General features: G+C 62.9%; 53 protein-coding genes and 3 tRNA genes (1 of these 56 running past the window's edge). 28 read left to right on the forward strand and 28 right to left on the reverse strand.

What is annotated here, in order from left to right:
* From SB822_RS29840 to SB822_RS29885, 10 genes are all read right to left on the reverse strand, one after another.
* Positions 1–446, reverse strand: a 446-nt coding sequence (locus SB822_RS29840) for an efflux RND transporter permease subunit (RefSeq protein ID WP_410856247.1), incomplete at its 3' end; no start/stop codon positions are given.
* 51 nt (positions 447–497) lie between these two features.
* Positions 498–1,796, reverse strand: a complete 1,299-nt coding sequence (locus SB822_RS29845; protein ID WP_103153713.1) for an efflux RND transporter periplasmic adaptor subunit — start codon at positions 1,794–1,796, stop codon at positions 498–500.
* 49 nt (positions 1,797–1,845) lie between these two features.
* Entirely contained in the window at positions 1,846–2,325 is a 480-nt protein-coding gene (locus SB822_RS29850) for a glycine zipper family protein (protein WP_007580621.1), read from the reverse strand.
* 237 nt (positions 2,326–2,562) lie between these two features.
* Positions 2,563–2,949: a response regulator transcription factor gene (locus SB822_RS29855; RefSeq protein ID WP_007580620.1), complete on the reverse strand. Its 387-nt coding sequence runs from the start codon at positions 2,947–2,949 to the stop codon at positions 2,563–2,565.
* A 62-nt stretch (positions 2,950–3,011) separates the two neighbouring features.
* Positions 3,012–3,755, reverse strand: coding sequence for a response regulator transcription factor (locus tag SB822_RS29860; RefSeq protein WP_090836113.1), 744 nt, complete (start codon positions 3,753–3,755; stop codon positions 3,012–3,014).
* Positions 3,752–5,077, reverse strand: coding sequence for a sensor histidine kinase (locus SB822_RS29865; RefSeq protein ID WP_090836112.1), 1,326 nt, complete (start codon positions 5,075–5,077; stop codon positions 3,752–3,754). The genes SB822_RS29860 and SB822_RS29865 overlap by 4 nt, the downstream gene beginning before the upstream one ends.
* Before the next feature lie 550 nt (positions 5,078–5,627).
* The gene (locus SB822_RS29870) at positions 5,628–5,858 is read right to left on the reverse strand and encodes a hypothetical protein (RefSeq protein ID WP_007740295.1); all 231 of its coding nucleotides are present in this window, start codon (positions 5,856–5,858) and stop codon (positions 5,628–5,630) included.
* Positions 5,859–6,164: 306 nt separating this feature from the next.
* A tRNA-Ser gene (locus SB822_RS29875) sits at positions 6,165–6,255 on the reverse strand.
* A gap of 159 nt (positions 6,256–6,414) precedes the next feature.
* Positions 6,415–7,713: a serine--tRNA ligase gene (gene serS / locus SB822_RS29880; protein WP_090836111.1), complete on the reverse strand. Its 1,299-nt coding sequence runs from the start codon at positions 7,711–7,713 to the stop codon at positions 6,415–6,417.
* Between the two features lie 93 nt (positions 7,714–7,806).
* Positions 7,807–9,117: a replication-associated recombination protein A gene (locus SB822_RS29885; RefSeq protein WP_090836123.1), complete on the reverse strand. Its 1,311-nt coding sequence runs from the start codon at positions 9,115–9,117 to the stop codon at positions 7,807–7,809.
* 295 nt (positions 9,118–9,412) lie between these two features.
* Between SB822_RS29885 and cytX the strand changes: the two genes are divergently transcribed.
* Positions 9,413–10,729 carry a putative hydroxymethylpyrimidine transporter CytX gene (gene cytX, locus SB822_RS29890; protein WP_090836110.1) on the forward strand — a complete coding sequence of 439 codons (1,317 nt, stop codon included), beginning with the start codon at positions 9,413–9,415 and terminating at the stop codon, positions 10,727–10,729.
* A 13-nt stretch (positions 10,730–10,742) separates the two neighbouring features.
* On the opposite strand, the gene SB822_RS29895 is transcribed toward cytX, so the two are convergent.
* The 3 genes from SB822_RS29895 to speB form a co-directional block, all read right to left on the reverse strand.
* On the reverse strand, positions 10,743–12,206 hold the full coding sequence (locus SB822_RS29895; protein ID WP_244144498.1) for a tetratricopeptide repeat protein: 1,464 nt from the start codon (positions 12,204–12,206) through the stop codon (positions 10,743–10,745).
* A gap of 4 nt (positions 12,207–12,210) precedes the next feature.
* On the reverse strand, positions 12,211–12,441 hold the full coding sequence (locus tag SB822_RS29900) for a hypothetical protein (RefSeq protein WP_244144497.1): 231 nt from the start codon (positions 12,439–12,441) through the stop codon (positions 12,211–12,213).
* Between the two features lie 227 nt (positions 12,442–12,668).
* Positions 12,669–13,661, reverse strand: a complete 993-nt coding sequence (speB, locus tag SB822_RS29905) for an agmatinase (protein WP_007580603.1) — start codon at positions 13,659–13,661, stop codon at positions 12,669–12,671.
* A gap of 162 nt (positions 13,662–13,823) precedes the next feature.
* Between speB and SB822_RS29910 the strand changes: the two genes are divergently transcribed.
* Entirely contained in the window at positions 13,824–14,738 is a 915-nt protein-coding gene (locus SB822_RS29910; RefSeq protein WP_007743717.1) for a LysR family transcriptional regulator, read from the forward strand.
* A 9-nt stretch (positions 14,739–14,747) separates the two neighbouring features.
* Here SB822_RS29910 and lolA read toward each other — a convergent pair whose 3' ends face one another.
* Both lolA and SB822_RS29920 read right to left on the reverse strand, forming a co-directional pair.
* Positions 14,748–15,443, reverse strand: coding sequence for an outer membrane lipoprotein chaperone LolA (lolA, locus tag SB822_RS29915; RefSeq protein WP_090836109.1), 696 nt, complete (start codon positions 15,441–15,443; stop codon positions 14,748–14,750).
* 109 nt (positions 15,444–15,552) lie between these two features.
* Positions 15,553–17,868, reverse strand: a complete 2,316-nt coding sequence (locus SB822_RS29920) for a DNA translocase FtsK (RefSeq protein WP_090836108.1) — start codon at positions 17,866–17,868, stop codon at positions 15,553–15,555.
* Between SB822_RS29920 and SB822_RS29925 the strand changes: the two genes are divergently transcribed.
* The 4 genes from SB822_RS29925 (at position 17,868) to SB822_RS29940 (ending at position 21,019) form a co-directional block, all read left to right on the forward strand.
* Positions 17,868–18,203, forward strand: coding sequence for a hypothetical protein (locus SB822_RS29925; RefSeq protein WP_131542596.1), 336 nt, complete (start codon positions 17,868–17,870; stop codon positions 18,201–18,203). The two genes, SB822_RS29920 and SB822_RS29925, sit on opposite strands and share 1 nt — an antisense overlap.
* Positions 18,204–18,345: 142 nt before the next feature.
* Complete coding sequence (gene trxB / locus SB822_RS29930; protein WP_007743715.1) at positions 18,346–19,347, forward strand: thioredoxin-disulfide reductase; 1,002 nt, start codon at positions 18,346–18,348, stop codon at positions 19,345–19,347.
* 220 nt (positions 19,348–19,567) lie between these two features.
* Positions 19,568–20,383: a Smr/MutS family protein gene (locus SB822_RS29935; RefSeq protein ID WP_081498811.1), complete on the forward strand. Its 816-nt coding sequence runs from the start codon at positions 19,568–19,570 to the stop codon at positions 20,381–20,383.
* Positions 20,384–20,398: 15 nt separating this feature from the next.
* On the forward strand, positions 20,399–21,019 hold the full coding sequence (locus tag SB822_RS29940; RefSeq protein ID WP_007580592.1) for a trimeric intracellular cation channel family protein: 621 nt from the start codon (positions 20,399–20,401) through the stop codon (positions 21,017–21,019).
* A gap of 170 nt (positions 21,020–21,189) precedes the next feature.
* Here SB822_RS29940 and SB822_RS29945 read toward each other — a convergent pair whose 3' ends face one another.
* From SB822_RS29945 to SB822_RS29960, 4 genes are all read right to left on the reverse strand, one after another.
* Complete coding sequence (locus SB822_RS29945) at positions 21,190–22,305, reverse strand: ABC transporter ATP-binding protein (RefSeq protein WP_007580591.1); 1,116 nt, start codon at positions 22,303–22,305, stop codon at positions 21,190–21,192.
* 114 nt (positions 22,306–22,419) lie between these two features.
* The gene (locus SB822_RS29950; protein ID WP_007580590.1) at positions 22,420–23,277 is read right to left on the reverse strand and encodes a carbohydrate ABC transporter permease; all 858 of its coding nucleotides are present in this window, start codon (positions 23,275–23,277) and stop codon (positions 22,420–22,422) included.
* On the reverse strand, positions 23,267–24,205 hold the full coding sequence (locus SB822_RS29955) for a carbohydrate ABC transporter permease (protein ID WP_007580589.1): 939 nt from the start codon (positions 24,203–24,205) through the stop codon (positions 23,267–23,269). The genes SB822_RS29950 and SB822_RS29955 overlap by 11 nt, the downstream gene beginning before the upstream one ends.
* Positions 24,206–24,370: 165 nt before the next feature.
* A complete protein-coding gene (locus SB822_RS29960; RefSeq protein ID WP_007580588.1) occupies positions 24,371–25,618 on the reverse strand; it encodes an ABC transporter substrate-binding protein in 1,248 nt (415 codons plus the stop codon).
* A 530-nt stretch (positions 25,619–26,148) separates the two neighbouring features.
* Here SB822_RS29960 and zwf point away from each other — a divergent pair.
* From zwf to SB822_RS29975, 3 genes are all read left to right on the forward strand, one after another.
* Positions 26,149–27,606, forward strand: coding sequence for a glucose-6-phosphate dehydrogenase (gene zwf, locus SB822_RS29965; protein WP_090836107.1), 1,458 nt, complete (start codon positions 26,149–26,151; stop codon positions 27,604–27,606).
* 237 nt (positions 27,607–27,843) lie between these two features.
* The gene (gene pgl / locus SB822_RS29970; protein WP_090836106.1) at positions 27,844–28,551 is read left to right on the forward strand and encodes a 6-phosphogluconolactonase; all 708 of its coding nucleotides are present in this window, start codon (positions 27,844–27,846) and stop codon (positions 28,549–28,551) included.
* Positions 28,529–30,445, forward strand: a complete 1,917-nt coding sequence (locus tag SB822_RS29975; RefSeq protein WP_090836105.1) for a bifunctional transcriptional regulator/glucokinase — start codon at positions 28,529–28,531, stop codon at positions 30,443–30,445. The genes pgl and SB822_RS29975 overlap by 23 nt, the downstream gene beginning before the upstream one ends.
* A 976-nt stretch (positions 30,446–31,421) precedes the next feature.
* Here the strand turns inward: SB822_RS29975 and SB822_RS29980 are convergent.
* Positions 31,422–32,624, reverse strand: a complete 1,203-nt coding sequence (locus SB822_RS29980) for a Bcr/CflA family multidrug efflux MFS transporter (protein WP_007589484.1) — start codon at positions 32,622–32,624, stop codon at positions 31,422–31,424.
* A gap of 193 nt (positions 32,625–32,817) precedes the next feature.
* Here SB822_RS29980 and SB822_RS29985 point away from each other — a divergent pair, with 193 nt between their 5' ends.
* The 8 genes from SB822_RS29985 (at position 32,818) to SB822_RS30020 (ending at position 40,349) form a co-directional block, all read left to right on the forward strand.
* Positions 32,818–33,459: a hypothetical protein gene (locus SB822_RS29985; RefSeq protein WP_090836104.1), complete on the forward strand. Its 642-nt coding sequence runs from the start codon at positions 32,818–32,820 to the stop codon at positions 33,457–33,459.
* A 209-nt stretch (positions 33,460–33,668) separates the two neighbouring features.
* On the forward strand, positions 33,669–34,949 hold the full coding sequence (hemL, locus tag SB822_RS29990; RefSeq protein ID WP_090836103.1) for a glutamate-1-semialdehyde 2,1-aminomutase: 1,281 nt from the start codon (positions 33,669–33,671) through the stop codon (positions 34,947–34,949).
* Positions 34,950–34,988: 39 nt separating this feature from the next.
* Positions 34,989–36,110 carry a bifunctional diaminohydroxyphosphoribosylaminopyrimidine deaminase/5-amino-6-(5-phosphoribosylamino)uracil reductase RibD gene (gene ribD, locus SB822_RS29995; protein ID WP_090836102.1) on the forward strand — a complete coding sequence of 374 codons (1,122 nt, stop codon included), beginning with the start codon at positions 34,989–34,991 and terminating at the stop codon, positions 36,108–36,110.
* 24 nt (positions 36,111–36,134) lie between these two features.
* Positions 36,135–36,749 (forward strand): riboflavin synthase, encoded by a 615-nt coding sequence (locus tag SB822_RS30000; protein WP_090836101.1) that lies wholly within the window; start codon positions 36,135–36,137, stop codon positions 36,747–36,749.
* Between the two features lie 114 nt (positions 36,750–36,863).
* Positions 36,864–38,000: a bifunctional 3,4-dihydroxy-2-butanone-4-phosphate synthase/GTP cyclohydrolase II gene (ribBA, locus tag SB822_RS30005; protein WP_007589499.1), complete on the forward strand. Its 1,137-nt coding sequence runs from the start codon at positions 36,864–36,866 to the stop codon at positions 37,998–38,000.
* A 78-nt stretch (positions 38,001–38,078) separates the two neighbouring features.
* On the forward strand, positions 38,079–38,597 hold the full coding sequence (ribH, locus tag SB822_RS30010) for a 6,7-dimethyl-8-ribityllumazine synthase (RefSeq protein ID WP_007589500.1): 519 nt from the start codon (positions 38,079–38,081) through the stop codon (positions 38,595–38,597).
* The gene (gene nusB / locus SB822_RS30015; RefSeq protein ID WP_007749953.1) at positions 38,594–39,031 is read left to right on the forward strand and encodes a transcription antitermination factor NusB; all 438 of its coding nucleotides are present in this window, start codon (positions 38,594–38,596) and stop codon (positions 39,029–39,031) included. The genes ribH and nusB overlap by 4 nt, the downstream gene beginning before the upstream one ends.
* Positions 39,032–39,155: 124 nt before the next feature.
* Positions 39,156–40,349, forward strand: a complete 1,194-nt coding sequence (locus SB822_RS30020) for a pyridoxal phosphate-dependent aminotransferase (protein WP_090836100.1) — start codon at positions 39,156–39,158, stop codon at positions 40,347–40,349.
* A 127-nt stretch (positions 40,350–40,476) separates the two neighbouring features.
* Here SB822_RS30020 and SB822_RS30025 read toward each other — a convergent pair whose 3' ends face one another.
* Positions 40,477–41,685, reverse strand: coding sequence for a transglycosylase SLT domain-containing protein (locus tag SB822_RS30025; RefSeq protein WP_090836099.1), 1,209 nt, complete (start codon positions 41,683–41,685; stop codon positions 40,477–40,479).
* A 615-nt stretch (positions 41,686–42,300) separates the two neighbouring features.
* On the opposite strand from SB822_RS30025, the gene SB822_RS30030 reads away from it, so the two are divergent.
* Positions 42,301–43,881 (forward strand): UbiD family decarboxylase, encoded by a 1,581-nt coding sequence (locus SB822_RS30030; RefSeq protein ID WP_090836122.1) that lies wholly within the window; start codon positions 42,301–42,303, stop codon positions 43,879–43,881.
* Between the two features lie 46 nt (positions 43,882–43,927).
* Positions 43,928–44,605, forward strand: coding sequence for a LysE family translocator (locus SB822_RS30035; protein ID WP_007589507.1), 678 nt, complete (start codon positions 43,928–43,930; stop codon positions 44,603–44,605).
* Between the two features lie 124 nt (positions 44,606–44,729).
* Here the strand turns inward: SB822_RS30035 and SB822_RS30040 are convergent, their stop codons facing one another.
* Positions 44,730–45,020 carry a hypothetical protein gene (locus SB822_RS30040; RefSeq protein WP_090836121.1) on the reverse strand — a complete coding sequence of 97 codons (291 nt, stop codon included), beginning with the start codon at positions 45,018–45,020 and terminating at the stop codon, positions 44,730–44,732.
* A 99-nt stretch (positions 45,021–45,119) separates the two neighbouring features.
* On the opposite strand from SB822_RS30040, the gene SB822_RS30045 reads away from it, so the two are divergent.
* On the forward strand, positions 45,120–45,362 hold the full coding sequence (locus SB822_RS30045; protein WP_035537926.1) for a hypothetical protein: 243 nt from the start codon (positions 45,120–45,122) through the stop codon (positions 45,360–45,362).
* A gap of 53 nt (positions 45,363–45,415) precedes the next feature.
* Here SB822_RS30045 and SB822_RS30050 read toward each other — a convergent pair whose 3' ends face one another.
* The gene (locus SB822_RS30050; protein ID WP_007735200.1) at positions 45,416–45,577 is read right to left on the reverse strand and encodes a hypothetical protein; all 162 of its coding nucleotides are present in this window, start codon (positions 45,575–45,577) and stop codon (positions 45,416–45,418) included.
* Between the two features lie 265 nt (positions 45,578–45,842).
* On the opposite strand from SB822_RS30050, the gene SB822_RS30055 reads away from it, so the two are divergent.
* From SB822_RS30055 to trmB, 5 genes are all read left to right on the forward strand, one after another.
* Entirely contained in the window at positions 45,843–46,781 is a 939-nt protein-coding gene (locus SB822_RS30055; RefSeq protein WP_090836098.1) for a Rossmann-like and DUF2520 domain-containing protein, read from the forward strand.
* Between the two features lie 170 nt (positions 46,782–46,951).
* Positions 46,952–47,272, forward strand: coding sequence for an EthD family reductase (locus tag SB822_RS30060; protein WP_090836120.1), 321 nt, complete (start codon positions 46,952–46,954; stop codon positions 47,270–47,272).
* Between the two features lie 137 nt (positions 47,273–47,409).
* Entirely contained in the window at positions 47,410–47,973 is a 564-nt protein-coding gene (locus SB822_RS30065) for a YggT family protein (protein ID WP_007589519.1), read from the forward strand.
* 80 nt (positions 47,974–48,053) lie between these two features.
* Positions 48,054–48,127: transfer RNA gene (locus SB822_RS30070), tRNA-Gly, on the forward strand.
* Between the two features lie 185 nt (positions 48,128–48,312).
* A complete protein-coding gene (trmB, locus tag SB822_RS30075; protein ID WP_410856250.1) occupies positions 48,313–49,110 on the forward strand; it encodes a tRNA (guanosine(46)-N7)-methyltransferase TrmB in 798 nt (265 codons plus the stop codon).
* 96 nt (positions 49,111–49,206) lie between these two features.
* Here the strand turns inward: trmB and SB822_RS30080 are convergent, their stop codons facing one another.
* The 3 genes from SB822_RS30080 to SB822_RS30090 all read right to left on the reverse strand — a co-directional run bounded on the left by SB822_RS30080 (position 49,207) and on the right by SB822_RS30090 (position 51,181).
* Positions 49,207–50,043 carry an undecaprenyl-diphosphate phosphatase gene (locus SB822_RS30080; RefSeq protein WP_007589521.1) on the reverse strand — a complete coding sequence of 279 codons (837 nt, stop codon included), beginning with the start codon at positions 50,041–50,043 and terminating at the stop codon, positions 49,207–49,209.
* 81 nt (positions 50,044–50,124) lie between these two features.
* On the reverse strand, positions 50,125–50,718 hold the full coding sequence (locus SB822_RS30085; RefSeq protein ID WP_090836097.1) for a DUF1439 domain-containing protein: 594 nt from the start codon (positions 50,716–50,718) through the stop codon (positions 50,125–50,127).
* Between the two features lie 166 nt (positions 50,719–50,884).
* Positions 50,885–51,181 carry a YkgJ family cysteine cluster protein gene (locus SB822_RS30090; protein WP_090836096.1) on the reverse strand — a complete coding sequence of 99 codons (297 nt, stop codon included), beginning with the start codon at positions 51,179–51,181 and terminating at the stop codon, positions 50,885–50,887.
* Positions 51,182–51,431: 250 nt separating this feature from the next.
* On the opposite strand from SB822_RS30090, the gene hemN reads away from it, so the two are divergent.
* Together hemN and SB822_RS30100 are read left to right on the forward strand one after the other, a co-directional pair.
* Positions 51,432–52,844 carry an oxygen-independent coproporphyrinogen III oxidase gene (hemN, locus tag SB822_RS30095; protein WP_090836095.1) on the forward strand — a complete coding sequence of 471 codons (1,413 nt, stop codon included), beginning with the start codon at positions 51,432–51,434 and terminating at the stop codon, positions 52,842–52,844.
* Between the two features lie 105 nt (positions 52,845–52,949).
* A tRNA-Leu gene (locus tag SB822_RS30100) sits at positions 52,950–53,034 on the forward strand.
* Between the two features lie 149 nt (positions 53,035–53,183).
* On the opposite strand, the gene SB822_RS30105 is transcribed toward SB822_RS30100, so the two are convergent.
* Positions 53,184–54,572: an amino acid permease gene (locus SB822_RS30105; RefSeq protein WP_007747518.1), complete on the reverse strand. Its 1,389-nt coding sequence runs from the start codon at positions 54,570–54,572 to the stop codon at positions 53,184–53,186.
* 277 nt (positions 54,573–54,849) lie between these two features.
* Between SB822_RS30105 and SB822_RS30110 the strand changes: the two genes are divergently transcribed.
* On the forward strand, positions 54,850–55,788 hold the full coding sequence (locus SB822_RS30110; protein ID WP_090836094.1) for an alpha/beta fold hydrolase: 939 nt from the start codon (positions 54,850–54,852) through the stop codon (positions 55,786–55,788).
* A gap of 22 nt (positions 55,789–55,810) precedes the next feature.
* Here the strand turns inward: SB822_RS30110 and SB822_RS30115 are convergent, their stop codons facing one another.
* Positions 55,811–56,762, reverse strand: partial view of an MFS transporter gene (locus SB822_RS30115; protein WP_090836093.1) — the 3' portion only. It continues 308 nt past the right edge of the window; the window shows 952 of its 1,260 coding nt (coding positions 309–1,260); its start codon lies beyond the right edge, outside the window; the stop codon is at positions 55,811–55,813.

The following is a 56,762-nucleotide window of genomic DNA, read 5'->3' on the forward strand; positions in this document are numbered from 1 at the left end:
TCGGTGGGCGAGTAGATCGCGATCACCATCATGAACGCCTGCGACTTCTTCTGCACCTGCACGCCCTGGTTGGTGACGGACTGCGGCAGTTGCGGCAGCGCGAGGTTCACGCGGTTCTGCACGTCGACCTGGGCGAGTTCGGGGTTGGTGCCGATCTGAAAGTACGCGTTGATCGTCAGGTTGCCCGTCGAGGAACTCGACGAACTCATGTAGATCATGTTGTCCGCGCCGTTGACCTGCTGCTCGATCGGCGCGGCGACGTTGTTGGCGACCACGTCGGCGCTCGCGCCCGGGTAGGTGGCGGAGATCGTGATCTGCGGCGGGGTGATGTCGGGGTACTGCGCGGTGGGCAGCGCGAGCATGCACAGCGCGCCGCCCAGCGTGATGACGATCGAGATGACCGACGCGAAGATCGGCCGGTCGATGCAGAAGTGGGAGATGTTCATCGGGTCGGGGTGCGCCGGATGGCGTCGGTCGTCATCGGGTCATCGGGCCGGTCATGGGCTCGGGCGCGTTGCGCTGCCGCCCGCTGGCGCTTGCGTCTGCGCCAGCGTGGCGGCGGGCGCGGACGCTGCGGCGGCGCTCGCCGCAGGCGGCGCAGAGGTGGGCGTGGCCGGCGTGCCTGGCGCCGCACTCACCACCTTGATCTGCGCATCCGACGACACGCGGATCGCACCATCGACCACCACGCGCTCGCCCGCCTTCAGCCCTTCGTTGACGAACCAGTCGTCGCCGTGCCAGTCACCGACGTCGACCACGCGCTGATGCGGCTTCGAGTCCTGGTCGAGCACCCACACGAAGTGGCTCTTCGCGCCCTGCAGCACCGCGCGCTGCGGCACCAGCACCGCATTGGGCCGCACCGCACCCGAGACCTTCGCGCGCACGAACTGGCCGGGCCTGAGCGTGCCCTTCGGATTGGCGAACGTGGCGCGCACGAGGAAGGTGCCCGTCTCCTGGCTGAATGCGGGGTTCGTGAAGTCGATGCGGCCCTTCTGCGGATAGACCGAGCCGTCGGCCTGGATGACCGTCACGTCGAACTGGTTGTCGGGCGGAAAGCGCAGCAGGCCCTTCGCGACCTGATCGCGGTAGCGCAGCAGTTCGTTCTCGGAGATGCTGAAGTTCACCCACATCGGGTCGAGCTGGTAGACGTAGGTGAGCAGCCCCGACTGGTTCGGCGTCACATAGCTGCCGTCCTGCACGCGCGCGAAGCTCGATAACCCCAGGAGCGGCGAGCGGATCGTGCAGTAGCTCAGGTTCAGTTCGGCCGTACGCACCTCGCCCTGCGCGGCGATCACGGCGGCTTCGGCGGCTTTCTCGTTGCCCGTGGCGTCGTCGAGGTCCTTCTTGCTCAACGCGTTCTGCGCGGCCAGCGGAATCACGCGGGCGAGGTTCTGCTTCGTCACGAGTAACCGTGCCTGCTGCTGCGCGAGCGCGCCTTTGGCGGACTGCAGCGCGGCCTCGAAGGGCTTCCTGTCCATCACGAACAGCACTTGGCCTTCCTTGACGAGCGTGCCTTCCGTGTACATGCGCCGCTCGAGAAAGCCGTCGACGCGCGCACGGATTTCCACCTCGCGCGAACTCTGCGTCTGCGCGGTAAACTCGAAATCGACGGGCGTTTCCTGCTGCCGCACCGTGACGACGGTGACTTCGACGGCCGGGCGTGGGGGGGCGGTGGGGGCTTTCTTGCAGGCGGTGAGGCACAGCACGGACGCGAGCACCGCCCCCAGCGGCCAGCGTGACGCACGTGCCGCAGCGCCGCCCCTATGCAGCACGGCAGCCCGACCCGTCCCGGACATGCCCACGTACGATCGACCATTCATCTCGCGGCTCCCTTCGATCGACATGTCATTGCGCCGTATAGCCGCGTCCCGTCATGCAGGCGGCGACCGCGCGGTTCCAGGTAGCCATCTGCTGCGATGCCTGCTGTTGCGTGGCCTGCTGTTGTTCCTGAGCAGCGGCAGCCTGACGGCGTTGCCGCGCGCCGCCCGCCATCGTGCCCACGATTGCGCCCGCCGCAGCGCCTTTGCCTGCGTCGCCCGCAATCGCACCGATCGCAGCGCCGCCTGCCGCACCGCGTGCCGCGCCGCCGAGGCGCTGACCGGACGGCCCCGGCGGCGGCGGCTGATTCGCAGCGTTCTGCGCGAGCGCGGCAGGATTGACGCCCGTGTTCTGCGTCGCCCAACTGTGGCACTGCGCCGTGTCGTTAGACTGCTTCTGCTGGCTCTGGCCTTTGGCGGGATAGAAGATAGGTTGTTGTGCCGCTGCTGCATCTGCCAGCAGCAACGTCGTAGCGAAAATCAGCGTCTTTCTAAAAGCTCGTTTCATCATGAATCTTTCCAAGCGGTACGGTTGCGTCCGTCGCGCTTATTGCGCGCATCGCGCGGCGGACAAATCCAGATGCGCGTCACCTGGCCTGGTGAGTCCGATGCGTCGAGTGTGGAATCGGGCCAGGTCGAAAACAATTGGACCTTGGTCCAATAAGCCGTTCGGGGCAATGATCTTGCGCAAGCACACAGGCTCGCTCCTGTGCCGGACTGTTCTGTCGGGGAAGCGGCCGCTGCGTCATAGCGGCGCAGCGATGCCGAGCACGGCACACACTGCCCTGATGAAGAGCACGTCGTTGAAGGGCTTGCGCAGATAGGCCTTCGCGCCCGCCGCGAGCGCGGCCTCGCGCACACCGGCGTCGTCGTGGGCGGTGATGAATATAACGGGCAGGGTGCTGCCGGCCAGCCGGCGCTGCACCTCGATCCCGTTGGCGCCGGGCATCTGCACGTCGAGGATCGCGCAGTCGGGACGATACGAAGGCGTGGCCGACAGCACGTAGAGAAACTCGTCGCCACTCGTGTACGTATCGGCCGCAATCCCGACGGAGCGCAACAGACGCCTGATCGCCCTGCTCACCGACGCATCGTCGTCGACCACAACGACGAATGGTTTGTCTGTGCCCATTCTGATTAGCCTATTGAGCCGAGACGTCCACGCAAACGGTGCGTCGACGTCTCAGCAATAGACTATGAGACTGTGGGCGTCGGTGGTATTGGACCTTGGTCCCGTATCCGGCCGGAGGCTGGCTTGCGCGCATCGGCGGAGGAATCCGTGCGCGGCGGCTCGGGTAAATGGTTCGCCGGGTAGGCGTGGTTGGCGGGGTTAGCGACGGCTACCTTGTCGGCGATGCGCACCAGCTCTGCGAGCGAACCGGCTTCCATCTTCTGCATCACGCGCGCGCGATGCGCCTTGACGGTTTTCTCGACCGTGCCGAGTTCGCAGGCCACCTGCTTGTTCAGGCGGCCGAGCACGACGAGATTCATCACTTCGCGCTCGCGTACTGTCAGGCGTCCGACACGGCTGCGCAATTCTTCCAGTTCGTGGATCGACTTCGATACTTCGATGGAACGCGCGAGCGCCAGGTCGATCGCGCCCAACAGGTCGTCGTCGCGAACGGGCTTGGTGAGGAAATCGGTCGCGCCGGCCTTGATTGCGCCGACCGTCATCGCGATGTCGCCGTAGCCCGTCAGAAAGACGATGGGCAGACGCGCATCGAGCTCGCGCTGCAACTCGAGTCCGCTCAGATCGGGCAATTGCACGTCGAGTACGACGCAAGCGGGCGTGCGCTCGCCACACGCATGCTCGAGGAATTCGCGCGCCGAACCGTACGCCTCGACCTCATGACCCGCCGAGCGGACGAGCCGCGTGAGCGCGCGGCGCACGGACGAGTCGTCGTCGACGACGTAGACGAGCCCGGCTGCTTCGTTCATGACGCCGCCTGCGCAACGCCAGCGTTGCTCACATCGCGCGATGCGGGCAGCGCAACATAGAACGTCATGCCCTGGTCGAAATTGTTCTCGGCCCACAGGCGGCCGCCGTGGATCTGCACGATCGAGCGGCTGATCGACAGCCCGAGGCCCAGGCCTTGCGGCTTCGACGTGACGAACGGCATGAAGATGCATTCGAGCTTGTCTGCCGTCTGTCCATGTCCACGGTCGCGCACGGCGATGCGCACCCCGCCTTCGCTGTCCGGTCGCGCAAAGAGCGCCACCGCGCGATCGGACGAGCTGCACTCGCTGACGGCATCGAATGCGTTGAGCAGCAGGTTGAGTAGCACCTGCTGCAGTTGCACCTTGTCGCCGCGCACGGGCGGCAAGCCATCGTCGATCACGTGCGACACGTGGATGCCCCGCGCGACGGCGTCGCCATGCACGAGCAGCGCGACGTCGCGCAGCAATCCGCCGACATCGAGACTCGTCAGTTGCTGCTGCTCTTCCTTTTTCACGAAAGCGCGCATCCGGCGGATCACTTCGCTCGCGCGGCCGCTGTCATCGACGATGTCCTTCAGGATGTCGCGCACTTCGGCAAGGTCGATCGGCGACTGATCCATGAAGCGCTGCGCAGCCTGGCCGTTGCTGAGAATCGCCGTCAGAGGTTGGTTCAGTTCGTGCGCAAGCGATGCGGCGAGTTCGCCCATCGTCGATATGCGCGTCAGGTGCGCCAGTTCCCGGCGATTGCGTTCGAGTTCGAAGCGCTCCGTCATGTCGGTGATGAACGCGACAGTCGCGATGCGCCCTTCATAACGGATCGCGCTCGTGGCGATTTCGGCGGGAAACTCACTGCCGTCGCGGCGGCGCGCACGCAGACTGCGCGTTCCGGCCGGGCGGCCCGGATGGGCGGTGCCTGCGCGGTGCTCGTGCGAAAGCGCCGGCGCAACGAGGCCGACACATGCGCCTGCCAGCACGCCTCGCCGATAGTCGAAGAGACGTTCGGCCTGCGCATTGGCGAGGACGATCACGCCATGTTCGTCGAACACGACGGACGCCACAGGCAGGCATTCGATTACATCCGCGAGTTCGTTCATCGCGCCGTGCCGTCGGTGCGCGAACGTGAAAAAGGCGCTTGCGCCTTGCATGGTTTTACTGCGCGCAATTGGATTCATCACGCGATTGAGCATCATCGATACAGACACGCCATTGCGCATATGCACGGACGCCCCGGCGCGTTCCGGCGCGACGCGGCGCGGGTGCAGCGACCACCAGACAACGATTGCAGCCACCGCGACTGTCAAAGCAGAAATAGCGATGTGCATGGCTTACCGTTCCTCAAGACGTTCGCACTCGAACTGCCGTGACCACGTGCGCGCGCCTTCGTTGTTGTTAGCAACGCAACCGGGCGACGGCGCGGGAATCGGGCGCGCGACGCCTCTGCCTCTACGCATGAAACCGTGACAACGTCTTGTTGTGATGCATCTCGTCGACCGACGAGTTTAATGATCTGCCGCAAACAAAAGACAATGAAATCGCCGTTGACAAACCACTCGATTCTTCATATGGACTGCGAATATTTAATATCATTTTTAGTCAATTATCGCGGCCGATTCTTCACTCTTCCGCACCAATGGGAGGAAAAAAATGCAACTTCATCCTATGCAGAAAGTAAGCCTTAGTAAAGGTTCACGGCGGTTCTTAACGAAAAACTACTTGCGGTCGTCAGTTATCGCATTGGCTTCGTAGGGCAATGCTTATTGAAGCATGCGTTTTAATGACAGGGATTGATGCGCAACCCGAAATGATCGAAGGTTTATCTGAATATCTCGGGCTGCTTTGGGACCCCTTGGGATCTCACGTGGGGGCTGGAGGTCATGCAAAATCGGACGGGCCTTGCGTTGGAACGCCCGGCGGCGGGTCGTCGTCCCCTATGGGCTCGGCCGGATCCTTATCGTCCGTCTTTGGCTTTTCGGGCAATGGCTGATCGAGGCCTGGCTCGACGGGCGTGGGGATCGCATCGCCGATCGGCTTGCTGAGTTCGTTCGGCGGAATTTCGGCCGGATCTCTAGGCTCGGTGTTCTCTTCTCCCTTGGGTTTCGTCATCGTGGACTCCATCCTGTTGACAGATGGTCCCTATCGCGCAACAACCATACCAATGGAACTGTGCGCAAGCGTTCGAAGAATAGTCAGACGCCCGCAACGCCCGGGTGACACTCGATGTGCGGGAGAACATGCGCTAAAGCGCCGTGTGCAAAGACGAAACGGAAAAGGCGGGAAGACGCGTGTGTAACGCGAATGCATTGTAAATTGCGACGCCCGACCTCGCGTATTGGCGAGGTCAGCAATGCCGACGCTTTAAAAGCCGCACAAACGAAAACAGGCCCCGAAGGGCCTGTTTCGCTTTGCATCTGGCGGAAAGGGTGGGATTCGAACCCACGGTACAGCATAACTGTACACCGGATTTCGAGTCCGGCGCATTCGACCACTCTGCCACCTTTCCAGATTCTTTGACTTACCAACAAAGTGGTCTTGTCGCGTCACACTAAGCGGGTCGCTGCTTGCGTGAGACAAAGATTATAGAACACCTGTTTTTTAATTCCAAGCCCTTTTTCGCAGAAACTTGAAGAGGACTTGGATCGATCTGAAGCGGCCACTTCGCTCAGGACGCCGCCTTCACTTCGAGGCGTTCGATGCCACCCAGATACGGACGCAACGCCGCCGGCACCGTCACGGAGCCGTCAGCGTTCTGGAAGTTCTCCAGCACCGCGACGAGCGTCCGGCCGACCGCCAAACCCGAACCGTTGAGCGTATGCACGAGCTCGGGCTTGTTCTGCGCGTTGCGGAAGCGGGCCTGCATCCGGCGCGCCTGGAACGCTTCCGTGTTCGAGCAGCTCGAGATCTCGCGATACGTGTTCTGCGCCGGCAACCACACTTCGAGGTCATAGGTCTTCGTCGCCGAAAAGCCCATGTCGCCCGTGCACAGCGTGATCACGCGATACGGCAGTTCGAGCTTCTGCAGGATCGTCTCCGCGTGGGTGACCATCTGCTCGAGCGCGTCATACGACGTGTCTGGCGCAACGACCTGCACCATCTCGACCTTGTCGAACTGATGCTGACGGATCATGCCGCGTGTGTCGCGGCCGTACGAGCCTGCTTCCGAGCGGAAACACGGCGAATGCGCGGTGAGCTTGATGGGCAGTTCGTTTGCATCGACGATGCTCTCGCGCACCGTGTTCGTCAGCGAGATTTCCGACGTCGAGATCAGATACTGCGTGACCATGTTTTCGCCACCGCCCTTTTCGACACGGAACATGTCGTCGGCGAACTTGGGCAACTGGCCCGTGCCGAACAGGATTTCAGGATTGACGATGTACGGCGTGTAGATTTCCGTATAGCCGTGCTGCTGCGTGTGCGTGTCGATCATGAACTGCGCAAGCGCACGGTGCAGACGCGCGATCTGTCCGCGCAACATCGTGAAGCGCGCGCCCGACAGCTTCGCGCCCGTTTCGAAATCGAGGCCGAGCGGCGTGCCGACGTCGACGTGATCCTTCACCTCGAAGTCGAACTGGCGCGGCGTGCCCCAACGGCGCACTTCCACATTGCCCGCTTCGTCGTTGCCGACGGGAACGCTTTCGTGCGGCAGGTTCGGCACGCCGAGCAGCAGGTCGGACAGACGCTTCTGGATGTCTTCGAGCTGCACCGCCGACGCCTTCATCTCGTCGCCGAGTCCGCCCACTTCGGCCATCACCGCCGACGTGTCCTCGCCCCGCCCTTTCATCCCGCCGATCTGCTTCGACAGACTATTGCGCTTCGCCTGCAGCTCTTCGGTACGGGTCTGGATGGCGCGGCGTTCGGCTTCGAGCGCGGAGAAAGCCGCGACGTCGAGGGTGTAGCCGCGATCGGCGAGGCGTTTCGCGACGCCGTCGATGTCTTTGCGCAGCAGCTGGATGTCAAGCATGGGAAGGGGCGACAGTTCGTTGTGTGAATGGGCGATTTTAGCGCACCGGCGCGGCTGGCCGGCGGCATTGTCGGGTCAGGCGCAACGCGCGGCTCAGCTTTTCTTGCGGTTCTCGCTGCGCCATTGCGCATCGAGGTCGGCAAGACGCGACAGCTTTTCGCCGATCTTGCCTTCGAGCCCGCGCGGCGTCGGCTGATACCAGTTTGGATCGCGCATGCCGTCGGGCAGATAGGTTTCGCCCGCGGCATAGGCGTCGGGTTCGTCGTGCGCGTAGCGGTACTCGTGGCCGTAGCCGAGTTCCTTCATCAGTTTCGTCGGCGCGTTGCGCAGATGGACGGGCACGGCGCGCGACTGGTCCTTGCCGACGAAGCTGCGCGCCTGGTTGTACGCGTTGTAGCCCGCGTTCGACTTCGGCGCGACAGCCAGATAGATGACCGCCTGCGCGAGCGCCAGCTCACCTTCGGGCGTGCCGAGGCGTTCGTAGGTTTCGGCGGCGTCGAGCGCGATGCGCGCGGCGCGTGGATCGGCGAGGCCGATGTCTTCCCACGCCATCCGCACGAGACGCCGCGACAGGTAGCGCGCGTCGGCGCCGCCGTCGAGCATCCGGCAGAACCAGTACAGCGCGCCGTCCGGATTGCTGCCGCGCACCGACTTGTGCAAGGCGCTAATCTGGTCGTAGAACGCGTCGCCGCCTTTATCGAAGCGGCGCAGGTTTTCCGACAGCGCGCTGGCGAGCAGTTCACCGTCCAGTTCCGTCTTCTTCTGCCGCGCCGCCGCGCGCGCGACGATTTCCATATTGTTCAGCAGCTTGCGGCCGTCGCCGTCGGCGGAACCGATCAAGGCGTCGCGCGCTTCGTCGGTGAAGGTGTAGCCGCCCAGTTCCTTCTGCGCGCGGTCAAGCAGCTCGCGCTGCTCGTCGGCATCGAGGCCCTTGAGCACGTAGACGGCCGCCCGCGACAGCAACGCGCTATTCACCTCGAACGATGGATTTTCCGTCGTCGCGCCGACGAACACGAACAGTCCCGACTCGACGTGCGGCAAGAATGCGTCTTGCTGGCTCTTGTTGAAGCGATGTACTTCGTCGACGAACACGAGCGTCTGATGGCCGTTGGCGCGATGTATCTGCGCGGTTTCAACGGCTTCGCGGATGTCCTTCACGCCCGACAGCACCGCCGACAACGCGATGAACTGTGCGTCGAACGCATCCGCCATCAGCCGCGCGAGCGTGGTCTTGCCGACGCCCGGCGGGCCCCAGAGGATCATCGAGTGCGCTTCGCCGGACTCGAACGCGACGCGCAGCGGCTTGTTCGGGCCGAGCAGATGCTTTTGCCCGATGACATCGTCGATGGTGCGGGGCCGCAGGCGCTCGGCGAGCGGAACATTGGCGCGGGTTTCTTCGAACATGGCGTTTTGGGGATAATCTCGGCTTTTCGGGTATAAACCGTCACGATGCACAGAATGCAGCACCGGCCGCGCGACGGCTTGGCCCTGAACGGCATGCAACCGCGCGAAACCGTCATCCGGCGGGCTGCGGCGCATGCAGAGTTGTGCATTATGACAGCCGCCGCGCGGCGAGGCCCGCGGCAAACGTTATAGGCTGTTTCTGATGAGCGGTCCGCAAGACGCGTACCGCACGAGCCGGACAAGAAGGCCGAACGCACGCACGGCCGACACGACAACGACAGACAGGAAAATTTCGATGGTTCAGGATCCAATCGCCGGCGAGGCCGGTTCGACCTACGCGCCGCTCAAGCCGGTACCGGACTCGCGCCGCGCGTTCAAGACGGGCGACGCATTCGCGCTGTGGTTTTCGCTCGGCATCGGGCTGCTGGTCGCGCAGGCGGGCGCGCTACTGGTGCCGGGCCTGTCGCTGCCGCATGCGTTGCTGGCGATCCTGATCGGCAGCGTGATCGGCGTCGTGCTGCTCGCGCTCGCGGGCGTGATCGGCACGGACACGGGGCTTGCCGCGATGTCGTCGCTGCGCCCGACGCTCGGCGTGCGCGGCGCGTCGATTCCCGCCGTGCTGAACATGATCCAGCTGGTCGGCTGGGGATCGTTCGAAGTGATCGTGATGCGAGATTCCGCCGATGCGCTGTCGAAACAGGCGTTCGGCTTTTCGGCGCCGCTCGTCTGGACGCTGATTTTCGGCGTGCTGGCCACACTGCTCGCGATCAGCGGCCCGCTTTCGTTCGTGCGGCGCTTTCTGCGCTCGTGGGGGATCTGGCTGCTGCTCGCGGGCGCCGCGTGGCTCACCTACGCCGTTCTTGCGCAGCACGATCTCGGCGCGCTGATGCGCCGTCCGGGCAATGGCGAGATGTCGTTCGGCGGCGCAGTGGATCTGGTTGTCGCGATGCCGCTGTCGTGGCTGCCGCTGATCGCCGATTACACGCGCTTCGGCCGCAAGCCGGGCGAGACGTTCCGCGGCACGATTCTCGGCTACGGCATTGCGAATATCTGGTTCTACGCGCTCGGCGCGGTGTATGGCCTGGCGGCGGGGGGCGGCGATGCGCTGCTGACGACGGCGCTCGCACAAGCGGGCGGCGGCCTCGCGCTGCTGCTGGTGCTGATCGATGAGATCGACAACGCATTCGCCGACGTGCATTCGGCGGCTGTCTCGACGGGTACGTTCTGGACGCGCGCGAGCGTGCCGCTTTTGTCCGCCGCATTCGGCGCGCTGTGCACGTTGATCGCGCTGGTCGTGCCGATGGCGAAGTACCAGAACTTCCTGCTGCTGATCGGTTCGGTGTTCGCGCCGCTGTTCGGCGTGGTGCTGGTCGATCATTTCATCGTGCGCAAGCGTCGAATCGAAGCCGCCGCGCTCGCCGATACGCAAGGCCGCTACGGCTTCTCGGGCGGCTGGCATGTGAGCGCGTTCATCGCGTGGGCGGTCGGCATCGCCGCGTATCAGGCGATCAACCAGTGGCTGCCGAATCTCGGCGCGACGCTGCCCGCGCTGGTCATCGGCGCGGTCTGTTATCTCGCGCTGGTGTCGGGGCGCAAGCAGGCTTACGCGTAAACGCGTTGCTCCTTCAGGCCGGCGTGCGCTCGCACGCCGGCCACTGCTCGAGCGCGATCCTCACGCGCTCTATCACTTCTTCCCAATCGCCTGGCTGAGTCTGATGGAACAGACGCGTGCGCGGATACCACGGCGTATCGTCACGCTCATGCAGCCAGCGCCAGCAACCGTCGTAGCGCGACAGAATCCACGTCGGCTTGTTCAGTGCGCCCGCCAGATGCGCGATCGACGTATCGACGGTAATCACGAGGTCCAGTTGCTTGATGATCGCCGCCGTGTCGGCGAAATCCTGCACGTCGTGCATCGGATCGAACGGACGCAGTTCCGGCGGCAGCGTGTCGATTTGCGGCTGCGTCGTCGTGCCCTTTTGCAGGCTGATGAACGTGATGCCTGGCACGCGCAGCAAGGGCAAATAGGCGCGGGCATCTAGAGAACGGCGACGGTCGACCGCGTTGGTAGCCGGTTGATCGGGGTGCGGATCGCCGGCCCACACGAGCCCTACCTTGACTTCGCCGTCGGGCAAACGCCCTTTCCATTTCGCCGCACGCGCCGGCGGTACCCGCAGGTAAGGCGTCGCGCCCGGAATCGTCGCGAGCGTCGTGCCCAGACGATGCGGCAGGCTCATCGTCAGACATACAAAATCGTGCGACGGAATGTCATGTTCATCGTCCAGCGGAATGCACGCGTCCACGCCTTCGATCGTCTCGAACACACTCTGCAGCACGGGCGAACACGCGATGCTCAGCTTCGCAAGCCCACGCGCCTTGAGCATCGGCAGATAGCGGCAGAACTGGAGGCTGTCACCGTGCCCTTGCTCGGGCCACACGAGCAACGACTTGCCCGCGAGCGGCTCGCCTTGCCAGATCGGACAATCGACGGGTGGCGGAGCGACCTTGCGCTGCGGCCACGCGGGATCGTAGCGGGTTTCGAACAGAGCCCATCCTTCTTCCAGGCGTCCCACGTTGAGCAGCAGATGCGCGAGGTTGATTTTCACCTCGAAGTAATCAGGCTGAAGCGCGAGCGCCAGGCGGTACGAGGCTTCTGCTTCGACGAAACGATGCTGCATCTTGAGCACGACGCCGAGGTTGAAATGTGCGTTGACGTCGTTCCGATTGGCGGCAAGTGCGCTGTTGTATGCAGCCTCCGCTTCGGGAAGACGCATCTGATTCTGGTACAGCACGCCAAGATTCATGTAGGTATTGCCGTCACCAGGCTGAAGTTCGAGCGCGTGCAGATAGGCGGATTCTGACTCGTGCAGGCGGCCGAGTTCTGCATAGAGCCGCCCGAGGTTCACATAAGCGCCCACGTGCTTCGGCGAGATGGTCAGCGCGTTGCGATAGCACGCCTCGGCTTCGTCCACACGGCCCAATTCCTTGAGCACGACGCCGAGGTTGTTGTACGCATCGCAGTAATCCGGCTGGATGGCGATCGCGCGACGCCAATAGGTCTGTGCATCATGCAGACGATCCAGCGACAAGCAGTCATGCGGCGGCCAGATTGAGAACTTGCGCGTCAGCCGACTGCGCTCTCAACAGCGGTTCGAGCAACGCCAACGCTTCGTTGAAATCGGCTTTACCGTACAGCGAGACTGCGACTGAAAAGCGATCGACTGTGGCGTCGAGATTCTGAAAATCGCCGAACATAACTTGACCCTGCAAGAGACTGATTGGGATAAAAGACTCACGGGCGCGCGTTTTTGACGATTTATCCAAAAATTCTGGTTGAAAACGCGCCAGAACCCCTTGCAGCCTACCGTTGCGGGCAGTCAGTCTCTAGCTCACTAGTCTTAAAATTACCGTCGCGACGCCCAATTGCGACGCGCGGCGATCAGAAATGAAAACGCCCATAACAGACGTTATGGGCGTTTTCTGGGCGATTCCGCGAACCGCCCCCTGCACGCTGTATGCGGCGCCATGCAGGCGCCTGAAAGATGGATGACTTACCGCGTCGCCGGCCGATACTCGACGCCCGGCAGCACACACAGCAGTTCATACGCGAGATTCGCGCCGAGCAGCGCCGTCGTGCCGAACGGATCGTACGGCGGCGCGACTTCCACCAGATCGCAGCCGACGATATTCAGGCCGCGCGCGCCGCGAATGATTTCGAGCGCCTGCGGCACCGTCAGACCCGCGATCTCCGGCGTGCCTGTGCCCGGCGCGAAAGCAGGATCGATCCCGTCGATATCGAACGTGATGTAGACGGGGCCGTCGCCCATCTGCTCACGTACGCGCGACATCAGCGGCGCCAGCGACTGATTCCAGCACGCCTCGGCCTGCACGACCTGGAAGCCCTGATCGCGGCACCAGTCGAAATCTTCCGCCGCGTAACCCGTACCGCGCAGACCGATCTGCACCACGCGATCGCAATCCAGCAAGCCCTCTTCGACCGCGCGACGGAACGGCGTACCGTGCGCGATCTTCTCGCCCATCATCGTGTCATTGACGTCCGCGTGCGCGTCGACGTGAATCAGACCGACCTTGCCGTACTTGCGATGAATCGCGCGCAGGATCGGCAGCGCGATCGTGTGATCGCCGCCCAGCGTGATCGGTTTCGCGCCGTGTTGGAGGATTTCGTCGTAAGCGCGCTCAATCCGGCCGATCGAATCCAGCAGGTTATACGGATTGATCGCAACGTCTCCGATATCGGCCACGCGCAGCGAATCGAATGGCGCGGCGCGCGTCGCCATGTTGTACGGGCGCAGCAGCACCGATTCCGCGCGAATCTGGCGCGGCCCGAAGCGCGCGCCCGTGCGGTTCGACGTCCCCAGATCGAACGGCACGCCGACGAAGCACACGTCGAGCCCTTCCGCCGATCCGACATTCGGCAGCCGCATCATGGTGGCGATCCCGCCGCAGCGCGGCATCGCGTTGCCCGACAACGGCTGCGGCCGCTCAGTGAGGTCCGGGGAAATGAAATTGGAGGAAGTATTCATCGTGGTTCGCCAATGAAAAGCACAACATCTTGATAAAGCGTTCAATCCAGCCGCCGCAAAGCGCGCGACGCCGGGGCATATCTTATTTTTGTGCAGTTCCGGCGAAGATAAAATGCCAACAGAAAAAACTTCACATCGATTCGCACCGATGTATCCTGCCGCATGTTCTCCCAACTCACCGATCTAGACCTTCGCCTGATCCGCGTGTTCCTCGCCATTGTGGACGCGGGCGGCGTTTCGCCTGCACAGGCTACCTTGAATGTAGGTCAATCCACGATCAGCACCCAACTATCGACGCTCGAAACCCGCTTGGGTTACCGGCTATGCGAGCGCGGCCGCAGCGGATTTAGCCTGACCGCGCGAGGCGAACAGTTTGTCGAAGCGGCGCGCGCGCTGCTTTCTGCCGTCGATGCGTTCGGCGCGCAAGCGCGAAATGTCGGACGAAAACTGGTCGGGACGCTCGGAATCGGGATGATCGGACACACGCCCGTGTCGGAAAGTGCGCGAATCAGCGATGCAATCGCGCGCTTTCGCGCCCGGGACGAATCTGTACGCTTCTCAATTCTCGTGCGCTCGCCAGGTGAGCTCGAAGAATTGCTGCTGAGCGGACGGATTCAGATCGGCATCGGATATTTCTGGCATCGCGTGCCGTCACTTGAATACACGGAGATTTTTTCCGAGGAACAGTTAGCGTATTGCGCGAAGGGGCATCCGCTCTTCGCCCAGGCAGGCAATGTCTCGCCCGCCGACGCTGCCCAGCATGAATGGGCGTGGCGCAGCTATCCGCTGCCCGAAGCCGAAGCGTCGACCACGCCGCACAACGTCACCGCGGTCGCCGACAACATGGAAGCCGTCGCGATGCTCGTGCTGTCGGGTCATCACCTCGGCTATCTGCCGGGGCACTTCGCCGCGCCGTATGTGAAGGAAGGTTTGCTCGCCGCGCTGAACCCGCAGCAGATGGGCTACCGCGTCGCGTTTCACATGGTCACGCGCATGCGGCAGCATCGGACGGAAATCGTCGATGCGTTTATCGACGATATGAAGGCCGCGCATCCGTCGCCCGGCCTTCAGGCATGAACGAGGCGTTTAGCCGTTGATTACGTCGGCGCCCTTCGGCACCGTGAACTTGAATGCGTCGGCGGGCAGCGGCGGGTTCTTCTGAATGTTCGAGAATTTCAGCAGCGTCACGTTGCCGAACACGTCGTGCAGTTCCATCGCTTCGAGGTTGCCGTCGCGAAAGCCGATGCCCACGCGCTGGAACTGCGTGTCCTTCGACTTCGGAATCAGTTCGAGCCAGTCGATGCCCGCCTTCACGCCCGCGTCCTTCAGCGTGAAGTTCTTGTCGAGATCGTTGCTGCCGAACAGGATCGCGGCCGGACTCGCGCCGAGCGCGCCGCCCAGCTTGCGCACCGTCACCTGGTTCAGGTCTTTGTCGTAGACGTAGAGCTTGTCGCCGTCGGCCTGGAGCAGTTGCGCGTACGGCTTCTCATACGCCCAGATGAACTTGCCCGGACGCGCGAACGTGAACGTGCCGCTCGACACCTTGTTCTGCGTCGCGTTTTGCGTCGACAGCACGCCGCTCGCCTGTTGCTGCGCGTTGCTCCGTGCGCGCACTTCCGTCTGCACGAATTCACCGCGCGCCGCATGCACTTGCGACACGAACTGCTTAAGTTGATCCGTGCCGCCTGCGAACGCATGCGACGCGACAAGCATCGATGCGCCGAAAGCCAGCGTTCGCATCAGACTGCCAAGACGGGTCTTAGACCCAACGATTTGCAGCATATTGTTTTCTCCCTTTACCGGATACGGACCGAAACGCGGAACCAAAACAGCGGCAACGCTCGACGCGTGCCGCTGTCCGTCATCAGTCGCATGAATGAAGCGTCGGAGATCAATCCGTCTCGCGCGCCGGCACCAGAATTTCGCGGTTGCCGTTCGACGACATCGCCGACACCAGCCCCGACTGCTCCATCTGTTCGAGCAGACGCGCGGCGCGGTTGTAGCCGATACGCAGATGTCGCTGCACGAGCGAGATCGACGCGCGGCGGTTCTTGACGACGATTTCGACCGCCTGATCGTACAGAGGGTCGGACTCGCCGCCGCCCGCGCCGGTTCCCGACGCGTCCGCCGAGCCTTCGTCGCCTTCGCCCGACACGCCGCCTTCGAGCAGCCCTTCGATATAGTTCGGCTCGCCCTGCTCCTTGAGCTTATCGACGACGCGATGCACTTCATCATCGGACACGAACGCGCCGTGCACGCGAACGGGCAGACCGGAACCCGGCGGCAGATACAGCATGTCGCCCATGCCCAGCAGCGACTCCGCGCCCTGTTGATCGAGAATCGTGCGCGAGTCGATCTTCGACGACACCTGGAACGCCATCCGCGTCGGCACGTTGGCCTTGATGAGACCGGTGATGACGTCGACGGACGGACGCTGCGTTGCGAGAATCAGATGGATACCCGCCGCGCGCGCTTTCTGTGCGATACGCGCGATCAGTTCTTCAACCTTCTTGCCGACCACCATCATCAGGTCAGCCAGTTCGTCGATCACGACGACGATATGCGGCAGACGCGACAGCGGTTCAGGTTCGTCCGGTGTGAGGCTGAACGGATTAGGAAGCTTCTCTTCGCGCTTGGCCGCTTCGTCGATCTTGTTGTTGAAGCCCGCGAGGTTACGCACGCCGAGCTTGCTCATCAGCTTGTAGCGGCGCTCCATTTCGGCGACGGTCCAGTTCAGCGCGTTGCCAGCCTGACGCATGTCCGTGACCACGGGACACAGCAGATGCGGAATGCCTTCGTAGACGCTCATTTCGAGCATCTTCGGATCGATCAGGATCATTCGCACCTGATCCGCGCTCGCCTTATAGAGCAGCGAGAGAATCATCGCGTTGATACCGACCGACTTGCCCGAACCCGTCGTACCCGCGACCAGCAAGTGCGGCATCTTCGCGAGGTCCGCGCACACCGGCTTGCCGCCGATGTCCTTGCCGAGACCCATCGTCAGCGGCGAGCCGGCGTCGGCATACACCGCCGAGCCGAGAATCTCCGACAACCGCACCGTCTGACGACGCTGATTCGGCAGTTCGAGCGCCATGAAATTCTTGCCCGGAATCGTCTCGACGACGCGAATCGACGTCAGCGAAAGCGAGCGCGCCAGGTCCTTCGCCAGATTCACGATCTGGCTGCCCTTCACGCCGATAGCCGGTTCGATTTCGTAACGCGTAACAACAGGACCAGGATAAGCCGCAACCACGCTCACATCGACGCCGAAATCCTTCAGCTTCTTCTCAATGAGACGCGAGGTGAATTCGAGCGTATCGGCGGAAATGGTTTCCTGCGATGCGGGCGCGGGGTCGAGCAGCGAAATGGCGGGCAGCGTGGAATCACCGGGCAGGCTGTCGAACAGCGGCACCTGGCGTTCTTTCTCGACGCGCTCCGATTTCTCCGGCTTCGTCACAGGCGGCACGATCACGACGGGCTCGTGTTCTTCGCTCTTCACGCGGCTCTGTACGACCTTGCCTTCACGCTTCACGGCCGCCGCTTCGCCGAGCTTGCGGTCGCGGCCCGCTTCACGGCGCAGCTTGGCCAGCGTGACACCATTGATGATCGAATCGCCGACCTTCTCGCACACCGACAGCCACGAGAAACGGAAGTACAGCGACAAGCCGATACCCAGCGCGATCAGCAGCGCCAGCGTGCCGCCCGTGAATCCGAGCGCATGCGAGACGCCCTTCGCAACCGCCTCGCCGATCACGCCGCCCGGCGCGCGCGGCAACTGCACTTTCAGCGACCACATGCGCAGCGCTTCGATGCCATCGCACGCGAGCAGCACCAGTACGAACGCGAACACGTCCGCGAGCCAGCTGTGGTCGCGCGGCGCGTCTTCGTCCGGTTCTTCGTGATGCGTGATGCGCTTGTAATTCGCCGAAATGCGGCGCGCGATCAGCACGATCCACCACCAGGCGGACAGGCCGAAAAGCAGAAGGAAAATGTCGGAGGTCCAGGCGCCGACGCGGCCGGCCCAGTTCGAGATGTGATCGACCTGCGCCGCGTGCGTCCAGCTTGGGTCGCGGCGGCTGTAACTGATCAGCGCCATCACGAGGAAAACGCCGAGCGCCACCTGAAGAATCCAGCGGATTTCGGTGAAAAGGCGCGACATGCGATGAGGCAATGCCTGCGCGTTCGCGGAATAGGGAGCTTTTGCCATTGAGCCTGTTGCGTGTGCGGCCTGCAGCGGTTTCAGGTTCCGGTTCGGTTCCCGTTGCCCTTCAATTCACCGTCGGAACCGATCCAGGCGCCGACGAGTTGACCCGAAGCCTGCCGGCAAGCCGCCTGTCGTTCGTCGGCGACTATTGTAAACGCACTGTTGCGTGCAAGGCTGTAAATGACAGTAACGTTGGCCGAACGGCCAGGAATGTCGTAATTCCCATACGTTTTTTGGCAAAACACGGGCGTTTTTGGCCGGTTTTGGTGCTGAAATGGGGCTTAGCCGGGCTTTACGCGTTTGTCAGCGGCTATCGGTTTCATCGTAAAGCTTCATGAAGCAGCCGCCTGCCCTGCCCTTTATAATACGGCGCTGATACCCAACTAACGTGTCAAGCAGGTTTTCCGGCTCGACGCCAGTACCGCCGGTCATGGCAGCCGATGTTTCGCCGCCGACCGACGCTTTTTACGGATTTCGATCATGCCAGCTTCCCCGACCAAACACGCGAAGGTTCTGATTCTCGGTTCCGGCCCTGCCGGCTACACGGCGGCCGTCTATGCGGCGCGCGCCAATCTGTCGCCCGTGCTCGTCACGGGCCTCGCGCAAGGCGGCCAGTTGATGACCACGACGGACGTCGAAAACTGGCCCGCCGACGGCAACGGCGTGCAAGGTCCGGAGCTGATGGCGCGCTTCCTCGAACACGCCGAGCGCTTCAACACCGAAATCATCTTCGACCACATCCACACGGCCAAGCTCGACGAAAAGCCGATCCGCCTGATCGGCGATTCCGGCGAGTACACGTGCGATTCGCTGATCATCGCGACGGGCGCGTCGGCGCAATATCTCGGCCTGCCGTCGGAAGAACTGTTCATGGGCCGCGGCGTGTCGGCATGCGCGACCTGCGACGGCTTCTTCTACAAGCAGCAGCACGTCGCCGTGGTCGGCGGCGGCAATACCGCTGTTGAAGAAGCGCTGTATCTGGCGGGCATCGCGAAGAAGGTCACGGTGGTCCACCGCCGCGACAAGTTCCGCGCCGAGCCGATCCTGATCGACCGTCTGCTGGAAAAGGAAAAGGAAGGCGTCGTCGAGATCAAGTGGAACCACACGCTCGACGAAGTGAAGGGCAATGAGGGCGGCGTCAACGGCCTGCGCATCAAGGACGTGAAGACGGGCGCGACCACCGATATCGAACTGCAAGGTCTCTTCGTCGCGATCGGCCACAAGCCGAACACGGATATCTTCGAAGGCCAGTTGGAGATGAAGAACGGCTACATCATCACGAACGGCGGTTTGACGGGCAACGCGACGGGTACGAGCGTGCCGGGCGTGTTCGCGGCTGGCGACGTGCAGGATCACGTGTACCGTCAGGCGATCACGAGCGCGGGCACGGGCTGTATGGCGGCGCTGGATGCGCAGCGTTATCTGGAAAGCATCCATGAGTCGATCGGCGAGCGCGCGATGAGCGCTGAAGCCGAGCGTTGATCGCTCTTGACGCGTCCGGGTTTGCTGGGTTGTTTCAGTAGAACGGCGGACGCGGATCGGTAGAATAGCGGCAGACACCTGCTTGCCGCGGTTGTTGAGATTCTCGATGTTCGAAGGGCTGCGGCGGAATGCCGGCGGCCCTTTTTGTTTTCTGCTCTCATTGCCCAGGTTGCTTGCGGGTGTTTGTCTGTTGTCCGCTTCGACTCATCGTCTGATCGCTATGCCTAAGAATCTGCCCCATCCGAGCGAACCGAAACGGCCGCGTATTGCGGCGGCTACTCCTGCTAATGCTGATTCGTCGGCATCGTCGGGGGCTGGTTCGGACTCGTCCTCGTCTTCGTCGAAAAAACCGTTGGTCGAGTCTGGTGCTGGGTTGGCCGGGCTTGGTGGACTACGCGATGCGCTGAAAGGCGCGTCTCAACGCGCTCAACGTCAGAAAGCTGTGGCGGCGCAAGCGTCCCGTGAGGCAGCTGCGGATGCCGATCTGTTTCGGCGTGAAATTGGCGAAGTCGCGCCGCTCGGCGCGAAACCGCGCGCGGCAGTCCCCCGCACGCCGCCGGCACCTGTTCCCGTTCAGACGAAACTCGATGAAGAAGCCGTGCTGCACGAGGCGATCTCCGATGAGTTCGATCCTGAAGTTCTGCTCGATACCGATGAGTCGCTTTCTTATTGTCGGCCGGGTGTGAGCCAGGAGATCGTTAAGAAACTTCGAAGCGGAGCCTGGATTGTGCAGGCGCAGCTCGATCTGCATGGGATGCGTCGTGAGGAAGCGCGCGAGGCGCTGTCTGAGTTCATTCGTGAGGCGAGTAAGAAAGGCTTACGGTGTCTACGCGTGATTCATGGGAAAGGGCTTGGGTCGATTGGGAAAGAGCCTGTGCTCAAAGGCAAGGTTCGCGCGTGGCTCGTGCAGAAGGAAGAAGTGATCGCGTTTTCTCAAGCTCGTGCGCATGATGGTGGTGCAGGTGCTGTGCTTGTGTTGTTGCAGCCTGGGTCGGTCGGTCCCGGGTCTTCCTCTTCGTCGTCCGGCAAAGTCTGAGAAGGCTTTTCAACGATGCATCCTCGTCTCACTTTCGCGCTTGCCATCATGGAAGCGCTGGCTATTCTCGCCTACGCAATCTCAGGGTTCATCGAAGCTCGTACGAGACGGCTCGATGCTGTTGGGACTTTTCTTGTGGCGATGGCGACGGCTTTTGGCGGTGGGACGGTTAGAGATATTTTGCTGGATCGGAGACCGTTCTATTGGGTCGAGCATCAGTGGTACGCGATTCTGATCTTTGTTCTCTCGTTCTTTGCGCCGTTTGTGCTTAAGGCTTATACGCGGGTTTTTAACGAGCGGGCTTTGCTTGTGGCGGATGCGGTTGGGCTTGGGCTGTTTAGCATTTCTGGTACTTCGCTTGCGCTCGATGCGCAGATGCCGTGGTTCGTGGCTTCGATGATGGGCGTCGCCACCGGCGTGTTCGGCGGGATTATTCGGGATGTGATTTGTAATGAAGTGCCGCTCATCCTTCGTGATTCGCGGCCGTATGCGACTTGTGCGTTGGTGGGGTGTTGGCTTTATCTGCTGCTTGATTACATCAACTTTGATACGGTCTATAGCGTGTTGATCGCGACCGGGTTTATTCTTGTGGCGCGGTTAATCACCTTTAAATTGGATGTCAGACTGCCTCACTGAGCAACACCTTCACCGTGCGTGAACAGTGCATGATCCAAAACAACTCAAGCTGCACGAGCCGAGGAACTAGTGGGTTCTCAAACCACCCCTAGTCGGCTTGAGAAATAAAAAAGGTCCCGGGAATTATCCACGGGACCTTTTCCTTGCGGCTAATTTGCTAGCGTCTGCCTTTAAGCAATCCGCTCTTCCGTCTTAGGATCAAACAGAACCGCCTTAGACACATCAAACATCAGCGCCATGTTCTGCTCAGGCAGCGGATTAGAACTCGGGTGAACGCGGCTAACGATACGCTTCCCATTAACCTGCGCAAACACCAAAGTATCCGGCCCAGTAGGCTCGATCACATCGACCTTAACGTCGATAGCTTGCAGCTTGGCGTCGTCGGCATTATGAGCATTACGCGCATCGGTGATGCGTTCAGGACGCAGACCGAGGATCACTTCCTGCCCGATATGCGACTTCACCGCGCCATCGAAGGGCAGATTCAGCACCGACCGCTTCACACCCGTATCGAGTTCCAAGCCAACACCGGAACCTTGCTCAACAACCTTACCCTGAATGAAGTTCATCGGCGGCGCACCGATAAACCCAGCAACAAAGAGGTTAGAGGGCGAGTCATAAATCTCTTGCGGCGCGCCGAACTGCTGAACGACGCCATCCTTCATGACGGCAATACGATCGCCGAGCGTCATAGCCTCGATCTGATCATGCGTCACATAAACGATAGTCGTACCCAGGCGCTGATGCAGCAGCTTGATTTCCGAGCGCATCTCAATCCGCAGCTTCGCATCGAGATTCGACAACGGTTCATCGAACAGGAACATCGCCGGGTCCCGTGCCAATGCACGGCCCATCGCAACGCGCTGACGTTGGCCACCAGACAACTGCCCCGGCTTCCGATCCAGCAAATGCTCAATCTGCAGCAGCTTCGAAACGCGAGCCACAATCTGATCCTGCTCGCTCTTCGCCACCTTGCGGATATTCAACCCGAAGGAAATATTCTCGCGCACCGTCATCGACGGATACAGCGCGTACGACTGAAACACCATCGCGATATCGCGATCTTTCGGCGACAGGTTGTTCACCGTCTTGCCGCCGATCTGAATATCGCCCTTCGTCACGGTCTCGAGACCGGCGATCATGTTGAGCAGCGTCGACTTACCGCAGCCCGAGCCGCCGACGAGAATCAGGAACTGACCGTCTTCGATGTCGATATTGACACCCTTCAGGACAGGCACCCCGTTCGGGTAGGTCTTGTACACGTCACGGATGGAAAGGCTTGCCATGCTGTGAATCCTCTAGTCTCTGTACTGCGGATACGTCGCTAGCTGGCGACGCGAGCCGAATACCGTTGAGCACCGCCGCTCACGTCAACGCGCAAGCAGCGGTCTACACAAAAATTAACCCTTCACCGCGCCCGCCGTCAGGCCGCGCACGAAATAGCGGCCGGCGATCACGTAGACGAGCAGCGTCGGCAGTGCCGCGATGATCGCGCCCGCCATGTCGACGTTGTATTCCTTCACGCCCGTCGACGTATTCACGAGGTTGTTCAGTGCCACGGTGATCGGCATCGAATCGACGCCGGAGAACACGATACCGAACAGGAAGTCATTCCAGATCTGCGTGAATTGCCAGATCAGGCACACCATGAAAATCGGCAGCGAGATCGGCATCATGATCTTCGTGAAAATCATGAAGAACCCGGCGCCGTCGATACGCGCCGCCTTCACGAGTTCAGCCGGCACGCTCACGTAGAAGTTGCGGAAGAACATCGTCGTGAACGCGATACCGTAGACCACGTGCACCAGCACCAGCCCGCCAATCGTGTTCGACAGACCGAAGTAGCCTTGCACACGTGCCATCGGCAGCAGGATGGCCTGGAACGGAATGAAGCAGCCGACCAGCAGCATCGTGAAGAACGCATCCGCGCCACGGAAACGCCAGTGCGTCAGCACATAACCGTTGAACGCGCCGATGATCGACGACAACAGCACGGCCGGGATCACCATCTTCACCGAATTGAAGAAGAACGGCTGCATGCCGTCGCAGCGCACGCCCGTACAGGCTTCGCTCCACGCCTTGATCCACGGCGCGAAGGTCCAGTGCGTCGGCGGCGTCAGCAGGTTACCCGAGCGCAGCTGGTCGATGTCCTTGAACGACGTCGACAGCATCACGTACAGCGGGAACAGGAAGTACAACGCAAACAGAATCAGCGCCGCGTAGATGACAACGCGGCTGAAGTTCATCTTAGGCTGCATTGCGCGTGCTCCTCGATTCCAGGTACATCAGCGGCACGAGCACGGCCACGACGGTCGCGAGCATCATCATCGACGACGCAGCGCCGACGCCCAGTTGCCCGCGGTTGAACGAAAACGTGTACATGAACATCGCGGGCAGCGACGACGACGTGCCGGGACCACCCGCCGTCAACGCGACCACGAGGTCGAAGGTCTTGATCGTGATGTGGCAGAGAATCAGCAGCACCGAGAAGAACACGGGCCGCATGCTCGGAATCACGATCTTGCGGTAGATAGTGGGCAGCGTCGCGCCGTCCACTTGCGCAGCCTTGAAGATCTCACTGTCCACACCGCGCAAACCAGCAAGGAACAGCGCCATCACGAAGCCCGTCGATTGCCACACGGCCGCGATCACGACGCAGAAGATCGCCTTGTCGGGGTCGCCCAGCCAGCCGAACGAGAAGCTCGTCCAGCCCCAGTCGTTCAGCACTTTCTGGAAGCCGAGATCGGGGTTCAGAATCCATTGCCATGCCGTGCCCGTCACGATGAACGACAGCGCCATCGGATACAGGAACACAGCGCGCAATGCGCCTTCGTTGCGAATCTTTTGATCAAGCAGAATCGCGAGGAACAGACCGAGGCCAACACAGACCGCGATAAACGGAATGCCGAACCAGCCAAGGTTCGCCGCTGACGTCCACCAGACGTCGTTATCGAACAGTTCAGCGTACCGGGCGAAGCCGGCGAAATCGTAACGCGGCATCAGTCGCGAAGTAGACAGCGACAGATAGCCCGTAACGAGAATAAAACCGTAGACAAAGACCAGGCTGATGAGAATGCTGGGAGACAACACCAGCTTCGGCATCCAGCGGTCGGCCAATACCGCCATCGGCGACACGCGTGCTGTTGACGCCGTGCCTTTTGCGTTTCCGCTAATAGAAGCAGTCACAACTTGACTCCTGGAACTGTGCCGTCAGGCATCAGGGGAAGACACCGGAACGGCAGAGGCGCGGTGATGCATTGCACCATGCATCGCACCATCGTCGTCCGGCGCGCATGGGTTATTAAAGCCCATGCGCGCCGGGCGTTCTGCTACAACTGTGCTACGACTGCCTTACTTGGTCTTCGCAGCCTTCGCGAGTGCAGCAACGGCGGTCTTGGAGTCCTGATTCGAGTTCATGAACTTCGTCACGACGTCCGAGATTGCGCCTGCTGCCGCGTCCGGCTGAGCCATGCCGTGAGCCAGCGACGGCACATAGCCGCCCGACTTGATAGCCGTCTGTTCATCAGCGTAGGACTTCTTCGCGCAGTCGTCGAATTTATCCATCGACACACCCAGACGAACCGGGATCGAGCCCTTGTACAGGCTGAACTGCTCCTGGAATTCCGGGCTCATGATGGTCTTCGCGAGCGCGAGCTGACCCGCCGTAGCAGCTTTCTGGCCCTTCTGCTGGAAGAACACGAACGAGTCGACGTTGAACGTGTACGACTTCTCCGTGCCCGGAACCGCTGCACAGATGTAGTCCGAACCGGACTTCTTGTTCGCGTTCGCGAACTCGCCCTTCGCCCAGTCGCCCATGAACTGCATGCCGGCCTTGCCGTTGATGACCATCGCCGTTGCCAGGTTCCAGTCACGGCCCGTGCGGCCGCTGTCGAAGTAACCCTGGATCTTGCGGACCGTGTCGAACACCTGGACCATCTTGTCCGAGGTCAGCGTCTTCTGGTCGAGGTCGACAAGCGCCTTCTTGTAGAAGTCCGCGCCTTCCGACAGCACGACGTCTTCCCACAGCGTCAGGTCTTGCCACGGCTGGCCGCCCATCGCGATCGGCTGGATGCCGGCTGCCTTCATCTTCTCGGCGACAGCGAAGAACTCGGTCCACGTGGTCGGCACCTTGCCGCCCGCCTTGTCGAGCGCTGCCTTGTTGATGTACAGCCAGTTGACGCGGTGCACCGAGAACGGCGCGGCGACGTAGTGACCGTCCGCGTGGATGATCTTGTCGATTTCCGGCGGCAGGTTCTTCTTCCAGTCACCCGCGACGGAGTCGACGTTCACCAGCACCCCTTGCGATGCCCAGTCCTGGATCAGCGGACCCTTGATCTGAGCCGCGCTCGGCGCGTTGCCCGAGATGACCTGGGTCTTCAGTGCCGTCATGGCCGCTGCGCCCGCACCGCCTGCCACCGCGAAGTCCTTCCACGTGTATCCCTGCTTCTGCAGGTCGTCCTTCAGCACGCCGACAGCCTTCGATTCGCCGCCCGAGGTCCACCAGTGCAGCACTTCAACCGATTCGGCCGCCTGTGCCGTGGCGACGCCACACATCAGACCTGCGGCGCACAGGGCGCCCATGATCGCACGGAATTTCATTGCTTATCTCCTCCAGACACCTGAACTTAAAAACGAGTGGCCCCTGATGTCACCAGGGTGTGATGGTTGGTCAAACAGGCAATGCGATGGACGGTCGAGCGTCGGGCAGGCACATGGTGATGTGGTTGTGCCAGCGTGCCGAGGTCGGCCGCGTGACGCTCAAGAGATGAGTGATTTGCGATGCAAGAACTGTCTCCTCTTTTGATTTTTGCCTGCTCCGCCTTCTGACTGCGGCGCGTTGCAGACTCGAGGTGGTCCGCGCACGTCATTCAATGAAAACGCCTGTCTCCGTCATGCTGCGCCGCGCTCAAAGGGCACTCTGGCGCATGCCGGAACGCGTTGTCCGTTAACATGCAGGGAAGCTACGTTCACCCGCGAAAAGGCGCTTGTTCACAAGCCCCGCACGCTTTTTTCATCGAATTCACGTTACCTCTTGATTTGGATTGTAGTTAAACTACAATTCAGTGTCAAAAAATATTTTATTGGACTACGGGCGTCTTACAGGCCCATCAGATATCCCACGGAGACGCATGCAAACCGACTCTAGCTTCACCTTCGTTCTCTTCGGCGGAACTGGCGATCTGTCGATGCGCAAGATTCTTCCGGCTCTGTATGAAGCGCACCGTGCAGGCATGCTCGCGGCGAGCGGCAAGATCGTTGCCGTCGCGCGTCATGAGGAAGACCGTGCGGGTTATCTGCAATGGGTCAATGAGCACGTGAAGGCGCATGTCGCGAAGAGCGGCATCGATGAAGGCGCGTGGGCGAGCTTTGTCGACCGCATCGAGTATGTGAAGCTCGATCTCGGCAAGGCCGAAGACTTCGTAAAGCTGCGCGATGCGCTTCAGGATCACGCCGGTACGCGCGTGTTCTATCTCGCCACAGGCCCGTCGCTGTTCGTCCCGATCTGCCATGCGCTCGCGTCCGTGGGTTTGAACGAGAACGCGCGCATTGTGCTGGAAAAGCCGCTTGGCTACGATCTGCGTTCGTCGAACGCGATCAACGACGCCGTCGGCGAGATCTTCGCCGAAGAGCAGATCTACCGTATCGACCACTATCTCGGCAAAGAGCCCGTGCAGAACCTGCTGGCGCTGCGCTTCGGCAATGCGCTGTTCGAGCCGCTGTGGCGGCGCGAGTGGGTCGAGAGCATCCAGATCACGATTGCGGAAGAACTCGGCGTCGAAGCGCGCGGCGACTTCTACGACAATACGGGCGCGTTGCGCGACATGGTGCAGAACCATTTGCTGCAACTGCTTTCGATCGTCGCGATGGAACCGCCGCATTCGATGGATTCGGATTCCGTCCGCGATGAAAAGCTGCGCGTGCTGCGCGCATTGAAGCCGATCGATCCGCGCGATATCAGCAAGGTCGCCGTGCGCGGCCAGTATCACGCGGGCGTCATTCGCGGCACGTCCGTGCCCGCGTATGCGACGGAATCCGGCGTGAAGACGGACAGCGCGACGGAAACGTTTGTCGCGCTGAAGGTCGAGATCGAAAACTGGCGCTGGGCGGGCGTGCCGTTCTTCCTGCGCACGGGCAAGCGTCTTGCCGACCGCGTCGCGGAGATCGTCGTCAACTTCCGCGCCGTGCCGCATTCGGCGCTCGGCGCGTCGGCGTTGCGCGCGGGTGCGAACCGTCTGGTGATCCGCCTGCAGCCGAACGAAATGATTCGCCTCTATTGCCTCGCGAAGAAGCCGGGCGAAGGGATGAACCTGTCGAGCGTCCACCTCGATCTCGCCTTCGACCAGTTCTTCAAGGAAGGCCAGATGGAGGCGTATCAACGTCTGCTGCTCGACGTGATCAATGGGCGCCTTGCCCTCTTCGTGCGACGCGACGAACAGGAAGCGGCATGGAAATGGGTCGAGCCAATCCTCAACGAATGGGCCGCGTCGGGCAAGCCGAAGCCTTACGCGGCGGGCACGTGGGGACCGGCCGCCGCGAGCGCGATGCTCGCGCAGCACGGCACCTGCTGGCTCGAAGAAGAGAATTGAACCGACGCGAATGGACGTTTGAGCGGCGCGTTTTGTTTTGTCCTGCGATGATCGATGTTTGTCTCGCAGCGCGCCGTATGAAGTATCGGTTGAACACAGCATGAATCGCCGGACCGGGCCTGGATCGCAAAGGACTGGTAGCGGCAGCAGCGGGACACGTCGACGTCGGCTTCTATCGAGAACCGCCGTCGCCCCGCAGCAATTCAGATCAAACAAAGAAAGCAGCATGGAGGAGAAGTGATCGAGCTTCACGCTTTCGACGACCCGCGCGCCCAATCCGACGCGCTGGCGAAGGCGGTCGGCGACGCGTTACATGCGTCGCTCGCCGTCCGTGCGAGCGCGACCCGCGCCCGCCCGACGACGCTTGCCGTCTCCGGCGGCACGAGTCCACGTCCGTTTCTGCAAACCCTGTCCACGCAACCGTTCGACTGGAAGCGCATCGCGGTGACGCTCGTCGACGACCGCTGGGTGTCGGAGACCGACAACGCCAGCAACGCCCGCCTCGCGCGCGAGACGCTGTTGCAGCATGCCGCGCGTGACGCTGCCTTCCTTCCGCTCGTGGATACGACGCAATCGCTCGATGCCTACGTTGCTGCGCTGAACGGCGAAGTCGCGAGCGGCGATCGTCACTTGCCCGATATCGCCGTGCTCGGCATGGGCGAAGACGGCCACACGGCATCGATTTTCGCGGACGCGCCCGAATGGGAGCACGCGATCTCGACGGCCGAGCCGTTCGTCGCCGTGCATCCCGGCGCCGCGCCGCATGCGCGCGTGAGCTGGTCGATGTCCGCCTTGAAGAAGATCGACCGGCTGTTCCTGCTGATTGCCGGTCAGAATAAGCTCGACGTGCTCAATGCCGCCGCAGCCGCCCAACAAAAAAATGCCATCTCGACGTTGGCGAACGACAAGGGAGTGAGACTCGATGTCTACTGGTGTGCAAACTAAGACTGTCCCCGCCGCGGGTCAGCACGCCGACGGACCGAGGCTGCTCGCCGACATCGGCGGCACCAACGCGCGCTTTGCGCTCGAGACGGGTCCTGGTGAAATCACGCAGGTGTTGGTCTATCCCTGTGCCGAGTATCCCGGTGTTGCAGAGGTCATCAAGAAGTATCTGAAGGACACCAAGATCGGCCGCGTGAATCATGCGGCGATCGCGATTGCGAACCCGGTCGATGGCGATCAGGTGAGTATGACCAATCACGACTGGACGTTCTCGATCGAAGCGACGCGCCGCGCGCTGGGCTTCGATACGCTGCTGGTCGTCAACGACTTCACGGCGCTGGCGATGGCGCTGCCGGGCCTCACCGATGCGCAGCGCGTGCAGGTGGGCAGCGGCTCGCGTCGTCAGAACAGCGTGATCGGCCTGCTCGGGCCGGGTACGGGCATGGGCGTGTCGGGTTTGATTCCCGCTGATGACCGCTGGATCGCACTCGGCAGCGAAGGCGGCCACGCGACGTTCGCGCCGATGGACGAGCGCGAAGACCTCGTGCTGCAGTACGCGCGCAAGAAGTGGTCGCATGTGTCGTTCGAACGCGTGGCGGCAGGCCCTGGCATCGAAGTGATCTATCGCGCGCTGGCCCAACGCGATAAGAAGCGTGTGCCCGCGACGCTCGAAGTATCCGAGATCGTCAAGAAAGGTCTTGATGGCGACGCGCTCGCGGCTGAAGCGATCGACGTGTTCTGCGGCATTCTCGGCACGTTCGCCGGCAATATTGCGGTGACGCTTGGGGCGTTAGGCGGCATCTATATCGGTGGCGGCGTCGTGCCGCGTCTGGGAGAAGTGTTCGCGCGGTCGTCGTTCCGTCAGCGCTTCGAGGCGAAGGGCCGCTTCGAGGCGTATCTGAAGAACGTGCCGACGTATGTGATCACGGCGGAATATCCGGCGTTTCTCGGCGTGTCGGCGATTCTCGCGGAGCAGTTGTCGAATCGCGCGGGCGGCAGTTCGTCGGCGGTGTTCGAGCGCATTCGCCAGATGCGCGATGCGCTGACGCCTGCTGAGCGGCGCGTCGCGGATCTCGCGTTGAATCATCCTCGTTCGATCATCAACGATCCGATCGTCGATATCGCGCGCAAGGCCGATGTGAGCCAGCCGACGGTGATCCGCTTCTGCCGTTCACTGGGCTGCCAGGGCTTGTCCGATTTCAAGCTGAAGCTGGCGACGGGTTTGACGGGTACGATTCCCGTCTCGCACAGCCAGGTTCATCTCGGCGATACGGCGACGGACTTCGGCGCGAAGGTGCTGGACAACACGGTGTCGGCGATTTTGCAGTTGCGCGAGCATCTGAACTTCGAGCAGGTCGAGTCGGCGATCGATCTGCTGAACAGCGCGCGGCGCATCGAGTTCTATGGTCTCGGCAATTCGAACATCGTCGCTCAGGATGCGCATTACAAGTTCTTCCGGTTTGGTATTCCGACTATTGCCTACGGCGATCTGTATATGCAGGCGGCGTCGGCTGCATTGCTCGGGAAGGGTGATGTGATCGTCGCGGTTTCGAAGTCCGGGCGGGCGCCGGAACTGTTGCGCGTGCTGGAAGTGGCGATGCAGGCGGGTGCGAAGGTGATCGCGATTACATCGAGTAATACGCCGTTGGCGAAGCGCGCGACTGTCGCGCTCGAAACCGATCATATCGAGATTCGCGAGTCACAGCTGTCGATGATTTCGCGGGTTCTGCATCTGTTGATGATCGATATTCTTGCGGTTGGGGTTGCTATTCGACGGGCTGCGCCGGCTTCTGAGGTCAGCGCTGCTGTGACTAAGGCCCGCAAGGGCTCCGATGATGATACGTCGGCTGTGCTCGACTGGCTTAGTCATGGGGCGGCTGCGTCGCCGCGGGATTGAGTTTTTTTTGGGGTTTTTGCCTGCGGCGCTGGGGGTTTGTTGTTGGGGTTTTCGCGGCGCGGGCGGTTGGTCTTTTGTTGCTTTAGCGCGGGTGTTCCGCTGTGCGCTCTTGTGGCGCGAGCGTTGCGCTTTGTGGGTTTGCCTTTGCGATGGTATCCGCGAGATGATGTTTGCTGCGCAAGCGGTTTGGTCTTTTTGCTTCTGCGCTGGCATCCGCGCTTTGCCTTCGTGCTTCATGCGTCGCCCCTGTGCGGGGCGGCACCTACTTTTCTTTGCCGCCGCAAAGAAAAGTAGGCAAAAGAAAGCGGCTAACACCGCCAACTCTTCTTCCTGCCTGAGGGCCCCCAACCGGTCCCTTACTTCACACGGCAATCTGCTTGTTCCGCGCTCGTTGCCAACGCTCCAAGCCAGCACATCACCCGCTTCACACACCCGCGTCGCAGCATGCCATACCAGATATTCCACTGCCGCCCAGGTGGCAAACTGTGTGTAGGCCCTTGTGCTCCACACGCCTCACTTCGGACGGATAGCGCACGCATGCCACGTTGTAAGAGCGCTACCCTATACGACGCGACAACCTACACATAGTTTGCCACCTGGGCGGCACATACCATTCGCTGCCGCTAGCCCGTGCACGGGTATTCGAAGCGGGTGAGGCACTCATTCGGAGCGTTGGCAACATGCGCTGAACGGAGACGCCGCCGTGTGAAGCGTAAGACCCGTTGGGGGCCCTCAGGCAAGAACAAATGTTGGCGGTGTTAGCCGCTTTCTTTTGCCTACTTTTCTTTGCGGCGGCAAAGAAAAGTAGGTGCCGCCCCGCACAGGGGCGACGCTTGAAGCACGAAGGCATAACGCGGATGCCAGCTCAAAGGCGCCCGAACAACCAAAACCGCCTGCGCAGCAAACACCGTAACCCGGACGCCAGCGCCGAGCCAAACCCACAAAAACCAACGCCCGCGCCGCGAAAACGAAAACATTAATGCCGCGGATGCCACCTCAAAACCAACGCTCGCCCAACAAAACACAACGACCCCGCGACAGCAATCGTCACCCCCATCCCTTGCGGCGACCCGTCATGCCAGAGCCCAACGGCGAAGCTAGACAAAGCCCCAAGCGCAAGCTGCATAGCCCCAAACACAGCCGCCGCCGCGCCGGCATTACGCGGATAGCGATGCATGAGATCGGTCGTGCAATTAGCCGACAGCACCCCGACCACGCCGACCACAAAGAACAGTCCAGCAACGATCGACCACAATCCGCCCCACCCTGTCAGACACATCAGCGCAACGAACAGCGACGCAACGAAGCTGATGGTCGCGGCCGCAGAGATAATAGGCAAAGGCCCAGTGCGCCCAACAACACGCGTGTTGATGAAATTCCCCAGCATGATGCCGACAATGTTCAGCCCGAACAGAAACCCATAGTGCTGCGCGGACACATGAAAGTACTCGATATAAACGAACGGCGTGGCCGTGATGTACGCGAACATCGACGCGAACGCCATGCCGCCGCACAGCATGTGCCCCCACGTGACAGGGTCCTTCAACAGCGTGCCGTACGCGCCAAATGATTGCAGCACCGCGCCGTGTGCACGCTTCTCACGAGGCCAGGTCTCAGGAACGCGCAAGAACGCGGTAACAGCGCAGACCGCGCCAAAAATCGTCAGCGCGATGAACACGACGCGCCAGCCTCCGAGCAACAGCAACTGCCCACCAATCAAAGGCGCAAGCAACGGCCCGATCGACGTGACGATAGCGAGCATAGACAAAACGCGAGCCGCGTCGCTTGGTCCGTGCGCATCGCGGGCAATCGCGCGCGCCAGCACCGATGCCGCGCCCGCGCCAAGCGCCTGAAGGAAGCGGAACGTAATGAGCGCACCAATCGACAGCGACAGCGTGCAGGCAATCGTCGCAAGCGTGTACATGATGATGCCGCCGAGCAGCACGGGCCGCCGCCCATACGCATCGGACATCGGACCATACAGCAACATGCCGACGGAGAAACCGAGCATGAAACTGGTCAGCGTGCTCTGCGCGGCACCGACGCTGACGCTGAACGCCTGCGTGATCGACGGCAGGCTGGGCAGATACATATCGATCGAAATCGGCCCGCACGCGGCAAGCGCGCCGAGTAGCAGAATCAGCCGGGCATCCGGCCGGGATCTGACGTCCTGAGACATGGAATTCCATTGAGAAGCAGCGGGCGAAGACCGGTCGATGCTGGGCCCAGCGGACCGTGCCGCGCTGCAGATACGGCCCCCGATTGTACCCGACGCCCGCCATCGCCCTGCCCGGTGTCAGCCCTCACCGGGCTTTCCTCGCCTTATCGGTTAAGCTGGCCGTCCGTTCCTTCGATACCGATTTCCGACCCAGATGACTGCCTTTCTGCTGATCTGGAGCCCGAAGAAGTGGCCATGGCCCGAGTTGCCGGACGTCGCCAAACGCGTCGCGGCCGGCGAAGCCGTCACCGATGTCTGGGGCTGCGGCTTCTCGCGCAGCATCCTGCCGGGCGACCGTGTGTTCATTCATCGCGTGACGCTGGAGCCGAAGGGCGTGTTCGCGTCGGGCTACGTGACGCGCGCGCCGTACGAAATGCCCGACGCGACTAAAAAGCGCGGCTACCGGCTGTGCGTCGATTTCGTCTACGACTATCTGGTCGACGCGCATCATGAAGTCGTGATCACGCGCGACGAATTACGCAAGCATCCGCTCTCCGTGCAGACGTGGGACGCCCAAACCTCTGGCATCTCGATCAAGCCGATGGCCGAAGGCGCGCTCGAAAAGCTGTGGATCGAACGCACCGGCAAGCGCGCGCGGCCCGTTGTCGCGCCGGTTGCGGACGCGCCCGCCAAATCGACCAAAGAGCAAGCCTCGCAAGCGTGGAACGCCGCGAATAAGGCCGCTGCCGGCAAGCGCGCGGCACGGGTCGCGATGTATTTCAGTTCGCCCAAACGCCCCAATAGCCCACCCGGCGACGGCGAAGGCAATGGCGGAGGCGACCCCGGCGACACCTGAGCGCAACGCCCGGCGTGTCGCCGCACCGGCACGGCTCGCGGCCGACCGCACACGACTCCGGTACAATTTCGAGAGGTCATTTCAGGCTCGTGCGAACGCTGCGCGCTTCGCGGCAAGCCTTTGCACCGCATCGATACCGCCCTTGTACTGCATTCGCGCCAGTCACAGCCGTCCGACGCGCGAGCCCAACCCAAGCAGGTCCAACGCTCATGTCCAGCAATCAAGAACTCTTCGACCGCGCCCAGAAAACCATTCCGGGCGGCGTCAACTCGCCCGTGCGCGCCTTCCGTTCGGTCGGCGGCACGCCGCGTTTCATCGAGCGCGCACAAGGCGCGTACTTCTGGGACGCCGAGGGCAAGCGCTATATCGACTACATCGGCTCCTGGGGACCGATGATTGTCGGCCACGTGCATCCTGAAGTGCTGGAAGCCGTGCAGCGCGTGCTAATTAACGGCTTCTCGTTCGGCGCGCCGACTGAAGCCGAAATCGAGATCGCCGAGGAAATCTGCAAGCTGGTGCCTTCGATGGAACAGGTGCGGATGGTGTCGAGCGGCACGGAAGCGACGATGAGCGCGCTGCGCCTCGCGCGCGGCTTCACGAACCGCAGCCGCATCGTCAAGTTCGAAGGCTGCTATCACGGCCACGCGGACAGCTTGCTCGTCAAAGCTGGCTCGGGCCTGCTGACGTTCGGCAACCCGACCTCGGCGGGCGTGCCCGTCGATATCGCGAAGCACACCACCGTGCTCGAATACAACAACGTCGCGGCGCTCGAAGAAGCGTTCAAGGCATTCGGCAACGAAATCGCTTCCGTGATCGTCGAGCCGGTGGCGGGCAACATGAATCTCGTGCGCGCGACGCCGGAGTTCCTCGGCGCGCTGCGGCGCCTCTGCACCGAATACGGCGCAGTGCTGATCTTCGACGAAGTGATGTGCGGTTTCCGCGTCGCGCTGGGCGGCGCGCAAGAACTGTATGGCATCACGCCGGACCTCACTTGCCTCGGCAAGGTGATCGGCGGCGGCATGCCGGCGGCGGCCTTCGGCGGACGGCGCGACATCATGGCCCATCTCGCGCCGCTGGGCGGCGTGTATCAGGCGGGCACGCTGTCGGGCAACCCCATCGCGGTCGCGGCCGGCCTCAAGACGCTGCAACTGATCCAGGCGCCGGGCTTCTACGACGCGCTGTCGCGTCAGACCACCCGCCTCGTCCAAGGTCTCACGGAAGCCGCGCGCGAAGCGAAGGTGCCGTTCGCGGCGGATTCCGTGGGCGGCATGTTCGGCCTGTATTTCTCGGAATCGGTGCCGGGCAGCTTCGCGGAAATCTCGCGCTGTGATGTGCCGCGCTTCAACACGTTCTTCCACAAAATGTTGGATGCGGGCGTGTACTTCGCGCCGTCGGCGTACGAAGCCGGTTTCGTGTCGAGCGCGCACGACGACGTAATCGTCGACGCCACCATCGAAGCCGCGCGCGGCGCATTCAAGTCGCTCGCCTGATCCACCACGACGAAACACTGAACGGATAACCCGAAGCCGATGTTTTCGCAGAACGATTTCGTCCACATGGAACGCGCGCTGGCCCTCGCCTGGCGCGGCCTGTACACGACCGACCCGAATCCGCGCGTCGGTTGCGTGCTAGTGAAGCATGGCGAGGTGATCGGCGAAGGCTACACGCAGCCCGCCGGTCACGACCACGCGGAAATCCAGGCGCTCAAGGACGCACGCAGTCGCGGCAACGATACGCGCGGCGCGACCGCCTATGTGACGCTCGAGCCGTGCAGCCACTTCGGCCGCACGCCGCCATGCGCGAACGCACTGATCGAAGCGAAGGTCGCGCGCGTGGTCGCCGCGATGGAAGATCCGAACCCGCGCGTGTCGGGACGCGGCCTGACGATGCTGCGCGACGCGGGTATTGAAGTGCGCTGCGGTCTGCTCGAAACGGAAGCACGTGAACTGAACATCGGTTTCGTTTCGCGAATGATGCGCGGCCGGCCATGGGTGCGAATGAAGGTGGCTGCATCGCTGGATGGCCGCACGGGCTTGCCGTCGGGCGAAAGCCAGTGGATCACGGGCGAAGCGGCGCGCAACGACGGGCACGCGTGGCGCGCCCGCGCGTCGGCGATCCTGACGGGCATCGGCACCGTGAAGGAAGACAATCCGCGCATGACCGTGCGCGCCGTCGATACGCCCCGCCAGCCGCATCGCGTGCTGATCGACAGCCAGCTGGAAGTTCCGCCCGAAGCGCAGATTCTGGCCGGCGCGCCGACGCTGATTTTCTGCAGCACGCTCACGCCGCTGCTCGAAGAACGCGCCGCCGTGCTGCACGACCGCGGCGCCGAGATCGTGCCGCTCGCGAACGAGAACGGCAAGGTCGATCTGCCGCGTATGCTCGAAGAACTCGCGAAGCGCGAGGTCAACGAACTCCACGTAGAGGCGGGCTACAAGCTGAACGGGTCGCTGCTGCGCGAAGGCTGCGTCGACGAGCTGCTGGTTTATCTCGCGCCGAGCCTGCTCGGCAACGACTCGATGAGCATGTTCAATCTCGCCGCGCCCGGCTCGCTGGATGCGCGCACGCAACTCGAATTTCATGCCGTGGACCGGATTGGCAGTGACGTGCGGATTCTCGCGCGCCTGCTGCCGAACCCGCCCGCGCACTGACCGCTAGATAGAGGACACGACACGATGTTTACGGGAATTGTCGCGGCAGTCGGCCGCATTGCAGCGATCAAGCCGCTCGGCAACGAGCCGGACGCCGGCGTCCGCCTGACCGTCGAAGCGGGCGGCCTCGATCTCGACGACGTGCAACTGGGCGACAGCATCGCGATCCAGGGCGCGTGCATGACCGTGATCGACAAAACGCCGGTTTCGTTCGACGTCGACGTGTCACGCGAAAGCCTGAACCGTACGGAGGGCCTCGGCGACACGGGCGAAGTGAACCTCGAAAAGGCGCTGCGCTCGCACGATCGCCTCGGCGGCCATATCGTCTCGGGCCACGTGGACGGCCTCGGCACGGTGACGCGCTTTGCGCGCGTGGGCGAATCGCACGAACTGCGCGTGCTCGCGTCCCGCGAGATCGGCAAGTATCTGGCGTACAAAGGCTCGATTACCGTGAACGGCGTGAGCCTCACCGTGAACTCGGTGACGGACCGCGACGACGGCTGCGAGTTTTCGATCAATCTGATTCCGCATACGGTTGAAGTCACCACGCTCAAGGCCTTGAAGGAAGGGACGAAGGTCAATCTGGAGATCGACCTGATCGCGCGCTACGTCGAGCGGATGCTCAACGCACCGAAGTAGTCTCGCGCGTCTCTACGCGGCTGAACATTCGTCCGGATGGTATATGCCGTTCGGACGGGCGACTTGCCGGGCGGCGTGGCGTAAAATACGCGCTTTCCCAAACTTCTCGCCAACATGACCCTCGCCTCCACCCTTGAAATCATCGCCGAGCTCAAAGCGGGCCGGATGGTGATTCTTGTCGACGAAGAAGACCGCGAAAACGAGGGCGACCTCGTCATCGCAGCGGAATTCATCACGCCTGAAGCGATCAACTTCATGGCGCGCTACGGCCGCGGCCTGATCTGTCTGACGCTTACGCAGGAACGCTGCAGGCTGCTGAACCTGCCGCTGATGACGCACCGCAACGGCACGCAGTACGGCACGGCGTTCACCGTCAGCATCGAGGCGGCCGAAGGCGTCACCACGGGCATTTCCGCGGCAGACCGCGCGCATACCATTGCCACGGCCGTGGCGGCAAACGCGCGCACCGAGGACATCGTCCAGCCGGGCCACGTGTTCCCGATCATGGCCCAGCCGGGCGGCGTGCTGGTGCGCGCGGGTCACACGGAAGCAGGCTGCGATTTCACGGCGCTCGCGGGCCTCACGCCCGCTGCCGTGATCTGCGAAGTCATCAAGGACGACGGCACGATGGCGCGCCTGCCCGACCTGCTGACGTTCGCTGAAGAGCACGGCCTGAAGATCGGCACGATCGCCGACCTCATCCACTATCGCAGCCGCACGGAATCGATCGTCGAGCGCGTCTGCGAACGGACGATGCAAACCGTGCACGGCCCGTTCCGCGCGGTGATGTATCTGGACCAGCCGAGCGGCCAGCCGCACATGGCGCTGGTGCGCGGCACGCCCACGCCGGACCGCGAAACCATGGTGCGCGTGCATGAGCCGCTCTCGGTGCTGGATCTGCTGGAAGTCGGCACGTCCACGCACTCGTGGACGCTCGACGCCGCCATGAAGGAAATTGCCGCGCGCGATCACGGCGTGATCGTGCTGCTGAACTGCGGCGACTCGAAAGAACACATGATCGACGTGTTCAAGGCATTCGACGAAAAGAGCCGGGCCGAGGCGCTCAAGCGCCGCCCGGTGGACTTCAAGACGTATGGCATCGGCGCGCAGATTTTGCGCGAACTCGGTGTCGGCAAGATGCAGGTGCTGTCGAACCCGCGCAAGCTGGGCAGCATGTCCGGCTATGGGCTCGAAGTCACCGGCTTCGTGCCGATGCCGGGCAGCGCGGCCGAAAAGCCGCAGAACTGCTGAACGCATCAACTGTTTTCACAACCAGTTTTCGCTCAGTTCCCGCTTATCTGCGCTCAACCAACACACTACGGATCTCATATGGAAATCGGACAATACCAACCGAATCTCGACGGCGACGGTCTGCGCATCGGCATCGTCCAATCGCGCTTTAACGAACCCGTTTGCAACGGCCTCGCGGACGCATGCATCGAAGAGCTCGAACGCCTCGGCGTGACGGGCGAAGACGTGCTGCTCGTCACCGTGCCGGGCGCGCTGGAAATCCCGCTCGCGCTGCAAAAGCTGGCTGAAAGCGGCCAGTTCGACGCGCTGATCGCGCTCGGCGCGGTCATCCGCGGCGAGACGTATCACTTCGAACTCGTGTCGAACGAAAGCGGCTCGGGCATCTCGCGCATTGCGCTCGACTTCGGTACGCCCATCGCAAACGCCGTGCTGACGACGGAAAGCGACGAGCAGGCCGTTGCCCGCATGACCGAAAAGGGTCGTGACGCGGCGCGCACCGCTGTCGAAATGGCGAACCTCGCGGTCGCGCTGGAACAGCTGGACGGCGGCGACGACGAGGAAGACGAAGACGAGGACGACGAAGAGGAACGGGCATGAAGAGCGCACGCCGACGCTCCCGCGAACTGGCCACGCAGGGGCTTTATCAGTGGCTGCTGTCGGGTTCGCCGGCAGGTGAGATCGACGCGCAGTTGCGCGGCGCCCAAGGTTACGACAAGGCCGACCACGAACATCTGGACGCGATCCTGCATGGCGTGATCCGCGATTCGGAGGCATTGTCCGCCGACCTCACGCCCTGCCTCGACCGCCCGATCGACCAGTTGTCGCCCGTCGAGCGCGCGGTGCTGCTGGTGGCGGCGTACGAGCTGAAGAATCACGTCGACATTCCGTATCGCGTCGTCATCAACGAGGCGGTCGAGCTCGCGAAGACCTTCGGCGGCTCCGACGGCTACAAGTACGTGAATGGCGTGCTCGACAAGCTGTCGGTGAAACTCCGCGAGGCGGAAACGCAGGCGGCCGGCCGCAAGCAGTAAGCGCGCGCGACGCGCGTAGCTGGCTTCAGATGTTGGCGATGCAGGCGGGTCCGGCGTTACGCGGGCCCGCCTTTGTTTTTTTGCGCGACTGTACTCGCGCATCTGATTGAACTGGACTCATCGAATGAACAGCGTGACCGAACCCCTCGTGAAACTGGCCGCCCGCGTCGACGCCATCCAGCCGTTCTATGTGATGGAACTGGCGAAAGAAGCGGCGCTGCTGGAGCGCGCCGGGCGCGACATCATCCATATGGGAATCGGCGAACCCGATTTCACAGCGCCCGAACCCGTGATCGAAGCCGCCACGCAAGCGCTACGGAGCGGCGTCACACAGTACACGAGCGCGCTCGGCATTTACCCGCTGCGCGAGGCGATCGCCGGTCATTACAGGCACGCGTATGGTCTGGACATCGATCCGGCGCGAATCGTCGTGACGGCGGGTGCCTCGGCCGCGCTGTTGCTGGCGTGCGCCGCGCTCGTCGATCGCGACGACGAAGTGCTGATGCCCGACCCGAGCTATCCGTGCAACCGCCATTTCGTCGCCGCCGCCGAGGGCAAACCTGTGCTCGTGCCAAGCGGGCCGGCCGAGCGCTTCCAGTTGACGGCCAATGACGTCGAGCGCCTGTGGAATGCGCGCACGCGCGGCGTGCTGCTCGCCTCGCCGTCGAATCCGACGGGTACGTCGATCGAGCCGGCTGAACTGAAGCGCATCGTCGAAGCGGTCCGCGCGCGCGGCGGCTTCACGATCGTCGACGAGATTTATCAGGGCTTGAGTTACGACGCGCCGCCCGTGTCGGCGCTGTCGTTCGGCGAGGATGTCATCACCGTCAACAGCTTTTCGAAGTACTTCAACATGACCGGCTGGCGGCTGGGCTGGCTCGTGGTGCCGCCCGCGCTCGTCGGCGCATTCGAGAAGCTTGCGCAGAATCTGTTCATCTGCGCGTCGGCGCTTGCGCAGCACGCGGCGCTCGCCTGCTTCGAGCCGGATACGCTCGCGATCTACGAAGGGCGCCGGCTGGAGTTCAAGCGCCGCCGCGATTTCATCGCGCCCGCGCTTGAATCGCTGGGCTTCACGGTGCCCGTCATGCCTGACGGCGCGTTCTATGTCTACGCCGACTGCCGCAGCGTCGCGCATCCGGCCGCCGGCGACAGCGCCGCGCTGACGAGCGCGATGCTGCACGACGCGGGCATCGTGCTCGTGCCGGGCATGGACTTCGGCTCGTATCAGCCGCGCGAGTACATCCGGCTGTCGTATGCGACTGCGTATTCGAAGCTCGAAGAGGCCGTCGAGCGTCTGCGGAAGCTGTTCGGCGGGTAAGTACGCCGCGACGGTGCCGTCGCGTCGCCGAAAACTAGCCTCAAGGCGTAAGAGAACCCGCCACCCAACGAAAAAGGGCACCCGGAGGTGCCCTTTTCTTTTACCCAATCAGTGTGTCCGAACGCGATCAGGCGCCCAGTTCAGGCTGCTGCGCCACGTGCTTCGCCGCATTCGCGCTCGCGTCATCCTGCTCCGCGCCCTTCACCGGCGTTGCGGCACTCAACGGGTGGCCGTCGAGCGTCATCTGCACGCGCTTGTTCGCACCATTCGACGCCGCTGCTGTGGACGTCGACGTCGAAGCGGTCACCGTCGACGGTGACTGCGGCGAGTTGATCGGCACCTTGCGGCCGCGCGCGATATCGCGCAAGCGCGTACGTTCGGCCATCACCTTCGCGCCGTAACCGCCGTCGTCCTGCGACGTCGAGCCGACGTACAGGCGCAAACCGCCCGGCAACGAACCGCCGCGCGCGATGCAATCCTTCAGCACGATCGCGCCGACCTTGATGTTCGCGAGCGGTTCGAGCGCCGCGTTCTGGCCGCCGAAGTACCGGAACTTGTCCGAGTGAACCGTCGACATCACCTGCATCAGGCCCTTTGCGCCCACGCCGCTTTCCGCGTACGGGTTGAAACCCGACTCGATCGCCATCACGGCGAGCAGCAGCAACGGGTCGAGGCCGACTTCGCGGCCGGTGTCGAACGCAGCCTTTACGAGCTCGCTAACGGGCTCCTGAGCAACGCGGTAGCGCCGCGCGATGAACGTCGCGACGAGGTCCTGCTCGCGGGTGGAAATCAGCACGCGGTCGTCACGGGCGTCAGGCGACACGCGTTGCGACGGAATCATCGAAGCGATCGTGCCGACGCTCGGCAGCGTGCGCGGATCGAGGCCGTTGAGCGCAGCCGACGAAAGGCCGGTGCTCACGCCCGAGCCGGACGGAGCCGTGAAGCTGCTGTTGTCGCCGGCGACGTTGTAGCCGGCGTCAGCGGCGGCAGCCGCCGAGTTGGGGTTGTCCTTCGGGCTCGATGAGATGGACGAGCTCGACAGCGTATCGTCTTGCGGCGCCGCGTTGCCGCGCTGTTGAGGCGCGAACGACGGCAGCGGGTTGCCCTGCAGCAGACGGGCGGGGCCAGCCTGCACGGCGGCCGTGACGAAGGGCATCAGCCGCGTTGCCAGCGTCAGGCGCCAGCTCGGCATCAGCCACAGCGTGAGCGCGAACAGGACAGCGAATCCGCCAACCACGCTGAATAGATGATGACTTACACGCGTCCCTTGACGCAGCGCGCCGCGCATGACTTGCGCGATCCGCTCGTTGGGACGCCACGATAACCAGGCGTTCATTCAGATCTCCCATGTTGCTGGCTTTCGCGAACACCGTTAGAACGACCGGCTGGACTGCTGTTCGAAAGAGCCAAGACGCCGCCTGCTCTGGTTAAGGCGACAACGACGTCGGGAAAACGGCAAAAAGTACCGTTGGGGAGCCAAAATCTTAAAAAAGACCGCCTGCATGCCAAAAAGCACGCATGCGATGGCTCCCACGCGAAAAAGCCAGCGTCGATATGCGCTGGTGGAGACTACATATGACCGTCAATACCGTGCAGGAGCGGTAAGAGCGACGCGTTGCGTCTGAAGGACCGGGGGACGGTGGTAAAAACTATCAATTCCCTGCAACCGATGTGACCGGATTCTAGCAGGGTTTTATAGATCGTCAACACTATAGACTGTCAAATCTATAACTAATTGTAATAATGAACACTGTTCAGTCCGCCGGATCCCCCTGCACAAGGGGGTTTCCAGCCGATTGGCAATTTCGGTATTCAACGTGCGCTTCCTAACGCAGGTAAAATCGACAATCCGTTCGGGCCGCTTGTTGGTCGGTTGATCGTCACCGCGCCGCCCGCTTCGCCACCGTTTTCAGCCCTTGCATGGCCGCTTCGCGGCTGCCAGACCGGACCGATGAAATACAAAGACCTGCGCGACTTCGCGAGCCGCCTCGAATCGCTCGGCGAACTGCGCCGTATCTCGCAAAACGTGTCGCCTATCCTGGAAATGACCGAGCTGTGCGATCGCGTGCTGCGTGCAGGCGGCCCGGCGTTGCTGTTCGAGTCGAAGCAGACTCATGCGTTCCCGGTGCTCGGCAATCTGTTCGGCACGCCGCGGCGCGTCGCGCTCGGCATGGGCATCGATACTTCCGCGCAAGGCGGCGCCGCGGACAGCGACAGCGCGGCGCTGGAGTCGCTGCGCGATGTAGGGCGTCTGCTGTCCGCGCTGAAGGAGCCGGAGCCGCCCAAGGGCCTGAAGGACGCGGGCAAGCTGCTGTCGCTCGCGAAGGCGGTGTGGGACATGGCGCCGAAGACGGTGAGCGCCCCGCCCTGCCAGGAAATCGTCTGGGAAGGCAACGACGTCGATCTCGCGAAGCTGCCTGTCCAGACCTGCTGGCCCGGCGACGCGGGGCCGCTGATCACCTGGGGGCTGACCGTCACGCGCGGGCCGAACAAGACGCGGCAGAACCTCGGCATCTATCGTCAGCAAGTGATCGGGCGGAACAAGGTCATCATGCGCTGGCTCGCGCATCGCGGCGGCGCGCTCGACTTCCGCGAGTTCGCGCTGAAGAACCCCGGCAAGCCGTATCCCGTCGCCGTGGTGCTCGGCGCCGATCCTGCGACGATCCTCGGCGCGGTGACGCCCGTGCCCGATACGCTGTCCGAATACCAGTTCGCCGGCCTGCTGCGTGGCGGACGCACCGAACTGGCGAAGTGCATCACGCCCGGCGTCGACACGCTGCAAGTGCCCGCGCGCGCGGAGATCGTGCTGGAGGGCTTCATCTACCCGCAGGAGGCCGCGCCGGCGCCCGCGCCCGAAGGCGCGCCGCCGCGTCCGACGAAAGGCGCGAGCGCCGCGTACGAACACGCGCTCGAAGGCCCATACGGCGATCACACCGGCTACTACAACGAGCAGGAGTGGTTCCCTGTCTTCACGATCGAGCGCATCACGATGCGCCGCGACGCGATCTATCACTCTACCTACACCGGCAAGCCGCCCGACGAACCCGCCGTGCTCGGCGTCGCGCTGAACGAGGTGTTCGTGCCGCTTTTGCAGAAGCAGTTCACCGAGATCACCGACTTCTATCTGCCGCCCGAGGGTTGCAGCTACCGGATGGCGATCGTGCAGATGAAGAAGAGCTATCCGGGCCACGCAAAGCGCGTGATGTTCGGCGTATGGAGCTTCCTGCGGCAGTTCATGTATACGAAGTTCATCGTCGTCGTCGACGAGGACGTGAACATCCGCGACTGGAAGGAAGTGATCTGGGCAATCACGACGCGCATCGACCCGACACGCGATACCGTGCTGGTCGATCGCACGCCGATCGACTATCTGGATTTCGCGTCGCCCGTCGCGGGTCTCGGCTCGAAGATGGGGCTCGACGCGACCAATAAATGGCCCGGCGAAACCGACCGCGAATGGGGCCGGCCGATCGTAATGGACGATGCCGTCAAGGCGCGCATCGACGGCTTGTGGAACGAACTCGGTCTGTGAGTCGCGCAGGTTTCAATAACAACAAATCATCAACACGGTTGGACGGATGCATAGCTTGTCGATGTTGTCGGACGGTTTTTTTCTGTCGTTGTCGTTGTGCCTCGATATCGGTCTCGTCAACGTCGCGATCATCTCGCTGACGTTGTCGCACGGCTTCAGGCCCGGCTTCTGGCTCGGCCTCGGTTCCTGTTTCGGCGATCTCATCTACGCGGCGCTCGCGCTTGCGGGCATGGCGGCGCTGCTGCAGTTCGAATCGGTGCGCTGGGTCGTATGGATCGGCGGCGCGGCGATCCTGCTTTTTCTGACGTGGAAGATGGCGCGCGAGGCGCTGGTTCCGGCCTCGGCACCGCCCGTCGAAGGTGAAGCCGACGCGTCGACGCCGCATCTCGATCCGACCCGCGGCTTCCTGCGCGGCGTGCTGCTCGCCGTCTCGTCGCCGAGCGCGATCCTGTGGTTTGCAGCCGTCGGCGGCGCGCTGATCGCCAAGGCCGGCGCGACGACGGTGACGACTGCGCCTGTGTTCCTCGGCGGCTTTTTTCTCGGCGGACTATGCTGGACGCTTTTCATCTGCGGACTGGCGAGCCACGGGCGCAAACGCGCGGGCACGGGCCTGCTGCGCATCTGTCACGTGTTATCGGCGCTGCTGTTCGCTTATTTCTCGTACAGCGTGATCGTCAACGGCTACCACGATCTGATCGTGCAGACGGCGCACGCGGCGAGCTGACAGGAGTCGCGCCCGCGACGCTATCGGTCCCTGAAATGCAAACGGCGCAACGCGGCGGTCAGCCGGCGTTGCGCCGTTTTTCCATTCAGCCTGCGTAGCGCCGATGTGCTACGTAGCCAGAACATCAATAGCGATAGTACGGACGGCCGTAATAGCCGTGATGGTAATAAGGCCGGTGATAGCCGCCGTAATACCCGCCGACTACGACAGGCGGCGCATAGATCACGGGCGGCGGTGCATAAACCACGGGCGGAGGCGGCGGCGCGTAATACACGGGAGGCGGCGCGGCATACACGGGATAAGCAGGCGCCACGGGCACACCGATGCCGATACCGACGGACACATGCGCCTGCGCCGCAGTGGCCATACCCACCCCGAGTGCGGCTGCAGCGATAAACGGAACGATCTTCTTCACTTGTATTTCTCCTGGCGGCTCGGCCACCACGACCGGGTCGCATGACGGACATGCTCTGAATTCAATTTATCGAAAAAGCCTGCATGCCGTTGTCTGCATTTGTTGCAAATTGCAATTACCGTAAAGCGGTTCGTCGGTCAGCGCTCTTTCTATATTGATCAGATGATGCAGATCATCGCGAAAATCAAGGGCTTGGCCGTCGATCGCTTGCGAATCGGGCGTCCTGACCGCCTTTGCACGTCGCGCCTGGCGCGCTTCGGTAATGTTTATTTACAAAATTCACCGACGGGTGTTGCGGGCTCGCATCAGGAGCCGCCGAAGCGAAAAAGCGCCCGCCAATGAAAAACGCCCGGCGCGTGGCCGGGCGTTTCGCGTGATCGGAAATGAAACGAGCGTCAACCGACTTTCACGTAGGTGAACTCGCGCGTGACGTTAGGCGGCACATAAGCGCCGCTGATCTTGACCCGTGGCGTAAGGCGCTTCTTCTGATCCCACCAGCGACGGCGTTGGGAATGCGTGAGGAACCGCAAGTGCTTTCGGTAAGCAAAGATGCTCATCGTGACCTCCCGATTCTGACTGCGAGACATTGAAAACCAAGGTGACTGCCAATTCACTCCTACGGAAATCCTGAGGCAGTTTTCGCGCCTGTTTGCCCGTGCTGCCACGACCGTGTGTTCGCGAGCGGCCCTGAAAGCATCAGTTGACCGCGAAACGCACGTCTGCATGCGCCCAAACCACGTGCGGAAACCGCCAGTTTGCGCCCTGTATTTATTGGAGCGCGATACTCCAGCTTCCGTCCTCAGTCCGTCGGGAGCAGGAACCATGTCCCAGCCCTCCTTGCCACGCCTGGGCTTCGTCGGCGCGGGCCGGATTGCGCGCTGTCTTGCGCTCGGCTTCGCACGCGCCGGATATCCCGTCACGGCCATTGCGAGCCGCTCGCCCGAATCGGCACGGCAACTCGCCAGTCAGATCGAATCCTGCGCCGCGTATGACGACCCTCAGCGGATCGTCGAGTCGGCGGACATACTCTTTTTAACCGTACCCGATGACAGCATCGGTTCGACAGCGAACACACTCACGTTTCCCGCCCGCGCGGCGCCCGGCAAGGAAGCCTGGGCCGTCGTGCATTGCAGCGGTGCGTCGCCCGTCGAACTGCTTGCCCCGGCTCGGGACCAGGGCGCGTCGATCGGCGGTTTTCATCCACTTTACCTGTTCAGTGGCGATTTGACAGATGTCGATCGCATCGCCGGGTGCTCGGTGACGATCGAGGCCAACGGCGCGCTCAAGGACGCGCTGATGGCACTCGCCGCCGCATTGCGCTGCCATCCGCTGTCGATTCCCGCCGGCGGCCGGCTTCTGTATCACGCGGCGGCCCACTATGCGGCGAGTTTTGCCTTATGCAGTCTGGCTGAGAATGTGAATCTTTGGCGCAAGCTCGGCTTCGACGAACACGACGCGCTGCGCGCGCTACTCCCGATGATGGCAGGCACGCTCGAAACCGCACGCGACCGGGGCCTCGCCAACGCGCTCGCGGGACCGGTTTCGCGCGGCGACCTGGGCGTGGTGGAAAAGCAACTGTCGCTGATGGAGGAAATGGGCGGCGACCATGGCGCGCTGTTCGGATTGATGTCGCGGCGGGCGGTCGCGCTCGCGCGCCTGCGCGCGACGCCGCCCGCCGCCGTCGACGCCATCGGCGCGGCAGTCGAGCGCTCGCTGACCCGCACGCTCAAAGGCGCGGCGAAAGGTGCAAGCGCCGAGTAAGCCGTGATAATGTGACGTCCGGCATGAGCGGGCCTTCATGATTGCCGTCCCTTACGGGGCACGGCGGCACGGACGGCCCGCCGGCAACGCTGGACCACCACGCGAGCAACGATACGCAGCAGGCGCACGACGCCTTCCTGCGCATCGCGACCAATCGACGAGAACGCACAATGATCAAGGTCAGCATCCTCTATCCGTATCGAGAAGGCGGACGTTTCGACGTCGACTATTATTGCGGCGCGCACATGCCGCTCGCCGCGAAGCTGTTCGGCGCGGCGCTGAAGGGCTGGTCGGTCGACATCGGCATCAACGCCGGGCCGCCGGGCTCGCCGCCGCCGTTCGTCGCGGCCGGACATTTCCTGTTCGATACCGCCGACGCGTTTTATGAAGTCTTCAAACCCGCCAGCGACACATTGCTCGCCGACATTCCGAATTACACGGACGGCGGCAACGGCAAGATCCTGATTAGCGAAGTCAAGGTCGCGGTCTAGCGCCGCGACGGGCGCGCACAACCATTCTGGTGAGACGCGCAATGCACGTCGCGCGCTCGATGTTTACAGCCGTCCGCCGGCCCGCCGGCGCCATGCGTCCCGCTTGACGGGACGTTTTCTGAAGGAAAGGACCCACGATGTTCGGCGATATCGCCCGTTTTCTGCTCAATACCATCTTCACGCTGTTCGGCGCGGCGTTGCTGCTGCGCGCCTGGCTCCAGTTCATCCGCATGCAGCCGTACAACCCGGTGTCGAGCGCGGTGATGCAAGTGACCAACTGGCTCGTGCTGCCGCTGCGCAAGATCATTCCCAGCACGCGCGGGATCGACTGGGCGAGCATCGTCGCCACGCTGCTCACGTCGCTCGTGTATGTCGTGCTGATGGTGGCGATCGTCGGCGTCGATCCGCTCGGACTGATGCCGTCGCTGCTGATCGTCGCGCTGCTGACCGTGATCAAATGGGCACTCAACCTGCTGATCTGGCTGACCATTCTGATGGCGCTGCTGTCGTGGCTCAATCCGCGTTCGCCCGCCATGCCGATCCTGTATCAGCTGACAGCGCCGTTTCTCGATCCGCTGCGCAAGATCGTGCCGCGCCTGGGCGGCATCGATCTGTCGCCGATCCTGCTGTTCGTGATCGTCCAGGTGTTGCTGATGGTCGTGACGCGCGCCGCCGTGTCGCTGACGCTGTTCGGCATCTGAACGGGTAGGTGCGCGCCGGGTGCGCTGCGCATCCGGCGATTTGCCCAAAGCCGCCGAAACCGCGTAAAATAGCGCGCTCTGCGGGCGTCGTATAATGGTAATACCCTAGCTTCCCAAGCTAGAGCCGTGGGTTCGATTCCCATCGCCCGCTCCAATTTCAGCCGCTCCTCTGCCGCAGCACGCACTGGCGGAGAGACCAGGCGGAGAAGCCAGCGTGAGAGCCGCCTCCCTGAAGGCGGCTTTTTTATAGCGTGCGTCCTGCTGCGAATGTCGTACGACGCTCGAATGACGCGCCCTCACGCACAGCCGTTTCCCGCCGCCACCCTTGTCTTCATCACGATGATTCACGATCCGAACGAAGCCGGCCTGCCGCGCGATCCTTCCGAGTTTTCCAGCGACAACCCGACTGAACTGCCCGAACCGGCCGAAACCGCCGACGCCACCGCGCCCGACAACGCTCTGCACCTGCGCCGCATCCGCAGCTTCGTGACGCGTGCTGGCCGCGTGTCGACGGGACAGCGCCGCGCGATGGACGAACTCGGCCCTCGCTTCGTCATGCCCTACACGGCTGAGCAGCAGGACTGGGAGGCCATCTTCGGCCGCCGCGCACCGCGCATTCTGGAGATCGGTTTCGGCATGGGCGCGACCACGGCCGAAATCGCTTCGCACCGCACCGACGACGACTTTCTCGGTGTCGAAGTGCACGAGCCGGGGGTCGGCGCGCTGCTGAAGCTGATGGGCGACCAGAACCTGTCGAACATCCGCATCATCCAGCACGACGCCGTCGAGGTGCTCGAAAACATGATTGCGCCGCAGAGTCTGGACGGCGTGCACATCTTCTTTCCCGATCCGTGGCACAAGGCGCGTCATCACAAGCGCCGCCTGATCCAGCCGAAGTTCGTCGCGCTGCTGGTGTCGCGCATGAAGCCGGGCGCGTATATCCACTGCGCGACCGACTGGCAGAACTATGCGGAGCAGATGCTCGAAGTGCTCGGCGCGGAGCCCGCTTTGGAGAACACCGCCGATGGCTACGCGCCGCGCCCCAACTACCGTCCTGTGACGAAGTTCGAGAAGCGCGGCCTGCGCCTCGGGCATGGCGTGTGGGATCTGATTTACAAACGTCGCCCGAATAGCTGAAGCGCAACATCGGCTTCAGAAACAGAAACGGCCTGCGGTTCGCAAACCGCAGGCCGTTTTTACATCTGCAGGACTATCAGAGAAGCGGCAGGAACCTCAATCCGCCCAGCTCAACCCGCCGCTGTAGCCGATCAGCAGGATCAACAGACCGAAGCCGATCCGATACCACGCAAACGCGCTGAAATCGTGCGCCGCGATGTAGCGCAGCAGCCAGCGCACGCACGCAAACGCACTGACGAACGCCGCCAGAAAGCCGATCGAGAAAAGCCCGAGCGCATCCGTCGACAGTTCGTGCCAGCCCTTGTGGAGCTCGTAGACGGTCGCGCCGAAAATGATCGGGATCGCGAGGAAGAACGAGAACTCGGTCGCGACGCGCCGGTCCAGCCCGAACAGCATGCCGCCGATAATCGTCGAACCCGAACGCGACATGCCAGGAATCAGCGCGAAGCATTGCGCGAGGCCGACCTTGAGCGCGTCGAGCGGGCTCAGGTCGTCCATCGAATGCACGCGCGCCTGGACGTCGGGCCGGTTGCGCTGCCGCGACTCGACCCAGAGAATCAGTACGCCGCCCACCACCAGCGCAAGCGCGACAGGCACGGGCGAAAACAGCACCGCCTTGATCGACTTCTCGAACAGCAGACCCAGCACGATCGCCGGAATCGTCGCGATGATCACGTTGAGCGTGAAACGGCGCGCCTCAGGCCGTGTCCCGAGCCCCGACACGACGTCGACGATGCGCTGCCGGAACTCCCAGCAGACGGCGAGAATCGCGCCGAGCTGGATCACGACATCGAAAGTCTTTTCCTGCGGCACATCGAAGTTGAGAACACTGCCCGCGACGATCAGGTGACCCGTGCTCGACACCGGCAAAAATTCGGTCAAGCCTTCCACGACGCCGAGAATCAGCGCCTTCAACGTGAGTATCCAGTCCATCCGTGGCCTTTTAGCTTGGAGTTGGTAGGCGATGCGCGGCCGCGTCAGCAAGGATGGCGCGGCCGTCCGGCCGCGCATGTGTCACTTTTCGACGATCTGCACGCGTATGCCGTTTGTAAGGACCGTGATTGTACCGGGTTCGTAGTTCACTCCGGCAAATTGCAGCTGCTCGGGCTTGAATGTATAGACGGGATAGTTGGCCAGCAGCTGGGTGGCCATCAGCGCGGCGGCCGCGTTGATCTGCTGCGCGTAGGCTTGCGCGTTGCCGTCGACGCTGACGTTGTCGACATTGGGCGAGCGCAGCACGACGGAACGGCTCTGCGGATCGTATTCGAGCTGGCTCGACAGCGTGAGCACGCCGTTCACGGGCTGCTGAAGGAACGGACTGGCGAGCCGCGCATCGACCCGCACCGACACGCGGTTCGTATCGGGCAGCAAGCCGACGACGGGATTGCTCAACGCGACATCGAGCACCTGCGACACCGTGCGCTGATACGGAAACTTGCGCTGGACGGCGTCCTGAACCTGCTTTTGCGAAAACGTGTAGTGATCCGGAATAAACGGAAACGTCGACGTTGCGCATGCGGCGAGTGGCGCCGTGACGCTCGCGGCCGCGCAGGCGGACAACACGGAAATCAGAAAGCGGCGCCGTGCGGGCGCAGCGGATTGGGTCATGCGGATTCTCCTGTCGGCCATGCACGATGGCCGCTGTGAAACGGCGCGCGCCGCGTCGGTGTTGCTTGTTTTCCCGGACCCGATCGGCCCATACGGGACCTTGTCGGCGCACGGATTCGAGTGACTGTTTTCCAGCGGATGCGCTGTGCAAAAAGCCGGGCCGCGATCACGGCCGCGTGTCGGCCTCCAGACGCGCGAGCCAGACGAGCGCCTCAGCGCGCGAGCTGCCACACATTTCCGCCTGCGGCTGTAGACCCGAGCAACAGGCCGGACGTTCCGGCTGGCCGAAAATCGCGCAGCGCAGATCGTCGCCGAGCTGCACGCAGCGCACGCCTGCGGGCTTGCCGTTCGGCATGCCCGGAATCGGGCTGGTGATCGACGGCGCGATGCAGCACGCGCCGCAATCGGGGCGGCACGCGTGATCCGCGGTCGCGGACGGCGGTTGAGACAAATGGACGGACACTACGCACTTCCTGAAACACGAACACGCTAAACGGCGGATAAATCGTTCGAAAACTTGACGCCGATCAAACCAGCATTGTGCCATCTGCCGAGTGCGACCTTTTTACCCGATCTCTCGCGCATGTGCTCCCGTACACTCGTTCGAGCTCAACCCACGCTCGCGCGGCGCCTGCCCTGTTCACCCGAGCGTCACAGCGAGCCGCATCCGAAGCGGCTTGCGCATCATCCGGCGGGCGTCTGGAGACCCTTCGATGAACACCGCTCCTTCCGGCCCATTCTTCCCCTCGGCGGATTCGCTGTTCCGCCCCGACCTGCTCGCTAAATACAGCGCGAACGGCCCGCGCTACACGTCCTATCCGACCGCCCTTCAGTTCCGCGACGACTTCCCGCTCGACGACTATCGCCGCGCCGCCGCCGACACAGGCGCGACGGAAACCGACCTGTCGCTGTACTTCCACATTCCGTTTTGCGACACCGTCTGCTTCTACTGCGGCTGCAACAAGGTCGTGACGAAGAACCGCGCGCGCTCGGCGCCGTATCTCGCGCGGCTCAAGCGCGAGATCGCGTTGCAGGCGTCTCTGTTCGATACCGCGCGGCCGGTGTCGCAACTGCATTGGGGCGGCGGCACGCCGACGTTTCTGTCGCACGACGAAATGACGGAGCTGATGGCGACGACGCGCGAGCACTTCCTGCTGCGCAGCGACGCCGAAGGCGAGTTCTCGATCGAAGTCGATCCGCGCGAAGCGTCGCCGAAGACCATCGTGCATTTGCGAAATCTCGGCTTCAACCGCCTGAGTCTCGGCGTGCAGGATTTCGATCCCGTCGTGCAGCGCGCGATCAACCGCATCCAGCCACTCGAGATGACAGCCAGCGTGATCTGCGCCGCGCGCGCGACGGGCTTTCATTCGATCGGCGTCGACCTGATCTATGGGCTGCCGTATCAGACGGTCAGCAGCTTCAGCAGGACGCTCGATACGATGCTCGAACTCGCGCCCGACCGGCTCTCCGTGTTCGGCTACGCGCACATGCCGCAGCTCTTCAAGATGCAGCGGCAGATGGATGCGTCCACGTTGCCCTCGCCTGCCGAGCGGCTTGCGCTGCTGCGGCTCGTGGTCGAGCGTCTGACGGGCGCGGGCTATGTCTACATCGGCATGGACCATTTCGCGCTGCCTACCGATGAGCTCGCGCGCGCTCAGGCGAGGCGCACACTGCATCGGAATTTCCAGGGCTACAGCACGCGCGCCGAATGCGATCTGATCGGCTTCGGGGCGTCGTCGATCGGCAAGGTCGGCGATGTGTATGCGCAAAACGCGAAAGACCTGACGGGCTACGCCGCGGCAATCGACAAAGACGAGCTGGCGATCAAACGTGGCGTGCGCCTCACCGCCGACGACCGGCTGCGCCGCGACATCATCACGCAACTGATGTGCAATCTCGAACTGCGCTTCGACGAGTTCGAAGCTGCGTACGGCATCCGCTTTCATGACGCGTTCGCGCCGGAACTGGAGCGGCTGCGCGCCTTCGAGGACGACGGGCTGGTGAAGATCGGCGCACGGCGGCTCGATGTGGAACTCGCCGGGCGGATGCTCGTGCGCAACATCGCGATGGTGTTCGACCGCTATCTCGGCCAGCAGGCGATGCAGCGCTTTTCGCGGACGGTCTAGCCGCGAGGGCAGGTCGGCTTGCCCGCCGACAGGTTTTCCGCCATAATCTGCGTCTTCGCTTGGTGTCAAAGCCGTGCGAGACAGTCTGCAAAGGCCGCAACACAAGCCCAGGTGGTGAAACAGGTAGACGCAGGGGACTCAAAATCCCCCGCCGCAAGGCGTGCCGGTTCGAGTCCGGCCCTGGGCACCAGAGTTTCTGCTTCACACGAACCCGCGTTCATCGTTAGATGCCGCGGGTTTTGTGTTTTCTGGCCGCGCGCCATGGGCGCAAAAAAGCCGGATCGCCTTACGGCCAATCCGGCTTCTGTTTCATCGACAGTGTCAGAAATGCGGTGCGCTTCAGCGCCCGCCCGCCGCACCCGCCAACTGATGCGCAGCCGCGCGCCTGCGCTTCAAGACATAGCCGACCCACATCAAGAAAAGCCACACGGGCACCAGCAGCACCGACACGTTCAGTCCTGGCGTCATCGCGAGAATGACGAGAATCATCGCCATGAATGCAAGACAGATCCAATTGCCGACCGGGAACCACAGCGACTTGAATACGAGCGTCTCACCCTGCGCGAGCATCGCGCGACGCGACTTCAGATGCGTGAGGCTGATCAGCGACCAGTTCAGCACCAGCGCGGCGACGACCAGCGCCATCAGCACGTCGAGCGCCTTCGCGGGAATCAGGTAATTGATGATCACGCAAGCGAACGTCGCAACCGCCGACAGGCCGATCGCCATATACGGCACGCCGCGGCGATCAACCTTGAGCAACGCGCGCGGCGCGTTGCCCTGCTCGGCGAGGCCGTACAGCATGCGGCTATTCGCATAGACACCGCTGTTGTACACGGACAATGCCGCCGTCAGCACGACCACGTTAAGCACATTCGCCGTCAACCCTGCACCGATCTGCGAAAAGATCATCACGAACGGGCTGCCGCCTTCCGCCACCTGATTCCACGGATACAGCGACAGCAGCACGACCAGCGAGCAGATGTAGAAAATCAGAATCCGGTAGATCACCTGATTCACGGCCTTCGGAATGCTCTTCTGCGGATCGTCGGCTTCGGCGGCCGTGATGCCGATCAGCTCCAGCCCGCCGAACGAGAACATGATCACGGCGAGCATCATGAAAAGGCCATGAAACCCATACGGGAAGAACCCGCCCTTGCTCCACAGGTTTGAGATCGACGCCTGCGGACCGCCATGCCCGCTCAGCAGCAGATAGCCGCCGAATACGATCATGCCGATCACGGCCACGACCTTGATGATCGCGAACCAGAACTCGGTCTCGCCGTACGCCTTCACGTTCGTGAGGTTGATCGCGTTGACGATGACGAAACACACGAGCGCCGACACCCACGCCGGCACTTCCGGCCACCAGAAATGCACATAGGTGCCGACGGCCGTCAGTTCGGCCATGCTGACGAGCACATACAGCACCCAGTAGTTCCAGCCCGACAGGAAGCCAGGAAAATCGCCCCAGTACTTATACGCGAAGTGGCTGAACGAACCCGCGACGGGTTCCTGCGCCACCATCTCGCCGAGCTGCCGCATGATCAGAAACGCGATGAAGCCACCAATCGCGTAGCCGAGAATCATCGACGGTCCCGCCGACTTCAACACGCCCGCCGATCCGAGAAAGAGGCCCGTTCCGATCGCTCCGCCCAGCGCAATCAGTTGGATATGCCGGTTCTTCAGCCCGCGCTTCAGGCCGTCATGCTGCTGTCCGTTGCTCAAGATGTCTCACTCCACTGCATTGAAATACGCACTGCCCGGGCAAAACCCGTCTGGAAAAACCGTAAATTGTACCCTCCGACGTAGTGCCCACCTATCGGGCACGCCCGGCGCGTTCCGCCTCGTGGCGCGCTGCACCCGCACCGGCGCCGCCGCGACAGATTTCCACGCAACCGCCAAACCGTTGCGCAACGTGTCCGAAAACTCCGTGTGATAGCGGTTGTCACCCTGGCCTGCGTTCGGTATGTTCGCAGAATCCCGTCCAGCCGATGGAGTCGCCATGTCGCCGAAACGTCTGCTCTATGCCGTTCTCCTTGGCGCTTGCGTCGCCACAACCGGCGTGTTCGCGCAGACGGGACAACCCGCGCCAGCGGCGGCGCCGACCGCCGCACCTGCGCCGGATGTGCCACCCGCACCGCCCGCGCCGGCCGCCGCCGAGCCTGCACCGCCGCCACCCGCAGCGGCACCGGCTCCAGCGCCCGCGCCCCGCCCCGCCGCCGTAGCCGCGCCGCCGAGCGGCCCAGTGCAGAACATCGTGCTCGTGCACGGCGCGTTCGTCGACGGTTCGAGCTGGAACGGCGTGATCGCGCGGCTGCAGAAGAAGGGCTATCGGGTCGCGTCGGTGCAGATTCCGCTGACGTCGCTGGCCGACGACCTCGCCGCGACCAGACGGGTGCTCGCTCAACTATCCGGTCCGACCGTGCTGGTCGGGCATTCGTGGGGCGGCGTCGTGATTACGGAAGCCGGCTCGGGACCGGACGCGTCGAAGGTGGTCGGCCTCGTCTACGTCGCGGCTATCGCGCCGGACGTCGGCGAGTCGGCGGTCGATATCCTCAAGCGCGGCCCGCAGGCGCCCATCGGCTCGGCGATGATCAAGGACAGCACCGGCTTTCTGTGGCTCGATCCCGCGCGATACCACAGCGATTTCGCCGCCGACGTGCCCGAAACCCTGACGCGCGTGCTGGTCGCCGCGCAGCAGCCGATCGCCGCCAAAGCCTTCGACGAGCGCGCGACGCAAGCCGCGTGGCGCTACAAGCCGTCGTTTTACATCGTGACGTCGCGCGACCGCGCCGTGCCGCCTGAAATCCAGCGCTGGATGGCGCACCGGATCGGCGCAACGATCGTCGAGACGCCGTCGAGCCATCTGGTGCCCGTCGCGCATGCGGGCGCGACGGCGGATGCGATCGACCGCGCGGCGAAGGAGTTCGGCAAGGAATGACGGCCGTGCGGCGCTTGCGGCTTCAGGGCGACAGCACCGCGGCGCCGTCCGGAATCCGCGCGAGCCGCGCCGCCGGTGAAATCACGATGATCCACGCCTGCACCGCAAAGCCGAGCGCGGCCGCGACGAGGCAGGCATCCATGCCGAAGCGCGCGCTGATCGCCGCGCCGAGCAGCGCGCCCACGGGCCGCGCGCCGTAGGTCGCCGTGCTGTTGAGCGCCGACACGCGGCCCATCATGCCGGCGGGCGTGATCGCCTGACGCAGCGTCGTCGACCCGACCGTCCATAGAATCGGCCCCGCGCCCATCAGGAAGAAGCTCGCCGCCGCGAGCCAGAACGACGGCACGGCAAGCGTCGCGACCATCACAAGCGAAGCGGCCAGTCCGCAAAACGGCCCAACGAGCAACATGCGCCCGAACGCCATCCGCCGCGCGACGGAAGGCGCGGCGAGCGCACCGCACACCATGCCGATGCCGAACGCGCCCAACGTCGCGCCAATGGCCGACGCGCTCAAACCCAGCCGATGTACCGCATAAGGCACGTACACCGCCTGCAGCGTGAAAAAACCGATGTTGAAGAACACGGCCGTCGCGAGCATCGGACGCAGCAGTGCGTCGCCGAACACGAAGCGCGCTCCGTCGCGCAGTTCGAGCATGAAATGGCGCGTTGCCTTCGCCGCGCGCGGCGGCTCACGCAAGCCTGCCAGCAACGCGGCCGCGAGCGTCGAGAGCGCCGCCGCGCATCCGTAGGCCCAACCCGCGCCGATCCAGCCGACCAGCAGTCCGCCGAGCGCCGGCCCCGCCGAATAGGCGACGCTGCGCGCCAGCTCGATCCGCCCATTCGCGACGGGAAGCACATCGCGCGAAACGAGTGAAGGCACGAGCGCCGGCGCGGCGACGCTGTACGCCACCGTGCCCGTCGCGCCGAGAAAGCCGAGCACGGCGAGCAACGGCAGCGTCAACGCATGCGCCAGC

The sequence above is a fragment of the Paraburkholderia sp. SIMBA_054 genome (assembly GCF_046534875.1).
In the GTDB taxonomy this organism is placed as follows: domain Bacteria; phylum Pseudomonadota; class Gammaproteobacteria; order Burkholderiales; family Burkholderiaceae; genus Paraburkholderia; species Paraburkholderia hospita.

What these genes read in the sequence shown, in the direction of transcription:
- SB822_RS29845 (WP_103153713.1), bottom strand. Translation starts at nt 1,796, where the DNA reads ATGTCCGGGACGGGTCGGGCTGCCGTGCTGCATAGGGGCGGCGCTGCG.
- SB822_RS29850 (WP_007580621.1), bottom strand. Translation starts at nt 2,325, where the DNA reads ATGAAACGAGCTTTTAGAAAGACGCTGATTTTCGCTACGACGTTGCTG.
- SB822_RS29855 (WP_007580620.1), bottom strand. Translation starts at nt 2,949, where the DNA reads ATGGGCACAGACAAACCATTCGTCGTTGTGGTCGACGACGATGCGTCG.
- SB822_RS29860 (WP_090836113.1), bottom strand. Translation starts at nt 3,755, where the DNA reads ATGAACGAAGCAGCCGGGCTCGTCTACGTCGTCGACGACGACTCGTCC.
- SB822_RS29865 (WP_090836112.1), bottom strand. Translation starts at nt 5,077, where the DNA reads ATGCACATCGCTATTTCTGCTTTGACAGTCGCGGTGGCTGCAATCGTT.
- SB822_RS29870 (WP_007740295.1), bottom strand. Translation starts at nt 5,858, where the DNA reads ATGACGAAACCCAAGGGAGAAGAGAACACCGAGCCTAGAGATCCGGCC.
- serS (WP_090836111.1), bottom strand. Translation starts at nt 7,713, where the DNA reads ATGCTTGACATCCAGCTGCTGCGCAAAGACATCGACGGCGTCGCGAAA.
- SB822_RS29885 (WP_090836123.1), bottom strand. Translation starts at nt 9,117, where the DNA reads ATGTTCGAAGAAACCCGCGCCAATGTTCCGCTCGCCGAGCGCCTGCGG.
- cytX (WP_090836110.1), top strand. Translation starts at nt 9,413, where the DNA reads ATGGTTCAGGATCCAATCGCCGGCGAGGCCGGTTCGACCTACGCGCCG.
- speB (WP_007580603.1), bottom strand. Translation starts at nt 13,661, where the DNA reads ATGAATACTTCCTCCAATTTCATTTCCCCGGACCTCACTGAGCGGCCG.
- SB822_RS29910 (WP_007743717.1), top strand. Translation starts at nt 13,824, where the DNA reads ATGTTCTCCCAACTCACCGATCTAGACCTTCGCCTGATCCGCGTGTTC.
- lolA (WP_090836109.1), bottom strand. Translation starts at nt 15,443, where the DNA reads ATGCTGCAAATCGTTGGGTCTAAGACCCGTCTTGGCAGTCTGATGCGA.
- SB822_RS29920 (WP_090836108.1), bottom strand. Translation starts at nt 17,868, where the DNA reads ATGGCAAAAGCTCCCTATTCCGCGAACGCGCAGGCATTGCCTCATCGC.
- trxB (WP_007743715.1), top strand. Translation starts at nt 18,346, where the DNA reads ATGCCAGCTTCCCCGACCAAACACGCGAAGGTTCTGATTCTCGGTTCC.
- SB822_RS29935 (WP_081498811.1), top strand. Translation starts at nt 19,568, where the DNA reads ATGCCTAAGAATCTGCCCCATCCGAGCGAACCGAAACGGCCGCGTATT.
- SB822_RS29940 (WP_007580592.1), top strand. Translation starts at nt 20,399, where the DNA reads ATGCATCCTCGTCTCACTTTCGCGCTTGCCATCATGGAAGCGCTGGCT.
- SB822_RS29945 (WP_007580591.1), bottom strand. Translation starts at nt 22,305, where the DNA reads ATGGCAAGCCTTTCCATCCGTGACGTGTACAAGACCTACCCGAACGGG.
- SB822_RS29950 (WP_007580590.1), bottom strand. Translation starts at nt 23,277, where the DNA reads ATGCAGCCTAAGATGAACTTCAGCCGCGTTGTCATCTACGCGGCGCTG.
- SB822_RS29960 (WP_007580588.1), bottom strand. Translation starts at nt 25,618, where the DNA reads ATGAAATTCCGTGCGATCATGGGCGCCCTGTGCGCCGCAGGTCTGATG.
- zwf (WP_090836107.1), top strand. Translation starts at nt 26,149, where the DNA reads ATGCAAACCGACTCTAGCTTCACCTTCGTTCTCTTCGGCGGAACTGGC.
- SB822_RS29975 (WP_090836105.1), top strand. Translation starts at nt 28,529, where the DNA reads ATGTCTACTGGTGTGCAAACTAAGACTGTCCCCGCCGCGGGTCAGCAC.
- SB822_RS29980 (WP_007589484.1), bottom strand. Translation starts at nt 32,624, where the DNA reads ATGTCTCAGGACGTCAGATCCCGGCCGGATGCCCGGCTGATTCTGCTA.
- SB822_RS29985 (WP_090836104.1), top strand. Translation starts at nt 32,818, where the DNA reads ATGACTGCCTTTCTGCTGATCTGGAGCCCGAAGAAGTGGCCATGGCCC.
- hemL (WP_090836103.1), top strand. Translation starts at nt 33,669, where the DNA reads ATGTCCAGCAATCAAGAACTCTTCGACCGCGCCCAGAAAACCATTCCG.
- ribD (WP_090836102.1), top strand. Translation starts at nt 34,989, where the DNA reads ATGTTTTCGCAGAACGATTTCGTCCACATGGAACGCGCGCTGGCCCTC.
- SB822_RS30000 (WP_090836101.1), top strand. Translation starts at nt 36,135, where the DNA reads ATGTTTACGGGAATTGTCGCGGCAGTCGGCCGCATTGCAGCGATCAAG.
- ribBA (WP_007589499.1), top strand. Translation starts at nt 36,864, where the DNA reads ATGACCCTCGCCTCCACCCTTGAAATCATCGCCGAGCTCAAAGCGGGC.
- ribH (WP_007589500.1), top strand. Translation starts at nt 38,079, where the DNA reads ATGGAAATCGGACAATACCAACCGAATCTCGACGGCGACGGTCTGCGC.
- nusB (WP_007749953.1), top strand. Translation starts at nt 38,594, where the DNA reads ATGAAGAGCGCACGCCGACGCTCCCGCGAACTGGCCACGCAGGGGCTT.
- SB822_RS30020 (WP_090836100.1), top strand. Translation starts at nt 39,156, where the DNA reads ATGAACAGCGTGACCGAACCCCTCGTGAAACTGGCCGCCCGCGTCGAC.
- SB822_RS30025 (WP_090836099.1), bottom strand. Translation starts at nt 41,685, where the DNA reads ATGAACGCCTGGTTATCGTGGCGTCCCAACGAGCGGATCGCGCAAGTC.
- SB822_RS30030 (WP_090836122.1), top strand. Translation starts at nt 42,301, where the DNA reads ATGAAATACAAAGACCTGCGCGACTTCGCGAGCCGCCTCGAATCGCTC.
- SB822_RS30035 (WP_007589507.1), top strand. Translation starts at nt 43,928, where the DNA reads ATGCATAGCTTGTCGATGTTGTCGGACGGTTTTTTTCTGTCGTTGTCG.
- SB822_RS30050 (WP_007735200.1), bottom strand. Translation starts at nt 45,577, where the DNA reads ATGAGCATCTTTGCTTACCGAAAGCACTTGCGGTTCCTCACGCATTCC.
- SB822_RS30055 (WP_090836098.1), top strand. Translation starts at nt 45,843, where the DNA reads ATGTCCCAGCCCTCCTTGCCACGCCTGGGCTTCGTCGGCGCGGGCCGG.
- SB822_RS30060 (WP_090836120.1), top strand. Translation starts at nt 46,952, where the DNA reads ATGATCAAGGTCAGCATCCTCTATCCGTATCGAGAAGGCGGACGTTTC.
- SB822_RS30065 (WP_007589519.1), top strand. Translation starts at nt 47,410, where the DNA reads ATGTTCGGCGATATCGCCCGTTTTCTGCTCAATACCATCTTCACGCTG.
- trmB (WP_410856250.1), top strand. Translation starts at nt 48,313, where the DNA reads ATGATTCACGATCCGAACGAAGCCGGCCTGCCGCGCGATCCTTCCGAG.
- SB822_RS30080 (WP_007589521.1), bottom strand. Translation starts at nt 50,043, where the DNA reads ATGGACTGGATACTCACGTTGAAGGCGCTGATTCTCGGCGTCGTGGAA.
- SB822_RS30085 (WP_090836097.1), bottom strand. Translation starts at nt 50,718, where the DNA reads ATGACCCAATCCGCTGCGCCCGCACGGCGCCGCTTTCTGATTTCCGTG.
- hemN (WP_090836095.1), top strand. Translation starts at nt 51,432, where the DNA reads ATGAACACCGCTCCTTCCGGCCCATTCTTCCCCTCGGCGGATTCGCTG.
- SB822_RS30110 (WP_090836094.1), top strand. Translation starts at nt 54,850, where the DNA reads ATGTCGCCGAAACGTCTGCTCTATGCCGTTCTCCTTGGCGCTTGCGTC.